The sequence below is a fragment of the Rhodococcus sp. PvR044 genome (assembly GCF_040548995.1).
Classification (GTDB): domain Bacteria; phylum Actinomycetota; class Actinomycetes; order Mycobacteriales; family Mycobacteriaceae; genus Rhodococcus_G; species Rhodococcus_G oryzae.
Window position 1 is genome coordinate 280,704 of record NZ_JBEPSX010000003.1, and the last position, 57,007, is coordinate 337,710.

Annotated in this window: 53 protein-coding genes and 3 riboswitches (2 of these 56 only partly in view); of the genes, 38 read left to right on the forward strand and 15 right to left on the reverse strand. The window is 69.5% G+C overall.

What is annotated here, in order from left to right:
- The 4 genes from ABIC28_RS09895 to ABIC28_RS09910 all read left to right on the forward strand — a co-directional run.
- A protein-coding gene (locus ABIC28_RS09895) for a RidA family protein (protein WP_097212819.1) crosses the window boundary here: on the forward strand, positions 1-432 show its 3' portion. The gene continues 24 nt to the left of window position 1, outside the view; the window shows 432 of its 456 coding nt (coding positions 25-456); the start codon falls outside the window, past its left edge; its stop codon occupies positions 430-432.
- The gene (locus tag ABIC28_RS09900) at positions 429-950 is read left to right on the forward strand and encodes a 3-hydroxyanthranilate 3,4-dioxygenase (RefSeq protein ID WP_097212820.1); all 522 of its coding nucleotides are present in this window, start codon (positions 429-431) and stop codon (positions 948-950) included. The genes ABIC28_RS09895 and ABIC28_RS09900 overlap by 4 nt, the downstream gene beginning before the upstream one ends.
- Positions 951-953: 3 nt before the next feature.
- Entirely contained in the window at positions 954-1,949 is a 996-nt protein-coding gene (locus ABIC28_RS09905; RefSeq protein WP_097212821.1) for an amidohydrolase family protein, read from the forward strand.
- A 215-nt stretch (positions 1,950-2,164) separates the two neighbouring features.
- A complete protein-coding gene (locus ABIC28_RS09910; protein WP_097212822.1) occupies positions 2,165-3,505 on the forward strand; it encodes an MFS transporter in 1,341 nt (446 codons plus the stop codon).
- 82 nt (positions 3,506-3,587) lie between these two features.
- Here the strand turns inward: ABIC28_RS09910 and ABIC28_RS09915 are convergent, their stop codons facing one another.
- From ABIC28_RS09915 to ABIC28_RS09930, 4 genes are all read right to left on the reverse strand, one after another.
- Positions 3,588-4,520: a LysR substrate-binding domain-containing protein gene (locus ABIC28_RS09915; protein WP_097212823.1), complete on the reverse strand. Its 933-nt coding sequence runs from the start codon at positions 4,518-4,520 to the stop codon at positions 3,588-3,590.
- 87 nt (positions 4,521-4,607) lie between these two features.
- A complete protein-coding gene (locus tag ABIC28_RS09920; protein WP_245221063.1) occupies positions 4,608-5,537 on the reverse strand; it encodes an alpha/beta hydrolase in 930 nt (309 codons plus the stop codon).
- A gap of 172 nt (positions 5,538-5,709) precedes the next feature.
- Entirely contained in the window at positions 5,710-6,384 is a 675-nt protein-coding gene (locus ABIC28_RS09925) for a Crp/Fnr family transcriptional regulator (RefSeq protein ID WP_077043064.1), read from the reverse strand.
- A 179-nt stretch (positions 6,385-6,563) separates the two neighbouring features.
- Complete coding sequence (locus ABIC28_RS09930; protein WP_097212824.1) at positions 6,564-6,830, reverse strand: hypothetical protein; 267 nt, start codon at positions 6,828-6,830, stop codon at positions 6,564-6,566.
- 185 nt (positions 6,831-7,015) lie between these two features.
- Here ABIC28_RS09930 and nth point away from each other — a divergent pair, with 185 nt between their 5' ends.
- From nth to ABIC28_RS09950, 4 genes are read left to right on the forward strand one after another with little or no spacing between them, the layout of a single operon-like run.
- Positions 7,016-7,696 carry an endonuclease III gene (gene nth / locus ABIC28_RS09935; RefSeq protein WP_097212970.1) on the forward strand — a complete coding sequence of 227 codons (681 nt, stop codon included), beginning with the start codon at positions 7,016-7,018 and terminating at the stop codon, positions 7,694-7,696.
- A gap of 7 nt (positions 7,697-7,703) precedes the next feature.
- The gene (locus ABIC28_RS09940) at positions 7,704-8,378 is read left to right on the forward strand and encodes a TlpA family protein disulfide reductase (protein WP_097212825.1); all 675 of its coding nucleotides are present in this window, start codon (positions 7,704-7,706) and stop codon (positions 8,376-8,378) included.
- A gap of 14 nt (positions 8,379-8,392) precedes the next feature.
- Positions 8,393-9,100: an NUDIX hydrolase gene (locus ABIC28_RS09945; RefSeq protein ID WP_097212972.1), complete on the forward strand. Its 708-nt coding sequence runs from the start codon at positions 8,393-8,395 to the stop codon at positions 9,098-9,100.
- The gene (locus ABIC28_RS09950; RefSeq protein WP_097212826.1) at positions 9,097-10,287 is read left to right on the forward strand and encodes a MarP family serine protease; all 1,191 of its coding nucleotides are present in this window, start codon (positions 9,097-9,099) and stop codon (positions 10,285-10,287) included. The genes ABIC28_RS09945 and ABIC28_RS09950 overlap by 4 nt, the downstream gene beginning before the upstream one ends.
- Positions 10,288-10,349: 62 nt before the next feature.
- Here ABIC28_RS09950 and ABIC28_RS09955 read toward each other — a convergent pair whose 3' ends face one another.
- From ABIC28_RS09955 to nhaA, 3 genes are read right to left on the reverse strand one after another with little or no spacing between them, the layout of a single operon-like run.
- On the reverse strand, positions 10,350-11,279 hold the full coding sequence (locus ABIC28_RS09955; RefSeq protein ID WP_097212827.1) for an alpha/beta fold hydrolase: 930 nt from the start codon (positions 11,277-11,279) through the stop codon (positions 10,350-10,352).
- Between the two features lie 33 nt (positions 11,280-11,312).
- The gene (locus ABIC28_RS09960; protein ID WP_077043945.1) at positions 11,313-11,846 is read right to left on the reverse strand and encodes a phage holin family protein; all 534 of its coding nucleotides are present in this window, start codon (positions 11,844-11,846) and stop codon (positions 11,313-11,315) included.
- The gene (gene nhaA / locus ABIC28_RS09965; protein WP_354578638.1) at positions 11,839-13,110 is read right to left on the reverse strand and encodes a Na+/H+ antiporter NhaA; all 1,272 of its coding nucleotides are present in this window, start codon (positions 13,108-13,110) and stop codon (positions 11,839-11,841) included. The genes ABIC28_RS09960 and nhaA overlap by 8 nt, the downstream gene beginning before the upstream one ends.
- A 208-nt stretch (positions 13,111-13,318) precedes the next feature.
- Here nhaA and ABIC28_RS09970 point away from each other — a divergent pair, with 208 nt between their 5' ends.
- A complete protein-coding gene (locus tag ABIC28_RS09970) occupies positions 13,319-14,719 on the forward strand; it encodes an MFS transporter (protein WP_097212831.1) in 1,401 nt (466 codons plus the stop codon).
- Here the strand turns inward: ABIC28_RS09970 and ABIC28_RS09975 are convergent.
- Both ABIC28_RS09975 and acs read right to left on the reverse strand, forming a co-directional pair.
- Complete coding sequence (locus ABIC28_RS09975; protein WP_354578641.1) at positions 14,716-15,903, reverse strand: trypsin-like peptidase domain-containing protein; 1,188 nt, start codon at positions 15,901-15,903, stop codon at positions 14,716-14,718. The genes ABIC28_RS09970 and ABIC28_RS09975 overlap by 4 nt on opposite strands.
- Before the next feature lie 232 nt (positions 15,904-16,135).
- On the reverse strand, positions 16,136-18,079 hold the full coding sequence (gene acs / locus ABIC28_RS09980; protein ID WP_097212833.1) for an acetate--CoA ligase: 1,944 nt from the start codon (positions 18,077-18,079) through the stop codon (positions 16,136-16,138).
- A gap of 361 nt (positions 18,080-18,440) precedes the next feature.
- On the opposite strand from acs, the gene ABIC28_RS09985 reads away from it, so the two are divergent.
- From ABIC28_RS09985 to ABIC28_RS10010, 6 genes are all read left to right on the forward strand, one after another.
- Positions 18,441-20,033 (forward strand): peptide ABC transporter substrate-binding protein, encoded by a 1,593-nt coding sequence (locus ABIC28_RS09985; RefSeq protein WP_502945004.1) that lies wholly within the window; start codon positions 18,441-18,443, stop codon positions 20,031-20,033.
- A 33-nt stretch (positions 20,034-20,066) separates the two neighbouring features.
- Entirely contained in the window at positions 20,067-20,993 is a 927-nt protein-coding gene (locus tag ABIC28_RS09990) for an ABC transporter permease (protein ID WP_097212836.1), read from the forward strand.
- A complete protein-coding gene (locus tag ABIC28_RS09995) occupies positions 20,986-21,966 on the forward strand; it encodes an ABC transporter permease (protein WP_097212837.1) in 981 nt (326 codons plus the stop codon). Before ABIC28_RS09990 ends, ABIC28_RS09995 begins: the two co-directional genes overlap by 8 nt.
- A 60-nt stretch (positions 21,967-22,026) precedes the next feature.
- Positions 22,027-23,718 (forward strand): dipeptide ABC transporter ATP-binding protein, encoded by a 1,692-nt coding sequence (locus ABIC28_RS10000; RefSeq protein ID WP_097212838.1) that lies wholly within the window; start codon positions 22,027-22,029, stop codon positions 23,716-23,718.
- 48 nt (positions 23,719-23,766) lie between these two features.
- Positions 23,767-24,234 (forward strand): VOC family protein, encoded by a 468-nt coding sequence (locus tag ABIC28_RS10005; protein ID WP_097212839.1) that lies wholly within the window; start codon positions 23,767-23,769, stop codon positions 24,232-24,234.
- Between the two features lie 61 nt (positions 24,235-24,295).
- Positions 24,296-25,048 carry a Fic family protein gene (locus ABIC28_RS10010; RefSeq protein ID WP_097212840.1) on the forward strand — a complete coding sequence of 251 codons (753 nt, stop codon included), beginning with the start codon at positions 24,296-24,298 and terminating at the stop codon, positions 25,046-25,048.
- 448 nt (positions 25,049-25,496) lie between these two features.
- Here the strand turns inward: ABIC28_RS10010 and ABIC28_RS10015 are convergent, their stop codons facing one another.
- A complete protein-coding gene (locus ABIC28_RS10015) occupies positions 25,497-26,327 on the reverse strand; it encodes an HAD-IB family hydrolase (RefSeq protein WP_373560274.1) in 831 nt (276 codons plus the stop codon).
- Between the two features lie 378 nt (positions 26,328-26,705).
- Here ABIC28_RS10015 and ssd point away from each other — a divergent pair, with 378 nt between their 5' ends.
- The 10 genes from ssd to ABIC28_RS10065 all read left to right on the forward strand — a co-directional run bounded on the left by ssd (position 26,706) and on the right by ABIC28_RS10065 (position 34,029).
- On the forward strand, positions 26,706-27,821 hold the full coding sequence (ssd, locus tag ABIC28_RS10020) for a septum site-determining protein Ssd (protein ID WP_097212842.1): 1,116 nt from the start codon (positions 26,706-26,708) through the stop codon (positions 27,819-27,821).
- Positions 27,818-29,008, forward strand: coding sequence for a TadA family conjugal transfer-associated ATPase (locus ABIC28_RS10025; RefSeq protein ID WP_097212843.1), 1,191 nt, complete (start codon positions 27,818-27,820; stop codon positions 29,006-29,008). The genes ssd and ABIC28_RS10025 overlap by 4 nt, the downstream gene beginning before the upstream one ends.
- Positions 29,005-29,787 carry a type II secretion system F family protein gene (locus tag ABIC28_RS10030; protein WP_257017590.1) on the forward strand — a complete coding sequence of 261 codons (783 nt, stop codon included), beginning with the start codon at positions 29,005-29,007 and terminating at the stop codon, positions 29,785-29,787. Before ABIC28_RS10025 ends, ABIC28_RS10030 begins: the two co-directional genes overlap by 4 nt.
- Positions 29,784-30,368, forward strand: coding sequence for a type II secretion system F family protein (locus ABIC28_RS10035; protein WP_097212845.1), 585 nt, complete (start codon positions 29,784-29,786; stop codon positions 30,366-30,368). The genes ABIC28_RS10030 and ABIC28_RS10035 overlap by 4 nt, the downstream gene beginning before the upstream one ends.
- Before the next feature lie 72 nt (positions 30,369-30,440).
- Positions 30,441-30,644, forward strand: a complete 204-nt coding sequence (locus ABIC28_RS10040; RefSeq protein ID WP_097212846.1) for a DUF4244 domain-containing protein — start codon at positions 30,441-30,443, stop codon at positions 30,642-30,644.
- 14 nt (positions 30,645-30,658) lie between these two features.
- The gene (locus ABIC28_RS10045; protein WP_257017579.1) at positions 30,659-31,012 is read left to right on the forward strand and encodes a TadE family type IV pilus minor pilin; all 354 of its coding nucleotides are present in this window, start codon (positions 30,659-30,661) and stop codon (positions 31,010-31,012) included.
- A complete protein-coding gene (locus ABIC28_RS10050; RefSeq protein WP_097212847.1) occupies positions 31,009-31,353 on the forward strand; it encodes an Rv3654c family TadE-like protein in 345 nt (114 codons plus the stop codon). The genes ABIC28_RS10045 and ABIC28_RS10050 overlap by 4 nt, the downstream gene beginning before the upstream one ends.
- 126 nt (positions 31,354-31,479) lie before the next feature.
- A riboswitch (SAM riboswitch) is annotated at positions 31,480-31,591 on the forward strand.
- A 22-nt stretch (positions 31,592-31,613) separates the two neighbouring features.
- Complete coding sequence (locus ABIC28_RS10055; RefSeq protein ID WP_097212848.1) at positions 31,614-32,429, forward strand: AfsA-related hotdog domain-containing protein; 816 nt, start codon at positions 31,614-31,616, stop codon at positions 32,427-32,429.
- Positions 32,426-33,172 carry an HAD family hydrolase gene (locus tag ABIC28_RS10060; protein WP_097212849.1) on the forward strand — a complete coding sequence of 249 codons (747 nt, stop codon included), beginning with the start codon at positions 32,426-32,428 and terminating at the stop codon, positions 33,170-33,172. The genes ABIC28_RS10055 and ABIC28_RS10060 overlap by 4 nt, the downstream gene beginning before the upstream one ends.
- Positions 33,169-34,029 (forward strand): hypothetical protein, encoded by an 861-nt coding sequence (locus ABIC28_RS10065; protein WP_097212850.1) that lies wholly within the window; start codon positions 33,169-33,171, stop codon positions 34,027-34,029. Before ABIC28_RS10060 ends, ABIC28_RS10065 begins: the two co-directional genes overlap by 4 nt.
- Positions 34,030-34,155: 126 nt before the next feature.
- Here ABIC28_RS10065 and ABIC28_RS10070 read toward each other — a convergent pair whose 3' ends face one another.
- From ABIC28_RS10070 to ABIC28_RS10080, 3 genes are all read right to left on the reverse strand, one after another.
- Positions 34,156-35,307: a phosphoribosylaminoimidazolecarboxamide formyltransferase gene (locus ABIC28_RS10070; RefSeq protein ID WP_097212851.1), complete on the reverse strand. Its 1,152-nt coding sequence runs from the start codon at positions 35,305-35,307 to the stop codon at positions 34,156-34,158.
- Positions 35,308-35,331: 24 nt separating this feature from the next.
- A riboswitch (ZMP/ZTP riboswitch) is annotated at positions 35,332-35,408 on the reverse strand.
- A gap of 26 nt (positions 35,409-35,434) precedes the next feature.
- Complete coding sequence (locus ABIC28_RS10075) at positions 35,435-36,658, reverse strand: MFS transporter (RefSeq protein ID WP_218840985.1); 1,224 nt, start codon at positions 36,656-36,658, stop codon at positions 35,435-35,437.
- Positions 36,636-37,262: an FMN-dependent NADH-azoreductase gene (locus ABIC28_RS10080; RefSeq protein WP_209927779.1), complete on the reverse strand. Its 627-nt coding sequence runs from the start codon at positions 37,260-37,262 to the stop codon at positions 36,636-36,638. Before ABIC28_RS10080 ends, ABIC28_RS10075 begins: the two co-directional genes overlap by 23 nt.
- 101 nt (positions 37,263-37,363) lie before the next feature.
- On the opposite strand from ABIC28_RS10080, the gene ABIC28_RS10085 reads away from it, so the two are divergent.
- The gene (locus ABIC28_RS10085; RefSeq protein ID WP_097212853.1) at positions 37,364-37,945 is read left to right on the forward strand and encodes a TetR/AcrR family transcriptional regulator; all 582 of its coding nucleotides are present in this window, start codon (positions 37,364-37,366) and stop codon (positions 37,943-37,945) included.
- Here the strand turns inward: ABIC28_RS10085 and ABIC28_RS10090 are convergent.
- Positions 37,942-38,718: an SDR family oxidoreductase gene (locus ABIC28_RS10090; protein WP_097212854.1), complete on the reverse strand. Its 777-nt coding sequence runs from the start codon at positions 38,716-38,718 to the stop codon at positions 37,942-37,944. The two genes, ABIC28_RS10085 and ABIC28_RS10090, sit on opposite strands and share 4 nt — an antisense overlap.
- 189 nt (positions 38,719-38,907) lie before the next feature.
- A riboswitch (SAM riboswitch) is annotated at positions 38,908-39,021 on the forward strand.
- Between the two features lie 320 nt (positions 39,022-39,341).
- On the opposite strand from ABIC28_RS10090, the gene ABIC28_RS10095 reads away from it, so the two are divergent.
- The 9 genes from ABIC28_RS10095 (at position 39,342) to ABIC28_RS10135 (ending at position 50,501) form a co-directional block, all read left to right on the forward strand.
- A complete protein-coding gene (locus ABIC28_RS10095; RefSeq protein ID WP_097212855.1) occupies positions 39,342-40,490 on the forward strand; it encodes an ABC transporter substrate-binding protein in 1,149 nt (382 codons plus the stop codon).
- Positions 40,487-42,322: an ABC transporter permease gene (locus ABIC28_RS10100; RefSeq protein ID WP_097212856.1), complete on the forward strand. Its 1,836-nt coding sequence runs from the start codon at positions 40,487-40,489 to the stop codon at positions 42,320-42,322. Before ABIC28_RS10095 ends, ABIC28_RS10100 begins: the two co-directional genes overlap by 4 nt.
- Entirely contained in the window at positions 42,303-43,202 is a 900-nt protein-coding gene (locus ABIC28_RS10105) for an ABC transporter ATP-binding protein (protein ID WP_209927775.1), read from the forward strand. The genes ABIC28_RS10100 and ABIC28_RS10105 overlap by 20 nt, the downstream gene beginning before the upstream one ends.
- Positions 43,189-43,932 (forward strand): ABC transporter ATP-binding protein, encoded by a 744-nt coding sequence (locus ABIC28_RS10110; RefSeq protein ID WP_097212858.1) that lies wholly within the window; start codon positions 43,189-43,191, stop codon positions 43,930-43,932. Before ABIC28_RS10105 ends, ABIC28_RS10110 begins: the two co-directional genes overlap by 14 nt.
- 1 nt (position 43,933) lies before the next feature.
- Positions 43,934-44,956, forward strand: a complete 1,023-nt coding sequence (locus ABIC28_RS10115; RefSeq protein WP_354578654.1) for an LLM class flavin-dependent oxidoreductase — start codon at positions 43,934-43,936, stop codon at positions 44,954-44,956.
- The gene (locus ABIC28_RS10120; protein WP_143548490.1) at positions 44,953-45,450 is read left to right on the forward strand and encodes a CMD domain-containing protein; all 498 of its coding nucleotides are present in this window, start codon (positions 44,953-44,955) and stop codon (positions 45,448-45,450) included. Before ABIC28_RS10115 ends, ABIC28_RS10120 begins: the two co-directional genes overlap by 4 nt.
- The gene (locus ABIC28_RS10125) at positions 45,447-46,049 is read left to right on the forward strand and encodes a peroxidase-related enzyme (RefSeq protein ID WP_097212861.1); all 603 of its coding nucleotides are present in this window, start codon (positions 45,447-45,449) and stop codon (positions 46,047-46,049) included. Before ABIC28_RS10120 ends, ABIC28_RS10125 begins: the two co-directional genes overlap by 4 nt.
- Positions 46,050-46,261: 212 nt before the next feature.
- The gene (locus tag ABIC28_RS10130) at positions 46,262-48,070 is read left to right on the forward strand and encodes an APC family permease (RefSeq protein ID WP_257017591.1); all 1,809 of its coding nucleotides are present in this window, start codon (positions 46,262-46,264) and stop codon (positions 48,068-48,070) included.
- A 13-nt stretch (positions 48,071-48,083) separates the two neighbouring features.
- A complete protein-coding gene (locus ABIC28_RS10135; protein ID WP_097212863.1) occupies positions 48,084-50,501 on the forward strand; it encodes a lysylphosphatidylglycerol synthase domain-containing protein in 2,418 nt (805 codons plus the stop codon).
- Here the strand turns inward: ABIC28_RS10135 and ABIC28_RS10140 are convergent.
- Complete coding sequence (locus ABIC28_RS10140; protein ID WP_097212864.1) at positions 50,498-52,828, reverse strand: DEAD/DEAH box helicase; 2,331 nt, start codon at positions 52,826-52,828, stop codon at positions 50,498-50,500. The two genes, ABIC28_RS10135 and ABIC28_RS10140, sit on opposite strands and share 4 nt — an antisense overlap.
- 388 nt (positions 52,829-53,216) lie before the next feature.
- Between ABIC28_RS10140 and ABIC28_RS10145 the strand changes: the two genes are divergently transcribed.
- The 3 genes from ABIC28_RS10145 to topA all read left to right on the forward strand — a co-directional run.
- On the forward strand, positions 53,217-53,420 hold the full coding sequence (locus ABIC28_RS10145; RefSeq protein WP_005248460.1) for a cold-shock protein: 204 nt from the start codon (positions 53,217-53,219) through the stop codon (positions 53,418-53,420).
- Positions 53,421-53,561: 141 nt separating this feature from the next.
- Positions 53,562-54,146 (forward strand): hypothetical protein, encoded by a 585-nt coding sequence (locus tag ABIC28_RS10150; RefSeq protein WP_097212865.1) that lies wholly within the window; start codon positions 53,562-53,564, stop codon positions 54,144-54,146.
- 101 nt (positions 54,147-54,247) lie between these two features.
- Positions 54,248-57,007, forward strand: partial view of a type I DNA topoisomerase gene (topA, locus tag ABIC28_RS10155; RefSeq protein WP_097212866.1) — the 5' portion only. The gene runs 165 nt beyond the window's last position; only the first 2,760 of its 2,925 coding nucleotides appear in the window; its start codon is at positions 54,248-54,250; its stop codon lies off the right edge, out of view.

Sequence of the window (57,007 nt, forward strand, 5' to 3'; positions counted from 1 at the left end):
CGGCTGGCCACGCCACGGGGCCGGTTCCCGCACGTCAAGGTCGCCGGGGATTTCGTGTACGTCTCGGGAACCAGTTCGCGACGGCCGGACAACACGTTCGTCGGCGTCGCGGTCGACGAGATGGGTACCACCTCGCTCGACATCCGCGCCCAGACGCGCGCGGTCATCGAGAACATGCGCGCCATCCTCGCCGAGGTCGGCGCCGAGCTCTCCGACCTTGTCCAGGTCACCTCGTACCTGGTGTCGATGAACGACTTCGGCGGCTACAACGAGGTGTACGCCGAGATGTTCGACGAAGCAGGTCCCACCCGCACCACCGTCGCGGTACACCAGCTCCCGCACCCCCACCTGTTGATCGAGATGCAGGGCGTCGCGTACCGACCCGTCGCCCGCTCGCAGAACCGAACCGCCACATCGGAGGCCACGTCATGACCCGAGTCCCGCCGACCATCAACTTCCAGAAGTGGATCGCCGACAACGAGCATCTGCTCAAGCCCCCGGTGAACAACCAGACCATGGCCCTCGGCAGCGACTTCATCGTCCAGGTGGTCGGTGGGCCGAACCAGCGCACCGATTACCACCTGGATCCGTACGAGGAGTGGTTCTACCAGCTCGAGGGTGATATCCACGTCAATGTCATGACGGAGAACGGCCCCGAGACCGTGCACATCCGTGAGGGCGAGACCTGGCTGCTGCCCGGCAACCTGCCTCATTCGCCGCAGCGTCCGACCGCGGGCTCGATCGGCCTGGTCATCGAGCGCGTGCGCGAGGAGGGCACGCTCGAGAAGTTCCAGTGGTACTGCATCGACTGCGACGCACTGATCCACGAGGTCGAACTCCAGGTCCGTGACATCGTCGCCGACCTGCCTCCGGTGTTCACCCAGTTCTACGAGAGTGTCGAAGCCCGCACCTGTGGGAACTGCGGAACCCTCCATCCGGGCAAGGGGTGAGAGGTGAGCGGAATGATCGACGTCCACACCCACTACGTGCCGAACGGCTGGCCCGACCTGACGGCGGTGGCGGGTCCGGAGGCGCCATGGCTGCGGATCGAGTCCGAGTCCGAGGCGATGATCATGATGGGCACGAAGGAGTTCCGCCGGATCCAGGCGGACTGCTGGGATGCCGAGATCCGGCTGCGGGACATGGACGCGGACGGTGTCCGTACCCAGGTGGTCTCGCCGACCCCGGCATTCTTCAACTACGGCCGGACCGGCGAGCAGGGCGAGCGGATCGCACGGATCTTCAACGACCTGGCGCTGGAGATCGTCGCGCCTGCCGCGGATCGGCTGATCCCGTTCTGTCAGGTTCCGTTGCAGGACACCGATGCCGCGTGCCGCGAGCTCGAGCGGTGCGTCGCCAACGGACATCGGGGCGTCGAGATCGGCAACCACGTCGGCGACCTGGACCTCGACAGCGAGGGCGTGGTCACCTTCCTGCAGCACTGCGCCTCACTGGGGGTGCCGGTGTTCGTGCACCCGTGGGACATGGCGAACTCCCCTCGGTTGGATCGGTGGATGGCGCAGTGGCTCACCGCGATGCCTGCCGAGACCCACCTCTCGATACTGGCGTTGATACTCGGCGGCGTGTTCGACCGGATCGACGAGAGTCTGAAGATCGGATTCGCGCATGGCGGTGGATCTTTCGCCTTCTGGCTGGGGAGGATGGAGAACGCCTGGCACGGGCGCAACGACGTGATCGGAACGTCCGAATTCCCGCCGTCGCACTACCTCGGGCGCTTCTATGTCGACTCCGTGGTCTTCGACGAACGGGCGCTGCGGCTGCTGGTCGACACGGTCGGTGTCGAGCGGGTGATGGTCGGCAGCGACTACCCCTATCCGCTCGGGGAACGTCCGGTCGGAGAGGTGGTGCGCAAGAGTGAGTTCCTCGATGATGCTGCACGGCAACTCATTTCCCGCGGCAATGCCGAGCGGTTCCTGGGGCTGAGCTGACCGGCCGGTGGGCGGGCCTGCAGGCTGTGCGGTACCGATCCTGTTATATCGAAATAGGTATGGCAGATCAGCAAATCGGCATTTGTGTGTCATGGCTCACAGGGTGAGACTGTGATCGTCACCGCTTCCCGCCCTCGGTCCCTCGATGAGCGGAACTTCGACTCGCGCGGCTATCGCAATCACATTCGCTGTCTCCCAACATGATAGGTCCCACGATGAACGAGAACCCGGAACACCGTCCCGGCCCTGCCGCGGCGGCTCGCAGCCGGGTGGCCATGGCCACCCTCGCGGGCACGACGCTCGAGTGGTACGACTTCTTCCTCTACGGCACCGCAGCAGCGCTCATCTTCAACAAGCAGTTCTTCCCCAGCCTGAGCCCGACGGTGGGCACCCTCGCCGCGTTCAGCACCTTCGCGGTCGGCTTCATCGCGCGGCCCCTTGGCGGCCTGGTGTTCGGGCACTTCGGTGACCGCATCGGTCGCAAGGCGACACTGGTCGTATCGCTGGTGATGATGGGCGTCGGATCCACGCTCATCGGTCTCATCCCCAACTACGACTCGATCGGCTTCTGGGCCCCGGTCCTGCTGGTCGCGATGCGGATCGTGCAGGGCATCGGTCTCGGCGGCGAGGGCGCGGGCGCCACCCTGATGTCGATGGAGCATGCGCCCGAGGGCAAGAAGAACCTCTATGCCGGGTTCCCGCAGATGGGCACCCCAGCCGGACTCGTGCTCGCCAACGCCATCTTCCTGACGACGAACGCGGTGCTGTCGGATGAGGCCTTCGAGTCGTGGGGCTGGCGCATCCCGTTCCTGCTGAGTTTCGTGCTGGTCGCGATCGGCCTCGTGATCAGGCTGCGGGTGACCGAATCTCCCTCGTTCGCAGGCATTCTCGAGAAGGGCGACGTGGTCCGCTTCCCGCTGAAGGAGTCGCTCAAGGTCGGGTTCCCCCGGCTTTCGCTGACCCTGCTCGCGGTGGTGGCCAACTCCGCGGTCGCGTACGCCTTCATGGTGTTCACGCTCTCCTATGGCACCCAGCACCTGGGATATGACAAGCAGTTCCTGGTGCTCAGCGTGACCGCCGCCGCCGTGTTGTGGTTCGCGACGATCCCGGTGTGGACGACGGTCGCGGACCGCTACGGCAGGCGGACGATGTTCATCGCGGGGTCGGCGGCCATCCTGCTGTGGTGCATCGCGTTCTTCCCGTTGCTCAACACCGAGAACTCGGTGCTCGCGGTGATCGCCTTCCTCGGGATGGGCCTGATCATTCCCGTCACGCACTGCGTGCAGGGCAGCATCATCGCGGACACCTTCCCGGCCCGGGTGCGCTACTCCGGATCGTCGCTCATCCTGCAGACCGCGGCCATCCTCGGTGGTGGGCTCGCGCCGATGATCTCGACGGCGCTGCTGAATGCGACCGGTTCCTCGGTCGGTGTCACCTGGTACCTGGTGGTCATCTGCTCGATCAGTCTGGCCGGTGCGATCGCGCTGTTCCGGCTCGTCCCGTCGAGCTCGAGGGGGCCGGAGTTCCCGGCCGCTGCGGAGCGCGCACACGTGTAGGCCGCATCCGTCCAGGCGCATTCGACGAGCCGCTCACCCGACGGGTGGGCGGCTCGTCGCTGTTCGGTGTCGGGGGAGCGGCTCACCGATCTGTCGGTGCGATCTCCGCCGCGATGCGGCGCAGGTTGCCGACGAGCGCCTCGGCCGAAGGGCTGAGGGTGCGTCCGGGAGAGAGTGTGATCCCGACGCGGTGCCCGATCGGATCCAGCGTCACCGGGAGGGTGGTGAGCCGAGCGTCGTCGCGCGGGATCAGGCTCGGCAGCACCGCGATCATGTCGGTCTCGATGAGCAGTTGGCGGACGGTGAGAAACGAGGTTGCCTCGACCCGGTTCTCGGGCAACGGCATACCGTTCCTGGCGAAGAACTCCTCGAGTTCGCGGCGCAGCGAGGTCTCGACACCCGGCAGGATCCAGGGGTAGTCGGCCAGGTCCGCGAGGGTCAGGCCGTCGAGCTCGGCCAGTGGGTGGTGTGCGCGGGTGACCAGTTCCACCGATTCCTCGTAGAGGGTGTCGCGGATGGCGGACTGGTCGGTGGGGGAGGTGAGCCGGCCCACGATCAGGTCGACACGGCCGGCCTCGAGCTCGACGAGCAGCGTCTCCGGGGTTCCCTCGCGCACGATCACCGTGAGCAGCGGTCGTTCCACCTTCAGGCGCGCGATGGCTCCCGGGAGCAGGACGTTCGATCCGGCGAGGTGGGTGCCGACCACCACGGTCCCGCGATCGGCGTCGGCCAGCTCGACCACATGCCTGCCGGCCTGGGTCAGCTGTGCGATGACGGCCCTCGCGTGCGAGGTGAAGGCCTCGCCGAAGATCGTCGGCGTGATGCCGCGCGGCCCGCGCTCGTACAGCTCCACGCCGAGAATCGACTCGAGGTCGTGCAGGCTGCGGGTGGCCACGGGCTGGGTCACGTGGAGTGCGGCGGCCGCGCCGACCACACTGCCCTGCCGGGTCAGCGCGTCGACAAGCACCAGGTGCCGGAGCTTGAGGCGGCCATCGAGGAGTCGGGGCGTGTCCATGTCGCCGAGCCTATCGGGATTCGACCCGCGGAAATAGCTGAAACTGATAGTTCATGGTCCTCGCTATACCTGTTTTGCTATACCCGCCTATCCCGCAGGTGAGCGCTGCTCCGCGAGTCCGTTGATCAAGCCGACGAGGGCGCGATTGAGCGCCGTCGTGGAGTCGGCCAGATCGAGAAAGATGTCGTAGTGGTTGCGATCGGAAACCACGAGCAGGTCGCAGGGTGAGTGCTCCGCCCAGGCGTCGTGGAACCGGTGGGTCTGCATGAGGAACCCGGCGCCGTCGTGTTCCGCAACGGCGATCACGGCCGCAGGTCCGGGTCCGTCCGCATGGAGCAATGGGCTCAACCCGTGCGCCCGCTCGATGTCTAGTTCGAGCCACTCGTTCGCGAACGAGTCGACGAGCGGGCGGAGGTCGAACAGTCCGCTGATCGGCATGGCGCCACGCACGACGGTCTCGGGCAGGCCGAGCTCACGCTGCCAGCCCGAGACCATGACGGCGCCGGTGAGGTGCCCTCCGGCGGAACTGCCGCCGACGACGATGCGATCGGGGTCGAGCCCATGGCCGGCGCCGTGGTGGTAGACCCATGCGACCGCCGCTCGGACCTGGCGAACGATTTCCTCGAGCGTCGTCTCCGGCGCGAGACCGTAGTCGACAGTGACTGTGGCGATCCCCTCCGAGTCTAGGGCGCGCGCCATGAAGGCCGTGTGGTGTCGGGAAAGGGCGCGCCAGTACCCGCCGTGGATGGCGATGAATACCGGCCGGGGGTCGTCGGAGATTCCCCAGACGTCCAGTTTTTGTTGGCTGTGCGGGTCGTAGTAGATGTCGGTGAATCCGCGCAGGCCCTGTACCGCGCTCTCGGATCGGGCGAGGTATTCGCCGATGATCTCGTCGAAAAGCTCTGGCGACACGGTGTTTCGGACGTTGTACTCGACGTCGGTCTGCGGATCGGACATCGGATGCTCGGTCTGGATACCTCCGTTGCGGCGGATCTCCACCCTCGACCTGCTTCCCATCGCTGTGACCCTCCCTGTCGAACCCGGCAAGGTCAATACTGCGGTCCCGGTCTCATGCCTGTCGAATGCAAAGCTTGCTCGCTGCCATGCCAGTTTGGCTATAGGAGTTGGGGTCAACGCAAAATCGGCCACCCCGGGGATCCGGGATGGCCGATTCGTGCGTGTGGGGGAGTTACCGGGCCCGTCGGGCCAGACGCTCCGAGTCGGAGATCAGCACGCTCTTGCCCTCGAGCCGCAGCCAGCCGCGGTGCGCGAAGTCGGCGAGCGCCTTGTTCACGGTCTCGCGGGAGGCGCCGACCAGCTGGGCGATCTCTTCCTGGGTGAGGTCGTGCGTCACGCGCAGCGACCCGGCCTCCTGGGTGCCGAAGCGCTGGGCGAGCTGCAGCAGCGCCTTGGCGACACGGCCGGGGACGTCGGTGAAGATCAGGTCAGCGAGGTTGTTGTTGGTGCGGCGCAGGCGACGGGCCAGCACGCGCAGCAGCTGCTCCGCGATCTCGGGGCGCTGATCGATCCACGACTTGAGGGCATCGCGGTCCATCTGCACCGCGCGGACCTCGGTGACCGTGGTGGCGGTGGAGGTACGCGGACCCGGGTCGAAGATCGAGAGCTCGCCGAACATGTCGGACGGGCCCATGATCGTGAGCAGGTTCTCGCGACCGTCGGGGGAGCGGCGTCCGAGCTTGATCTTGCCGGACACGATGATGTACAGCCGGTCGCCGGGCTCGCCCTCGTTGAAGATCACGTGCCCGCGCGGGAAGTCGACAGGCTGCAGCTGCTTGACCAGCGCGGCCACCGCCGACGGCTCGACTCCCTGGAAGATTCCGGCTCTGGCCAGGATCTCGTCCACGTGTGCTCCTTCTTCGGGTCGTTGGGGGACGCCATCGTGTGGTCTCCCCCGACGTGATCGACGCACGATCGCGTCGACCTATCGTTGAGTACTCGCTGGAAGTCTATCGTCCCGACGTCGAAGACTAGTGACCGACGCCACGCGCCGCACGCCGAACGGGGCCCGACACTCCGAAAAGGTCAGCTCGCGCGCTGCTCCGGCGCCTGCGATTCGTCCTCGTCCTCATCCTCGGCGCCGCGCTTGCGGCGGAGGTGGAACCGGGCGAGCGCCCGCGGCAGCCCCTCGTTGGCGAGGGTGGCGACGTCGGCATGACTCGCCTTGTCCAGGAACTCCTGGACCTCCTGCTCACGCACGGTCAGTCGGCGCAGCCGGAACTCCACCCGCTCCATTGCCAGTGCAAAAAGAATGAGCAGCACTGGGAAGAGCACCACAGCCAGTCCTTGCATACCGGGTAGTAAACACGGCGTTTGTCTCAGAAGCGAAACGATGTCCAGTTCCGTTTGGCACCGTCCGTAGAGTTGGTCCGGTGTCCACCACCGCATCGCAGACCCCGGGCCCGCGTGGGGCGGCGCCGACCTCGCGACCGGCAAAGGAGGAGACCCGCCTCGGCCTCGTGCGCCGGGCGCGGCGGATGTACCGCACGCTGACCGTGGCGTTCCCGCACGTCTACTGCGAGCTCGACTTCACCACCCCGCTCGAGCTGTCGGTGGCGACGATTCTGTCCGCGCAATGCACTGACGTGCGGGTTAACCAGGTGACGCCCGCGCTCTTCGCCCGATACCGGACCGCCCGCGACTACGCCGAGGCGGATCGAACGGAGCTGGAGGAGTACATCCGGAGCACCGGCTTCTACCGGAACAAGACTAACTCGATCATCGGGCTCGGGCAGGCGCTGCTCGAGCGATACGACGGCGAGGTCCCTGGCGACCTGAAGAATCTGGTGACGCTGCCGGGCTTCGGCAGGAAGACGGCCAACGTGGTCCTCGGGAACGCGTTCGGTGTGCCGGGTATCACCGTCGACACCCACTTCGGCAGGCTTGTCCGGCGGTGGGGCTGGACGCAGGAGGAGGACCCGGTGAAGGTCGAGCACGCGATCGGCGAGCTCATCCCGCGCAAGGAGTGGACCGACCTCTCGCACCGGGTGATCTTCCACGGCCGCCGGGTCTGCCACGCGAAGAAGCCGGCATGTGGGGTGTGCCTGCTGGCCAAGGACTGTCCCTCCTACGGCATCGGGACCACCGACCCGGTGGCCGCTGCGGCCCTGGTGAAGGGCCCCGAAACCGAACATCTGCTCGAGCTGGCGGGTCGGTGAGCTGACCGTGCGATTGTCGAACACCGGCCGGTGGAGCCTGGCCGCACTCGTCGTCGTGGTGGCCCTGATCGTCGCGATCTGGCCGCGGGGCGACTCGGACGAGACCGGATCGCGCGGCTATGCGGACTCCATCGGCAACTCCACCGTCGCGCCGCAGGAGCGGGCCCCCGGCGACACGCCCGAGGCGCTGGCAGGCGTGCGCGCCGAGGCCGCGCTGAGTGCCTGCCCCACTCCCACACCCGGCGCTGTCCCGGCCGGACCGCTGGCCGGGATCAGGCTCGAGTGCCTCTCCGACGGTGGCAGGATCGACGTCGGTGCCGCGCTGGCGGGCAAGCCCGCGTTGGTCAACCTCTGGGCCTACTGGTGTGGGCCCTGCGCCAGGGAATTGCCGGCCCTGCAGGAGTACGCGGACCGCGCCGGGGACGCCGTCACCGTGCTGACCGTCCACCAGGACCCCAAGGAAGGGAACGCGTTGTCCGCGCTGACCGAATACGGCGTGCACCTGCCGGGCGTACAGGACGGCACGGGCAAGATCGCCGCGGCCGTCGGGGCGCCGAACGTGCTGCCCGTGACCGTGATGGTCCGGGCCGACGGCACCGTCGCAGGGGTACTGCCGGTGCCGTTCGATAGTGCAGACCAGATCGCCGCGGCGGTGCACGAGAAGCTGGGCGTGAGCGCGTGAGCGAGACCAACCACCTGCCGCCGGAATGGCTGCGCCGGGTCTCGACGCTGCCGCCGTCGGACACCAATTCCGTCAACCCCGTGCTGCTGCGGCGGGCGCCGAGCGGAGTGCAGGCGCGCGAGGCTGCGGTGCTGGTGCTCTTCGGTGGTTCCCCCGAGGCCGATCCCATCGCCGTCGGTGGCCTACCCGAGGACGCCGACCTGCTGCTGCTCCAACGCGCCTCCACCCTCCGGCAGCACGGCGGCCAGATCGCCTTTCCCGGCGGCGCCAGTGATCCGGAGGACGACGGACCCGTCGGGACCGCGCTGCGGGAGGCGGAGGAGGAGACCGGGCTCGACCCGGCCGGGGTGCGCACCCTCGCGGTACTGCCGGGGATCTTCGTCCCGCCCTCGGGCTTCGACGTGACGCCGGTGATCGGGTACTGGGATCGCCCCACCCCGGTCCGTGCGGTGGACCTCGCCGAGACCGAGCGGGTTGCCCGGGTGCCGATGCGCACCCTGCTCGACCCGGACAACCGCTTCCAGGTCCGGCACCGGCTCGGATACCAGGGCCCGGCGTTCCTGGTCGACGACATGCTCGTGTGGGGCTTCACCGCGGGCGTGCTGGCCGGGCTCATCGCGATCTCCGGCTGGGAGATCGAATGGGACCGCTCCGACATCCGCGACCTCGAGGTCGCGCTGGCAGAGGTGGAGGCGGGGATCGTGGAGGTACACGAGCGATGACCGGTTCAGCCTGGATCGACCTCGCGATCCTCGCGATCGCCGTTCTCGCGGCCACGTCGGGATGGCGGCACGGGGCGGTCGCGTCCGCGCTCGCGTTCTTCGGCGTCGTGCTCGGTGCGGTCGCGGGGATCCTGATCGCGCCGCACGTGCTGGTGCACGTCGACGAGGGGCGGATGCGCGTGCTCGCGGGCATCACCCTGATCGTCGTGCTGGTGGTCATCGGCGAGGTCGCGGGCATGGTGCTCGGCCGCGCCGCCCGCGGCGGCATGCACAGCCCGGTCGCGCGGTCGGTGGACAGCGTCATCGGTGCCGGCCTGCAGTTGACCGCCGTCCTGGTCGCCGCGTGGCTGCTGGCCATCCCGCTGACCGCGTCCTCGCAACCGGAGGTCGCGAGCGCGGTGCGCGGGTCGCGGGTTCTGACGCAGGTCGACGAGTACGCCCCGAGTTGGATGCGCAGGCTGCCGGACGAGTTCTCGGCGCTGCTGGACACCTCCGGGCTGCCCGACGTGATCGGGCCGTTCGGCCGCACCCCGATCGCCGTCGTCGAGGCGCCCGACCCCGGCGTGCTGCGTAGTCCGGTCGCGCAGCGGCTGCAGACCAGCGTGCTCCGGGTGCGCGGGGTGGCGCCGAGCTGCCAGCGCGCGCTCGAGGGGTCCGGTTTCGTGGTGGCCCCGGAGCGGGTCATGACCAACGCGCACGTCGTGGCGGGGACGACCGGGGTCTCGGTGGACACCGCGGACGGGCCGCTGGACGCCGAGGTGGTGCTCTTCGATCCGGCCGTCGACGTCGCGGTGCTGGCGGTGCCCGGCCTGCGCGCCCCGGTGCTGCCGTTCGCTCCGGGGGCGGCCGCGAGCGGGGACAGCGCGATCGTCCTCGGCTACCCGGGCGGCGGTCCGTACACGGCCAGCGCGGCCAGGGTGCGGGAGACCCTGGATCTGACCGGCCCCGACATCTACCGCGCCGCCGAGGTCGAGCGCGAGGTGTACACGGTGCGCGGCTCGATCCGTCAGGGCAATTCCGGGGGACCGTTGGTCGACGAGCAGGGTCAGGTGCTCGGCGTCGTGTTCGGCGCGGCAGTGGACAACAGCGACACCGGCTTCGTGCTCACCGCCGAGGAGGTCTCGCGCCAGCTGGCGGGGGCCTCCGCGGCGAGCAGCGCCGTCAACACGGGTGGCTGCATCCTCTAGGCGGCTTCGCCGCCCGTGAGTCCTTCTGGCCCCTGTGCGGGCCAGAAGGACTCACGGGCGCGTCAGCGCTTCAGGAACTCCGTCAGCGCGGCGGTCACCTCGGCCGGTCGTTCCTGGTGGGCGAAGTGGCCGGCGCCCGCGATGGTGTGCAGGCTCCGACCCGGTGCCCACCTGGTGTCGCGGCGCAACGCGGCTGCCAGCACGTACGGGTCCTGGTCCCCGTGGATCTGCAGCACCGGGATGGTCATCACCTGGTTCATCGCCTTCATGAACCGGCGGCCGTCGGGCCGCCACTGGCTGCGGAACGCCCAGCGCTGGTACTCCAGCGAGCAGTGCGCGGCGCCCGGGATCTGGATCGCGGACCTGGCCCGCTCGACGACCTCGGCGAACTCCTCGGTCTGCGGCCATTCCGGACCGGATCGGCCGCGCAGCAGCCTCTCGACCTCGGCGCCGTCCTCGCGGGTCAACGCCCGCTCCGGCCGCCACGGCAGCTGGCAGCGCAGGAACGCAGGCAGGAAGGCGGACCGCTGGGCCCGGTCGGCCAGCACCGATCGCTTGAGCGCGATCGGATGCGGCGAGCTGACGAGGGCGATCGAGCGCACCAGCCGTGGATGCAGCACCGCCGTCGCCCAGCACACCAGGCCTCCGTCGGCGTGGCCGACGAGCGTGGCCTCGGTGTGGCCGAGGGCGCGGATCAGACCGGCAACGTCACCGGCCAGGGTCCAGCCGTCGTAGCCGCGCGGCGGCTTGTCACTGTCCCCGTAGCCGCGCAGATCCAACGCGACCGCGCGGTAGCCGGCGTCCGCGAGGGCCGTCAACTGATGTCGCCAGGACCACCAGAAGTCGGCGAAGCCGTGCAGCAGGACGACCAGCGGTGCACCGGGGTCGGACGGGCCCGCCTCGACCGCGTGGAAGCGGATGCCGTTGGCGTGCACGTCGCGGTGCTGCCACGGGCCGTCGAATCGGACTGTGGAGGGATCCGGGTAGGTCACGGGAGGGGTGATGCTCTCGGTTCGACGCCGGGGCTACGGCGCGGTCCGGCGGGCGTACTCGCCGGGCGTGTAGTCGCCGTGCTTGTAGCTCGACTCCGCGGCGTTCGGCAGCACCGTCGCGGCCTGCCGGAGCGAGTCGATGGTCTTCTCCGGGGCACGCAGCTTGCGCACCCGCAGGTAGCCGAACAGCGCCAGCACCGCTGTGGTCACCACCATCAGCAGGAACACGATGAGGAACGCGAGCCAGCGCGGCGTCCAGACGGCGAGGGTCTCGGCGAGGAAGAAGAAAAAGAAGAAGGAGCTGAACAGCAGGACGGTGAGCGCGAGGAGGAAGAACAGCGAGCCCTGCAGGCCCTTCTTGACCTCGCTGGTCACCTCGGCCTTGGCGAGCGCCACCTCGGCGCGGACCAGGGTGGAGACCTGCGTGGTCGCGTCTTTGACCAGGTTCCCGATGCTGGCGGTACCGGGGGCGTGCGCATCGACGTCGGTGAGCGGGATCGACGTGATGGTGTTGGGCACCCCGTCCCCGGTCAGCCGGTCGTATCTGTCGCCGTTGCGGTCACTGATGCTCACGTCTGCGCCCCTCCAGTGTGTCGTCGTCCGGCTCGCCGGAATGTGGTCGTTTCTGACCGGTCGCGGAACCGGCCGCGGTGGCGCGCGCCTGGTGGACGCGCCCCCGGCGTAACAGTAGCGCCGAGCCGATCAGCGACGCCGTCAGCGAGGTCAACAGGACCGCAGCCTTCGCCGTCTCCACCTCGGCTCCTTCGAGCGCGAGTTCGGCCACCAGAAGGCTAACGGTGAACCCGATCGCACCGAGCACCGACAGCGCGAACATGTCGCGGAAGCCGAGGTTTCCCGGCTTCGTGGCGATGCCGAGCCGGACCGCGGCCCACGAGACGCCGAAGATGCCGACGGTCTTGCCGACCAGCAGGCCCAGGATGATCGCCAGCGCGATGCGGTCGGTGAACATCGACTCGAGCACCTCTGGACCCAGCGGGACCCCGGAGGCGAACAGGGCGAACACCGGCACGCAGAACCCGGCGGAGAACGGCTGGATCCGGTGCTCGAGCCGGGTCGCGGGGGCCTCCGCCTCGCCCGGGTCCTTGCGCACCCTGGTCAGCAGTCCGATGGCGACGCCCGCGAGGGTGGCGTGGATGCCCGCCTCGTGCATCGAGTACCAGGCGAGCAATGCCAGCGGGACGTACAGCAGCGGGGTGGTGATCCGCCGGTGCTGCGCGTACGCGTAGACGGCCAGGCAGGCGACCGCGCCGAGCAGCCACAGCATCGCGATCGAGGTGGTGAACAGCGCGGCGATGATGATGATCGCGAGCAGGTCGTCGACGACCGCGAGGCTGAGCAGGAACACCCTGGCGCTGGCCGGGATCCTCGACCCGGTCAGCGCGAGCACGCCGAGGGCGAAGGCGATGTCGGTGGCGACCGGGATCGCCCAGGCCTTCTCGATGCCGGGGGTGCCCCAGCCGACCGCCAGCGCGATCAGCGCGGGCAGGATCACGCCGCCGACCGCCGCGATGATCGGCAGCAGGGCCTTCTTGCGGTCGGCGAGCTCGCCGACGACCAACTCGCGTTTGAGCTCGAGGCCCGCGACGAAGAAGAACACCGCCAGCAGGCCGTCCTGGGCCCAGGTGTTCAGGCTCAGGTTCAGATGGATCGCGCTCGGCCCGACCTGAAAGTCCCGCAGGGCGGTGTAGGCGTCGGCCCACGGGGAGTTCGCCCAGATGACCGCGACGGCCGCCGCCACCAGCAGGATCGACCCTCCGACGGTCTCGGTGCGCAGATAGCGGGTCAGTTCGGAGCGGAGCGGTTGGATCACGTCAGGTTCTCCCGAAGGTCGCGGGCGTACAGGTGTGCCATGTGCCGACCAGACTTCCCGGCGCTCCGATGGCAGCTTAACGCGATCTTGATACCGCTCGGCGCAAACACCTCGCGCTGGATTGCCCCGGAAACGGCGGGAGTGATCTGCTTCCTGAGGTTTGGGCGGCGGATGTCCATTCCGTGGAACAGGTGTGCAGGAGAATCGGATGAGCAAAGCCCCGGACGTGCTGGTCGACGAGGCGGTTGCCGCGAAGGACGCGGTGCCCCGTAGTCGGATCGTGGTGGCCAGCATGATCGGCACCTCGATCGAGTTCTACGACTTCTACATCTATGCGACAGCGGCGGTCTCGGTCTTCCCGCACCTGTTCTTCCCCAAGGGGAACGGCACCACCGCGCTGCTGGCCTCGCTGGCCACCTTCGGCCTCGCGTTCGTCGCCCGTCCGCTCGGCTCGATCGTGTTCGGCCACTACGGCGACCGGATCGGCCGCAAGGCCACCCTGGTCGGATCGCTGCTCACCATGGGCATCGCGACGTTCGTCATCGGGCTGCTGCCGACATACCACTCGGTCGGGCTCATCGCCCCCGCGCTGCTGGCCCTGATGCGTTTCTGCCAGGGCCTCGGGCTCGGTGGCGAATGGTCGGGGGCGGCGCTGCTCGCGACCGAGACGGCGAAGTCCGGCAAGCGGGCCTGGGCGGCGATGTGGCCGCAGCTCGGCGCGCCGATCGGGTTCTTCCTGGCCAACGGGCTGTTCCTGATCATCACCCTGTTCATGGGCCACGACAACGCGAACCCCGACCTGGACAGCGCATTCCTGACCTGGGGCTGGCGAATCCCGTTCCTGCTCAGCGCGATCATGGTGATCATCGGCCTGTACGTGCGGCTGAAGCTGGAGGAGACCCCGGTCTTCGCGCGCGCCGTCGAGCGCGGCGAGAAGGTCAAGACCCCGCTGGCGACGGTGTTCAAGACGAGCTGGCGTCAGCTGATCATCGGCACCTTCGTGATGCTCGCGACGTACACCCTCTTCTACATCATGACCACCTGGGTGCTGAGCTACGGCACCGGAAAGACCGTCGCCGCAGGCGGCACCGGGCTCGGCTTCAAGTACTCGGATTTCCTTGTGCTGCAACTGATCGCCGTGTTGTTCTTCGCGGCGGGCGTGCCCATCACCGGCTGGCTCGCGGACCGGTACGGTCGGCGCATCACCCTGCTGGTCGCCACCGGCGCGATCATGGTCTTCGGGCTGACGTTCTCGGTGGCCCTCGACCCCGAGAAGATGACCGACGCTCGGATGCTGGTCTTCCTCATCGTCGGAATGCTGTTGATGGGCTTCACCTTCGGCCCCATGAGTGCGGTGCTGCCGGAGCTGTTCCCGACCAATGTGCGCTACACCGGCTCGGGTATCGCCTACAACACGGCGAGCATCCTGGGTGCGGCGGTGGCGCCGTTCATCGCGACCTGGCTCGCGACCAGTTACGGCGTCGGCTGGGTCGGCATCTACCTGCTCGCGGCGGGCGCCCTGACGTTCGTCGCGCTGCTGGTGATGCGTGAGACCAAGGACACCTCGCTGGACGCGCCCGAGCTCGATCCGCGCGGGGCCGAGCTCTAGGCCTGAACCGTCCGCCGGATCACCACCACCACGCCTGCGCTCACCGCCAGCAGGACCGCAAGGGCGGCGAGCAGGCCCCAGTTCGGGCCCGAGTCGGATGGCGCCGCGTCCCCGTACAGATCCCGCTCCTGTTCGGCGCCGGCCCGGAGTTCCGCCGCCCCCGGATAGCCAGGGGCGAGGGTCAGCACCTGGTCGAAGTCGGCGATGGCGGCGGTGTAGTTGCCGTCGTAGTAGTGCTCGATCCCCGCGCGGTAGGCGGTGTCGGCAGGCCCGAGAGCCGGGGTGACGCCCTTCTCGCGCATCAGATCCGTGAGTCCGCGCGCCGGGGCGACGAAGGCGAACGGCTGTGTCTGCCCATGGATTCCGAAGCTGTTGACCCCGACCGCCACGCCGCCGAGGTCGGCGGTGGGGCCTCCGCTCATGGCCTCGGACACCTCCGCGTCGGTCTGGTAGACCGGGACGATTCCGGTGGCCTTCTTGGCGCTGATCTCGCCGCCCGATACCGCGGGCCGTAGCGACGGCTCGGCCGCGGTATCGGTGTTGCCGGGGAATCCGGCCGACACCACCGGCGTGCCCAGGTCGACGCCGTCATCGGTGCTCAGCTCGGCGGCCGCAAGGCCACCCCGCTGGACCTTGAGCAACGCGACATCCCCCGCGGTGAGCGGCACCAGGCCGGTGACCTCGGCGGGGAGTGCCTCGCCCTCGGCGGTCCCACCGGCGATCACGGTCATGGCGGTGGTTGGGCTCGATCCGGGCTCGTCGCCCTCGACCCGCCAGTTCGACTGGGCGGTCTCGTTCACGAGCGCGGGATCGAGGGTGGGGATCACGTGCACCGCCCAGTCGACCGCGGTTCGCAGGAGGGCCTCGCGGGCGCCCTCGGCGCAGTGGCCTGCCGTGGCCACCCAGCCGTCCGGGTTGACGACGAATCCGCTACAGCGCCAGCCGGTTACGAAGGGGTCTACCTTGATCGGCCGGCCGTCGGGAAAGCGGACCCAGCCCCTGACCTCCGCCTTGACCAGGACGACGGACGGGGTGACGAGGGCCGCCGCGCGTTGCTCCGGGCTCGGCACGGGACGTTCGGGGGATTCCTGGTCGCCGAGCGCGACGGCGGGGGAGCCGACGAGCGCCGCGAGCAGCAGCACGAGCAGGGCGGCGAACCTCGTTCGCCGGCGCCGATCAGGCATGACGGTCTCCGTTCGAGCTCGGACCCGCGGCTCACCCGTGAGCGTCACTCGGCTCGGCACTCGTCATGAATGGGACTGTGGGCCATCGCTGACGGACCCATGGTAGGCCAATCCGGCACGGCCGGGAAGGTTCGCGAGGGCGGCCCGCGACTGGGCCACACGCGAGACGAGACGGCGGTGCCCCGTGCGTTCGAGCCGCACGGGGGCACCGCCGTGGTGAGGGGAGCGGGGGTCAGTTGCCCCGGATCGCATCGAACACCTTGGGATCGACCAGCGTCGAGGTGTCGCCCAGATCGCGGCCCTCGGCGACGTCGCGGAGCAGTCGGCGCATGATCTTGCCGCTCCTGGTCTTCGGCAGCTCGGGGACGATGGTGATCTGGCGCGGCCGGGCGATCGGGCTGATCTCCGTCGACACCTGGACCTTGAGCTCGGCGATCAGCGTCTCGCCCGTGTTCTCGGCGCCCTCGCGCAGGATCACGAACGCGACGATGCCCTGGCCGGTGGTCTCGTCGGCGGCGCCGACCACCGCGGCCTCGGCCACGCTGTGGTGCCCGACCAGCGCCGACTCGACCTCGGAGGTGGAGATCCGGTGGCCGGAGACGTTCATGACGTCATCCACGCGGCCGAGCACCCAGAGGTCGCCGTCCTCGTCGTAGCGGGCGCCGTCCCCGGCGAAGTACCAGCCCTCCACGGCGTACCGGGACCAGTAGGTGTCCTTGAAGCGCTCCATGTCGCCCCAGATGCCGCGCAGCATCGACGGCCACGGCTGGTCGAGCACCAGGTAGCCGTTGCCACCGGCGCCGAGCGGCTTGGCATCGTCGTCGACGATCTTCGCGGAGATGCCGGGCAGCGGCGCCATCGCGGAGCCCGGCTTGGTGGCCGTGACGCCGGGCAGCGGGGAGATCATGATCGCGCCGGTCTCGGTCTGCCACCAGGTGTCCACGATCGGGCAACGCTCGCCGCCGATCACGTCGCGGAACCAGCGCCACGCCTCGGGGTTGATCGGCTCGCCGACGCTGCCCAGCAACCGCAGCGAGGACAGGTCGTGCGCGTCGGGGATCTCGCGGCCCCACTTCATGAAGGTTCGGACCAGGGTCGGTGCCGTGTAATAGATACTGACGCCGTACTTCTCGATGATGTTGAAGTGCCGGTGCTCATCCGGCGAGTTCGGGGTGCCCTCGTAGACCACCTGGGTGGTCCGGTTCGACAGCGGCCCGTAGACGATGTAGCTGTGCCCGGTCACCCAGCCGATGTCGGCGGTGCACCAGTAGACGTCCTTGCCCGCCTTGTGGTCGAAGACGTTGTGGTGGGTGTACGACGCCTGGGTGAGGTAGCCGCCGGAGGTGTGGATGATCCCCTTGGGCTTACCCGTGGTGCCCGAGGTGTAGAGGATGAAGAGCGGGTGCTCGGCGTCGAAGGCCTGTGCCTCGTGCTCGGGCGAGGCCGTGGCCACCGTCTCGTGCCACCAGAGGTCGCGGCCCTCGGTCCACTCGACATCGATGTCGGTGCGCTTGACCACCAGCACGTTCTGGACGGATTCCGCGCCGTCGACTGCGGTGTCGACGGCGGTCTTGAGGGGGGCAGCCTGCCCGCGGCGCCACTGTCCGTCGGTGGTGATGACCAGCTTGGCCTCGGCGTCGTCGATCCGCGACCGCAGCGCGGATGCGGAGAAGCCTGCGAAGACAACCGAATGGGTCAGGCCGAGCCGGGCGCAGGCCAGCATCGAGACGATCGCCTCGGGGACCATCGGCATGTAGATGGCGACGCGGTCGCCTGCCACGAGGCCGAGCTCGGTGAAAGTGTTTGCGGCCCTGCTCACCTCGGCGAGCAGGTCGTTGTAGGTGACGTCGCGGCTGTCGCCGGGCTCGCCCTCCCAGTGGATGGCGACCTGGTCGCCGTGGCCGCTCTGGACGTGCCGGTCGACGCAGTTGTACGCGACGTTGAGCTTGCCGCCGACGAACCACTTGGCGACCGGGGCGTCGGACCAGTCAAGGACCTCGCTCCACGGCTCGTGCCAGTGCAGGCGGGAAGCCTGATCGGCCCAGAACCCCAGCCGGTCGGCATCCGCTGCGGCCTGGAGCTCCGGGCCTGCATTCGCGGTCGCGACGAACTCCGCGCTCGGCGGGTAGCTCGTCGCGTGCTCGGCTGCGTTGGTATCGGCGGTGCTACTGGTCATGTCGCCCGTGCCCTCTTTCAGTGATCCTGGGGGCGCTTTTCGCGCCTTTGTGAGGGTAGTCACATGACACGGTGAGCGCATCGTTGCAATAGGTTGCAACCCCCGGATCTGCGGTGATCGGTCCCGTGGGTGCGCCCGATGGTCGACGTGGGCGACGAACGGATCGATCCACCAGGTATCCGGGGCGTTGCGATTGCCCGACGACTTGGTCCCGACCGGGACAAACGCCGGACACCCGGACACTGTGTGGTTAGTCTTCGCGGCATCCACGGTCGGCCGTGTGCGCGCCGCGCTCACCCGGCGTGCCGACGGCGGCGTCTTCGTGTGAACGAACAGGAGGCGACTCTTGAAGTTCCACAGGGTGACCGCACTGACAGCGTTCGCGTTGTCCGGGGCACTGGTGCTGTCCGCGTGTTCGTCGACCTCCGACGGCGGCAGCGGCATGGTCACGGCCAACGGCAGCGAACCCCAGAACCCGCTGATCCCGACGAACACGAACGAGAACGGCGGCGGACGCATCGTCGACCGGCTCTTCGCCGGACTCGAGTCGTACGACGCGAGGGGCAACCTTCAGCACGAGGTCGCCCAGTCGATCGAGACCACGGATTCGAAGTCGTTCGCGATCAAGATCAAACCCGACTGGACCTTCACCGACGGGACACCGGTCACCGCGAAATCCTTCGTGGACGCCTGGAACTACGGCGCCCTCTCGACGAACGCCCAGCTGCAGTCCAGTTTCTTCGAGCCGATCGTCGGCTACGACGAGGTCGCCGCCGGCCCGCCAACCGCGCAGACGATGTCCGGGCTCAAGATCGTCGACGACACCACGTTCACGGTCGACCTCAAGCAGCCGACCGCGGACTTCCGGCTGCGGCTCGGCTTCACCCCGTTCTACCCGTTGCCGGAGGTGGCGTTCCTGGACATGGCCGCGTTCGGCGAGCGGCCGGTCGGAAACGGTCCCTACGAGTTCGCGGACGGCGACGCGTGGCAGCACAACGTCAAGCTGGACCTGGTGCCGAACCCCGACTACCGCGGCAACCGGAGCCCGAACAACGGCGGCCTGAGCTTCGTCTTCTACAGCTCGCTCGACACCGCCTACTCGGACCTACAGGCCGGAAACCTGGACGTCCTCGACACCGTCCCGGAGAGCGCGCTCAGCACCTTCAGGTCGGATCTCGGTGACCGCGCCCTCGAGGCCCCGACCGCGCAGAATGCGCAGATCGGCATCCCGGGAAACCTGCCGCACTTCGCCGGGCCGGAGGGCGGTCTGCGCAGGCAGGCACTGTCGCGGGCGATCGACCGCGGGCAGATCACCCAGCAGATCTTCCAGGGCCTGCGCACGCCCGCGCGCGACTTCACCGCGAGCTCGCTGCCCGGGTTCAACGCGAACCTGCCGGGAGTTCGGGCGCTCGAGTACGACGCGGGGGTCGCGAAGTCGCTGTGGGCGCAGGCCGACGCACTCTCCACGTGGAGCGGCCGGTTCGAGATCGCCTACAACTCCGACGGCGGCCACCAGGCGTGGGTCGACGCGGCCGCCAACAGCATCCGGAACACGCTCGGCATCGACGCGGTCGGCGCGCCGTATCCGACGTTCAAGCAGATCAGGACCGAGATCACGAACCGGACCATCGGGTCCGCGTTCCGGTCCGGCTGGCAGGGCGACTACCCGTCAATCCTCGAATTCCTCGAGCCGCAGTTCGTCACCGGTGCCGGCTCCAACGACGAGGACTACTCGAACCCGGCGTTCGACGACCTGGTCCGCAGGGCAGAGGCCGCAACCGACGAGGACGAGTCGTTCGCGCTCGCCGGGCAGGCGCAGGAGATCCTGCTCCTGGACCTGCCCGTGCTCCCGCTGTGGGACTACATCGCGGCGGCCGGGCACTCCGAGGCGGTGAGCGACGTGCAGATCAGCTGGAACGGCCTGCCGATGTACGAGGCGATCAAGAAGTCCTGACGCCGTGCCACACGGCCGGAAGGAAGTGACCTGGTGGGGTGGTACATCGGGCGGAGACTGCTGCAGATGATCCCCGTGTTCATCGGGGCGACGCTGCTCATCTACGCGATGGTGTTCCTGATCCCGGGCGACCCCATCCAGGCGCTCGCGGGCGACAAGCCGCTCAGCCCCGCCGTGGCGGACCAGCTGCGCGAGCGATACCACCTCGACCGGCCCTTCATCGTGCAGTACCTGCTCTACCTCAAGGGCATCTTCACCCTCGACTTCGGCACCTCGTTCTCCGGCCAGCCGGTGCGGGACGTGCTGGCCAGGGCGTTCCCCGTCACCATCAGGCTCGCGTTCATGGCGATCGTCATCGAGGCCGCGTTCGGCATCTTCTTCGGTGTCATCGCCGGGTTGCGCAAGGGCAAGGCGTTCGACGCGACCCTGCTGGTGCTCAGCCTCTTCATCATCGCGGTGCCGGTATTCGTGATCGGCTTCCTGGCTCAGTTCTTCCTCGGCGTGCGGTGGGGGATCGCCCCGGTCACCGTCGGTGCCGATGCCAGCTTCTCGAGACTTCTGGTGCCCGCCATCGTGCTTGGCCTGGTCTCCTTCGCGTACGTGCTGCGGCTGACCAGGACATCCGTGGCCGAGAACAAGGACGCCGATCACGTCCGCACCGCCACAGCCAAGGGCTTGAGTCGTCGCCGCGTCGTGGTGGTGCACATCCTGCGCAACTCGCTGATCCCGGTGGTCACCTTTCTCGGCGCCGACCTGGGAGCGCTGATGGCGGGCGCGATCGTCACCGAGGGCATCTTCAACATCAACGGCGTCGGCGGCACGATCTACCAGGCCGTGATCCGTGGCGAGGCCCCGACCGTGGTGTCCTTCGTGACGGTGCTGGTGGTCGTGTTCCTGGTGGCCAACCTGCTGGTGGACCTGCTGTACGCCGCGCTCGACCCGAGGATTCGCTATGCCTGATCCGGACCTCCCCGGGACACCCGATCGCGCATCCCCGCAGGCGCGCGCCGGGCAGAACTACTTCGTCGCCGGACCGGACGAGGTGGAGGCGCTCGGCGTCGATCGGCTCGACGAGGCCTCGCCGCCGACCAGCATGTGGCGCGATGCCTGGCGCGGACTGCGGCGCAACCCGATGTTCCTCGTCTCGGCCCTGCTGATCCTCTTCGTCCTCGTTGTGGTCGCGGTGCCCGGACTGTTCACGGGTCAGGACCCGCGAATGTGTCTGGGGCAGAACAGCATGCGGGGACCGGGCGCCGGGCATCCGTTCGGGTTCGACCTGCAGGGTTGCGACATCTTCGCCCGCACCGTGTACGGCGCGCGGGCCTCGGTGCTCACCGGCGTCGGCGCGACCGCCATCTTCCTGCTCATCGGTGGCACCGTCGGTGCCCTCGCAGGGTTCTACGGCGGTCGGCTCGATGCGGTCGTCTCCCGGATCACCGATGTCTTCTTCGGCATCCCGCTCATCCTCGCGGCGATCGTGATGATGCAGCTGTTCCGGAACCGGAGCATCTGGACGGTGATGCTGATCCTGGCCCTGTTCGCCTGGCCGCACGTGGCCAGGATCGCAAGGGGTTCGGTCATCTCGGTGCGCGGCAACGACTTCGTACTCGCGGCGACGGCGCTGGGCGTCTCCCGATTCCGCATCCTGTTACGGCACGTGCTCCCCAACGCGATCGGTCCGGTGATCGTGGTCACCACGATCTGGCTCGGCGTCTTCATCGTCACCGAGGCGACGCTGTCCTATCTGGGCATCGGGCTGCCGCCGAGCGTGGTGTCCTGGGGAGGGGACATCAGCACCGGTCAGAGCCGACTGAGGTCCGGTTCGGGGATCATCTTCTACCCCGCGGCGGCGCTGGCGGTCACGGTCCTTGGCTTCATCATGCTCGGCGACGCCCTGCGCGATGCGCTGGATCCGAAGGCGAGGAAGCGATGATCGAGCTCATGTGCGAGCCGAGGAAGCGATGATCGAGCCCATGTGCGAGCCGAGGAAGCGATGAGAGACCGCGAGCCCGGTCCGCTGCTCGAGATCCGCGACCTCAGCGTCGACTTCCGCTCCGGCGGTCGCGCGGTACCCGCGGTGCGCGGGGTGAGCCTGACCGCCTATCCGGGGCAGACCGTGGCGATCGTGGGGGAGTCGGGCTCGGGCAAGTCGACCGTGGCCCACGCCATCATCGGCCTGCTGCCGGGTACAGGAATTGTCACCTCGGGGGAGATCCGTTTCGACGGGAGGGACCTGGTCGGGGCGTCGAAGGCGGACCTGGTGGCGGTCCGGGGCCGCGGCATCGGGCTGGTTCCGCAGGACCCGATGTCGAACCTGAATCCGGTGTGGAAGATCGGCTTTCAGATCGCGGAAACCCTGGCGGCCAACGGGATCGCGAGGGGGAAGGCGGCCAGGGCGCGAGCGGTCGAGCTGCTCGCCGAGGCGGGCCTACCGGATGCGGGGCACCGGGTCGATCAGTATCCGCACGAGTTCTCGGGCGGTATGTGCCAGCGTGCGCTCATCGCCATCGGGCTGTCCTGCCGGCCGAAGCTCCTGATCGCGGACGAGCCGACCTCCGCCCTTGACGTGACGGTGCAGCGGCAGATCCTCGACCATCTCGCCGGGCTGACCGGCGAACTCGGCACGGCCGTGCTGCTGATCACGCACGACCTGGGCCTCGCGGCGGAACGGGCCGAGCATCTGGTGGTGATGCACCAGGGGCGGGTCGTCGAATCCGGACCGGCCCGCCAGATCCTCGGCGATCCGCGGCACGCATATACCCGGAAACTGGTGTCCGCCGCGCCGTCCCTGGCCTCGCAGCAACTCGAGTCCGTCCGGGCCCGCGCGCGCGCCGTGGAGGTGGCCGAACACGCCGCGGCGGCGGACGGCGGGCCCCTGCCGGCAGGCGGCGACGTCATGGTGGCCTCGGACCTGGTCAAGGAATTCAGGACCCGGGGCGGTGCGCCGTGGCGGCACACCGCATTCACGGCGGTCGACTCCGTGTCGTTCCGCCTCGAGCGCGGGACCACGACGGCGATCGTCGGTGAGTCCGGGTCGGGTAAATCGACTGTGGCGCACATGGTTCTGGGGCTGATGAAGCCGACCTCGGGGACCGTCACCTTCGAGGGGCGCGACCTGGCGGAGTTCGATGCGAAGGCCACATTCGCATTCCGGCGCCAGGTGCAGCCGATCTTCCAGAATCCGTACGGATCGCTGGACCCGATGTACTCGATCTACCGCACCGTCGAGGAGCCGCTGCGCACCCACCGAGTGGGGGACAGGGGCGAGCGGGAGCGGATCGTGCGCGAGCTGCTGGACAGGGTGTCGCTGCCGAGCTGGGTGCTGCGGCGGTACCCCAACGAACTCTCCGGTGGCCAGCGGCAACGGGTGGCGATCGCGCGGGCACTGGCACTGGGGCCCGAGGTGCTCGTCTGCGACGAGGCGGTCTCGGCGCTGGACGTGCTCGTGCAGGCGCAGATCCTGAACCTGCTGGGCGATCTGCAGGCCCAGCTCGGCCTGTCGTACCTGTTCATCTCACACGATCTGGCGGTGGTGCGGCAGATCGCCGACGACGTGGTGGTGATGAGCAGGGGCCGGGTGGTCGAGGCCGCCACGACGGTGGAGGTGTTCGACAACCCGCAGCACGAATACACCAGGAGGCTGCTCGAGGCGATCCCCGGCCGCGATCTCGTGCGGGGGTCCTGAGACCGAACGGTCTGGCTCATATGACGTGCACGGTGGTTCAGTGGAGGGGTGGACCAGCATCTGAGTGTGCTCACCCTCGGCGTCGTCGACCCGGCGCGATCGCACGCGTTCTACGTCGGCGGACTGGGATGGACGCCGACGCTCTACGTCCAGGGCGAGGTGCTGTTCCTGCAGATCGGCTCCGGCATGCTGCTCTCGCTGTGGTCGGTCGACGAGATGGTGCGGGAGGCCGGGCCGACGGCGCCGGTGGCGGGCGAGCAGGGTCGGGCCCCCATCACCCTCGGTCACAACGTCGGCAGCCCGGGGGAGGTGGACGAGGTCCTCGCGACCGCGGCGCGAGTAGGGGGAACGGTGCTGGTGCCGGGTGCCCAGCGGGCCTGGGGCGGGTACAGCGGGTACTTCACCGATCCGGACGGCTACCGCTGGGAGATCGCGCACAACCCGGGCCTGGTGGTGCACGAGGGCGGTCGCGTCACCATCGGGGAGGCCGGCCCCGCGGGCGCGGGGGACCGATAGCCGTGCCGCCCGGCCTCCTCGCTCGCGTGACCGATGGGGCCGCCGGGTAGCGTTGAGCAGCGTGAACGACCCCCTGCAGCCCCTGGTGGACCTGCCCGGCGTGCGCGAAGCCGCCGACCGGGCACGCGATGCGCTCGGCGAGGTGCACCGGCACAAGACCAATCGCCGTGGTTGGCCGACGACCGCGGCCGAGGCGGCCATCCGCGCAGCGCGGGCGTCCGCGTCCATCGACGGGGGCAGCACCGAACTGCCCGCCGAGGGCGAGGAGGGCGACCCGATCCTGGCGGGTGCGCTGCGGGTGGCCCAGGCCATCGACGGCGACGCGCTCACCATCATGGTGCCGACCTGGCAGCGGGCGCCGCTCCAGGCGCTGGCCCGGCTGCACCTGCTCGCGGCGGCCGACCTGGTCACCGACCAGTCCACGCTTGGCCGACCGCGGACGGACCCCGGGGTCGCGGAGCGGCTCGACGGTCTCGCACAGTTGGTCACCGGCGGAACGAAGGCGCCCGCTCCGGTCCTGGCGGCCGTGGTGCACGGGGAGTTGTTGTCGTTGTCCCCGTTCGGTGCCGCCGACGGGGTCGTCGCGCGGGCCGCGTCCCGACTGGTGGCGGCGTCGACCGGGCTGGATCCCCACAATCTGGGTGTGCCCGAGGTGAGTTGGCTGCGGCGGCAGCAGGCGTACCGCGACGGTGTCACGGGCTTCGCGTCGGGAACCGCAGAGGGTGTCGGCAGCTGGGTGATCCTGTGCTGCGGCGCGATGGAGGCCGGGGCGCGGGAGGCCATGTCGATCGCGGACGCCGCGGCCGCGGGCTGATCCGCTCGGGGTCGGACTTCGTCTGGGAGGCAACGGCACTGGGCTCGGTGCGTCAACGGCCCCGGACGCAATGCGAGCGGCGCTGCCGACTCTCGTCGACTTCGCCGCCCGCTAGCACGGATCGCCGGGTTACCAAGCGTGCTTTGGTGGGTTGTGTGTCCGGCCTCGGCGTAGGCTCGAGCATCGTCAGTTCGCCTCTGCAACTCGTGCAAGGTCCTCGCTGCCGAATGTCCGAGTCACGCAGGCCCACAACGCTGCTGCCCTTATAGTGGCTTGCGGCTCCGCGTGGGTGCCTGGTGTCCGTGCTGGGACTTCGCGGCCGGGAGACCGATCCTTCTCTTCCGGGTCGACCTTGGCCTGCCGTTCATCCGTAACTCCTTTGTACCCTGTGACCGCACTCGCTTCAAGGGGTTCGCACACCTGGATTGATCCCAGTCTTCGGTCCAGGTCAGCGCCGACGGCGCAGCATTCCGTACGTCAGCGCGCCTGCCGCCAACGCGCCGAAGCCGACCGCTGCTGTCGTCGCGACGGTGGATCTCGACGGCGGCTGAAGGCGGGCCCGCAGAGACACCGGATTGGAGAAAGTCAGTATGGGCCAACCGTTTCCGGCGGCTTCCTTCCGAAGGGCGCGGTCCGGGTTGACGGCGGTGGGGTGGCCGACCGCGGCGAGCATCGGTAGGTCGGTCACCGAATCCGAGTAGGCGAAGCTCAGGTCGAGATCGTAGTTCTCCCTCAGCGCCAGTTCGCGGATCGCGTCGACCTTGCCCTCGCCGTAGCAGTAGAAGTCGACCTCGCCGGTGAAGCGTCCGTCCTTGACCTCCATCCGGGTCGCGGCGGCGTGGTCGGCCCCGAGGGCTTCCGCGATCGGAGACACCACCTCCTCGCCCGATGCCGACACCACGACGACATCGTGGCCGCGGAGCTTGTGGTCGGCGATCAGATCGGCCGCCTCGGCGAACACGAGCGGGTCGACGATGTCGTGCAGCGTCTCGGCGACCACCGCGCGCACCTGCTCCACGTCCCAGCCTGCGCACATATTGGTCAGGTGGGTGCGCATTCGCTCCATCTGGTCGTGGTCGGCGCCCGCGAGCAGGAAGAGGAACTGGGCGTAACTGCTCTTGAGGACGGAGCGTCGATTGATCAGGCCCTGGTCGAAAAAGGGCTTGCTGAACGCGAGCGTGCTCGACTTTGCGATGATCGTCTTGTCCAGGTCGAAGAACGCCGCGACCCGGCCGTTCCCGGGCTGTCTGTTCGCCTCTGCGGTCACGGAATCCAGGATAGAGCCCCCAGGTGAATCGTGGATCGGAGCGCGATTCTCAGTGTTCACCTTCGGATCTCCGACAGGAAATTCGAATTTGCAAACTCGGATCGCGGCGGGTGTAGTATCAAAATCACCTGGACTTGATCTGGGTGTGTTCAGCCCGACCCCCCGGGGCTGAACTCTGAAGACCCCCGCCTCCTCCCCCCCTGGCGGGGGTCTTCCTCCATTTTCTGGCCGTCCGGGCCTCGTCCTCTCCCGCGTCGACGCGGTCGTTCCGCACGGTCCTCGACGCCGGAGTGGTTCGCGGATACCGGAATCCATCCCCAGGCCCGATTCTGTCCACATCCGGCGAGATCTCCGGCCTGCGGTCCCGTCCGGTCGCGCAGGCTCGTCGGTATGGAACCCCCACATGCATCGGGTGCCCCGCATCCGCCGAATGTCCGGCCGGTCCTCGCGGTGCTCGCGGAGGACGGCTTGTCCCTGAGCGTGCGCCGTGCCGCGGCCGCGGCCGACCGCGCCCTGGACGAGCGGGTGCTCCCCATTCCCCGGCAGGTGTGGGACGGCGCGGCGTCGATCGCGCTGGATCCGGCCGCCGCCCGGGCCTGCGCCGCCGACGCGTTGCCGCGCAGGTCGGCCGTCCATGTGGTGTGCTCGGGCCCGCCCGGCCTCCTCGAGTGGCAGGCCGCCGCCGCGGTGGGGGCGGAGTCCGTCCTCGTCCTGCCCGCCGATGAACCCGCCCTGGTCGAGTCGCTGGCGCAGCGGCGCGACCGCGCGGTGGCGGGTGGCTCGGTGGTCGCCGTGGTCGGTGGATGTGGCGGTGCCGGGGCGTCCACCCTGGCCGCGGCGATCGCGCTGACCGGCCCCACCCGGAGGACCGGGAGTCGCGCGTTGCTGGTGGATGCCGATCCGCAGGGCGGTGGCCTCGACCTGCTGCTCGGTCTCGAGGATCGCCCGGGGCTGCGCTGGCCGGCGGTGGTCGTCGAGGGCGGGCGGGTGTCGGCGGCCGCACTGCACGACGCCTTGCCCGGCGCGGGTGCCGGGGTGGCCGTGCTGTCCTGCGGGCGTGGCGGGGACGCGGGACGGCCGTCGGCGGCGGCGATGCGGGCGATGGTCGAATCGGGCTGCGGTGCCGGTGATCTCGTGGTGTGTGATGTCGGACGAGGCCTAGGCGACCTGGCCGCCGTGGTGTTCGACCTGGCCGATCTGGTGGCGGTCGTCGTGCCCGCCCAGGTGCGGTCGGCGGCGGCGGCCGAATCCGTGGTGGCCGCGGCACGCACCAGGAATCCGAACGTGGGCGTGGTGGTGCGCGGTCCGGCGCCCGGTGGGCTGCGCGGCGCGGACGTCGGTGAGCTCCTCGGGCTCCCGGTGCTCGCGGTGATGCGGCCGCAGCCCCGGCTGTCGGCTGCCCTCGAGCGCGGCGGCCTGCGGCTGCGCAGGCGATCGCCGTTGGCCGTGGGCGCGCGGGCGGTCCTCGAGGTGCTCGGGCCCGGCGCCGGGGGGCGGGCCGCGTGAGCTCCCTGGTCTCGCCCGAACTCCTGGACCGGGTCAGGGAGCGATTGTCGCGGACGTCGGCGCAGCCCAGCCCGGCGATGGTGGCGGCCGCGATCCGGGCGGAGGCCTCCGGGGTGCTCGGGGACACGGACCTGCTCGACGCGCTGCAGGTGCTGCAGACCGAGCTCACCGGTGCCGGAGCGCTGGAACCGCTTCTCGCACAGCCGGATGTCTCCGACGTCCTGGTCACCGCGCCGGACCAGGTCTGGGTGGACCGGGGCTCGGGTCTCGAGCGGGCCCCGGTCCGGTTCGCCGATGAGGCCGCGGTGCGGCGGCTGGCGCAGCGCCTCGCGCTGGCGGCGGGAAGGCGACTCGACGACGCCCAGCCCTGGGTGGACGGCCGCCTGCCGGCGGCGGCGGGGGCCGGGTTCGGGGTGCGGTTGCACGCGGTGCTCGCCCCGCTCGCTTACGGCGGGACCTGCGTGTCGTTGCGGGTGCTTCGGCCCGCGACGCAGGGTCTCGACGCGCTCTGCTCGGGCGGCACGGTGCCCGCCGAGGCCCGTGAACTGCTCGTGCGGATCGTCGCAGCCCGGCTGGCGTTCCTGGTCGTCGGCGGGACGGGCGCGGGCAAGACCACCCTGCTCGCGGCGTTGCTGGCGCAGGTCGACCGCCGTGAGCGGATCGTCTGCGTGGAGGACGCGGCCGAGCTGGCACCGACTCACCCGCACGTGGTGCGGCTGGTCGCCCGTGCCCCGAACGTCGAGGGGGTCGGCGAGGTGACGGTCCGGCAACTGGTGCGGCAGGCGCTCCGGATGCGGCCGGACCGCATCGTGGTCGGGGAGGTGCGCGGCGGCGAGGTGGTAGACCTCCTCACCGCGTTGAACACCGGTCACGACGGCGGGGCCGGCACCGTGCACGCGAACTCGCCGGAGGAGGTGCCCGCCCGGTTGGAGGCATTGGCGGCGCTCGGCGGCCTGGACCGCGCCGCCCTGCACAGCCAGCTCGCGGCCGCGGTACAGGTGGTGCTGCACGTACACCGTGCGGCGGACGGCAGGCGCAGGCTCGCTCAGATCGGCGTGCTGGATCGGGACGAGCGCGGGCAGGTCGGCGTGTTGCCGGCATGGACCCCGACCGCCGAGAGCTGTCCGGGAGCGCACCGCCTCGCGGACCTGCTCGAGCGACGCGGCGTCGGGGCGGGGTCGTGGTGATCGCGGCGCTGACGGTCGCCGAGCTCGCGCTGGTCGTCGCGCCCACCACCAGGACGATGACGAGGCTGAGCCCACCGCGTCGCGGCGCAGGGCTGCGGGGACATGCCCGGTTGTGGGCGGCCGTGGTGCTCGGATCGATTGCCGCCGTGATGATCTACGCGCCGACGGCGGGGTGTGCGGGTGCCGCGCTCACGCTGACGACCGCGTATCGACGCGCACGCCGTCGCCGCGAGGGCACGCGGAACGCGGAACTGTGCGGGCTGCTCGGCTGCCTGGAGGCGGCGACGGGGGAGCTGCGGGTGGGCGCCCATCCGGCGAACGCCTGCACCACGGCGGCGAGGGAATCGAGTGGTGCGGCGGCTGATGCGTTCCGGGCCGCCGCGGCCCGCGCCCGGCTCGGGGGCAGCGCCGCCGACGGATTGCAGGGCGCAGGGAGCGCGATCGACGCCGAGTTGGCGCGGGTATCGGCGGCATGGCGGGTGGCCGACCGGTACGGCGTCGCGCTGGCGGACCTGCTCGATGCGGTCCGCGCGGACCTGGTGGGGCGCATCAGGTTCCGGGACCGGGTGGAGGCGGGGCTGTCGGGGGCCAGGGCCACGGCGGCGGTGCTCGCCTGCCTGCCATTGCTGGGGATCGCGCTGGGCCAGTTGATGGGCGCGAGCCCGCTGCGGGTACTGCTGTCCGGCGGTCTCGGGGGGACGCTGCTGGTGCTCGGCACGTTGTTCGTCTGCGCCGGCCTGCTCTGGACGGACCGCATCACCGGGCGGGTGACCCGATGAGCGCCGCGGTGGCGGTGCTGTTGGCGGGCGCCGCGCTCGCCACTCCCGGTGCCGGCCCGGCGGCGACGCGGCTGCGGGACCCGGTGGCGGCGCCCGCCGGCCGGGCCGAGCGTGCGCGGCACCGCGTGGCCACCGATCCCATGGCGATCGCCGCCGGATTCGACCTCCTGGCCGCGTGCCTGCAGTCGGGGATGCCCGTCGCCGCGGTGGCGGAGGCGGTCGCGGTGTCCGCTCCGGAGCCGCTGGGCAGCGCACTCGACTCGGCCGCGAACCTGCTGGCCCTCGGCGCGGAGCCCGAGATCGCCTGGGAGCGTGCGGCGGCGCACCCGGAGACGGAGGGGCTCGCGCGGATGGCTCGCCGCTCCTCGCGGTCCGGCGCGGCCTTTGCGGGGGCGGTGGCCGAGTTGGCGGCCCACCGCAGGCTCGCGCTCGAGGACAGGGCGGTGGCCGCGGCGGAGCGGGCGGGTGTGCTGATCAGCGGTCCGCTCGGGCTGTGTTTCCTGCCCGCCTTCCTCTGCCTCGGAATCGTCCCGGTGGTGGTCGGTCTGGCCACCCGGGTGCTGAGCGGCGGTGTGCTGTGAGTCGGCGCAGTCGCAGGGCCGAGAGAACCCGTCGCGGAGATACCGCGACGGTGATCGAGAGGGGGGAACATTATGGTGACCAAGGGGATTGGCGCGCTGCGCACCCGATTGCTGCTCGCGGCGGCCGCCGAGGACGGCATGTCGACCGCGGAGTACGCGATCGGCACCATTGCCGCGGCGGCATTCGGGGCGGTGCTGTATTCGGTGGTGACGGGCGACTCCATCGTGACTGCGCTGACCGGGATCATCGACAAGGCACTGAACACCGCGGTCTGAACGATGTCGGTGCGGTGACGGTGGAGGCCGCGATCGCGATCGCCTCGATCACGGTGGTCGTGGTGCTGTGCCTGGGTTCCTTTCTCGCGGTGTCCGCGCATGTTCGCTGCGTGGATGCCGCGCGGGAGGCGGCCCGGCTCGTCGCGCGCGGCGACCGGGCGGAGGCGATCCCCGCTGCGCAGCGGGTGGCTCCGCGGGGTGCGCGCATCACTGTGCGGGAGGTCGACGGGTTCGCCACGGCGGCGGTCGAGGTCGCGGTGCCGCTGCTGCCGGCACTCGACGTCTCTGCGGAAGCGATTGCCGCCGTGGAGGACCCGGGCTCGGCGGGACCGCCGTCGGATTCGTTGCCGAGGGGAGCCGGCGGGTGAAGGACGAGCGTGGAGCGGCGACCGTCCTCGCCTGCTGGGCGATGCTGGCGCTGATCGCGGTGGCAGCCCTGGTGATCCACCTCGGTTCGGCGGTGTCGGCACGGCACCGGGCGCAGTCGGCGGCGGACCTGGCGGCCCTCGCGGCCGCGGCCGCCCTCGAGCGAGGCACGGAGGCGGCCTGCGCCGCGGCGACCACGATCGCCGGGCGGATGCGGGGGACGGTCCGCGACTGCCGGATCGAGGACTGGGACGTGGTGGTGACCGTCGGGGTCCGGCTGCCGCTACCGGCCGTCGGAGGTGGCGATGCCGTCGCCGCGGCCAGGGCGGGCCCGGTCCCGTAGCGGCATATCCCGGTGCGTCCGCCGGCGAACGCCCTTACCCGATCGCAAACTTGAGCCCCACCTCACAGCAACCAATCGGTTGGTTGGGTTGACGCGCGATTCGGGTGGACCTAATTTTCTGTCCACGGTCATGAGTATCAGCGTCAAGCCCCGGCTCGCTGATCGGCAACCCTCCAGTGCGGCGGGGTGCTCCGGGTGACGACCGGATGGCGGTCGTCCGACGCCATAAGCGCTCAATTCAGTCCTCGAAGGGGATACCCATGTCCGCAGTTCAGCTCGCCCCGGCGGCCCTCTCACCGCAGCACCCGGCCGCCGAAGTCGTCGCCGCGATCCCGCTCACGGATCTGGTCGTCGTCGCCGATCGATTCCGTGGCTTCGCCGATGGCACCCGCGTCCACACCGTGTCGGGTCTCGTCACCGCGCTGCGCGGCGGCGCGTTCCGGAACGCGTCCACCGATCTGACCATCCGGCTCGGGCAGGGGATCAAGCGGCACGACAAGGAATACGTCGAGCACGTCGCGTCGATCCATGCCCCCGCCGCAGAGGTCCGCCTGCTCGGCGACATCGCCTCCCCGGCGCCGCGCCACCACGTGCACAAGTACCAGGAGACCAACGTCCTCATCGCCAACCTGGCGCGCGCCGAGGACGGGAGCTTCACCGCCGACCTCCGGATCGACGGGGACAACGAGCTGCTCATCGATCATCAGACCGGCGAGCACGTCCAGGGACTGGTGATCGTCGAGGCGGCACGGCAGCTGTTCCTCGGGGCCTTCGAGCTCGAGTACGGCATCCGCTCGCCCGAACAGCACTACTACGTCGTGTGGAACTCGATCGACCTGTCGTTCAAGACCTTCCTGTTCCCGTTGCCCGCATCGCTGCACGCCCGGTTCGGAGCGGTGTCGATCCAGGATCCGGCCAAGCTGCAGTTCACGATCGACATCGAGGTGACCCAGTTCGGCCGCAGCGTCGCGACAGCGACGATCTCGTTTGCCGCGCTGGAGAACTCGACGATCAGCCAGATCGAACGACGCAAGGCAGCGAAGGCCATCGAGGCCTTCCTCGGGGCCACCGCGTGACGCACACCGGCTCCCGTCCCGTGCAGGTCGCCTTCTTCGACGTCGACGAGACGCTGATCACCGTCAAGAGCATGTTCGCATTCCTCGAGCACTGGCTGCGCGAGCGGGGCGACGACGGCAGCGCGTACTCGAGGCTGCTCGGCGCACTGCGGCGGGCGTCGGATGACGGCACCCCGCGGGAGGAGGTCAACCGCAGCTACTACCGCACGTTCCGTGGGGTGCCACTCGTCGAGCTGGAGGAATCGGGTCGCCGGTGGTATCGGGAATTCGAGTCCACCGCAGCCCCGTACTACGCGGACACCCTCGCCGCGTTGCGTGACCATCGCGACGCCGGTGCCGCGATCGTGCTGCTGTCGGGCTCGTTCGGGCCCGCACTGGGGCCGATCGGGGAGGCCGTCGGTGCCGACCGGATCGTGGCGAGCCGCCCGGTCACGGACGGCCGGGGGCTGCTGACCGGTGAGGTCGAGCGGCCGATGATCGGGCAGGCCAAGGCGGAGGCCGTCACCTCGGTACTGGACGAACTCGGGATCGATGCCGGGAACAGCTACGGGTACGGCGACCACGACAGCGACCTCGCCTTCCTCGAGGCGGTCGGGCACCCGGGGCTCCGCGGCAGCGATCCGGTACTCCGGGCGCACGCGGCCCGGGATCGGTGGCGGGTACTGGGCAGCGCCACCACCGGTCTGGCCGGGGCCGTCCCGCTGCTCGCCGTCACCAGTGCCGGACAGCGAGGTCTTCGATGACAGAACGGGTTTCGGCCGAATCCAAGCTCTACGAGCTCACACCCACCACGCAGGGCCCGCTCTATCCGCCAAGCGAGGCGGTCGACCGCGACGGCAATTTCGTCGTGGTCGGGTGGATCACCCGGGACGCAGGCGACGGCTCCGTCGGGCGGGAGTGGGGGAGCGCGATCGTCGATGCGGGGACCCCGGTTCCCGAGTTCGGGAGCGTGGAGCCGTACACGATCGTGCGCGAACTCGGGACGGAGCTGTCGGCGGAGGACGGGGCGACGGTGCTGCACACCCTGCCGCTCCCGTTGCCCGCCAACAACTATCCGATCGTGTTCGCGCCCGACCAGGTTCCCGAGGCCGCGCAGGTCCGGCGGCCCAGTTACGCGTTCCACGAGACGCCGATCCCGGACCTCCGGTACGAGGACGGTAGGCGCCTGACCCGGCCGGTCACCCTCAGGGACTGGCTGCAGGCGCGGGGCACCGTGCGGGTGGGGGTCAGCGCGGACGGCAGGGACGGCGAGTTCTCCTTCGAGTTCTCGGGTCTGATCCCGGAGTCGCTGTACACCGTGATGTCGCTGCGCCAGCGGGACCTGGACCCGGCCGCGCCGACGCGACCCGGGCCGCTGGGGGTGCCGAACGTGTTCGTCACCGACCAGGACGGCCACGCGACCTACCGGGCCTCGCTGCCGAATGCGTTTCCGCCCCCGGACAGCCCGGGGGCCAATCGCATCGTCAGCGTCGTGGTGCTCTGGCAGAGCTACCAGCAGAACTACGGCGGCGCCATCGGTCAGTTCGGGCTCGGCGGCGACATCCACGCGCAGCTGAAGATCCCGGTTCCCGGCTTTGCGGAGTTCACGACAAGGGACTGAGCCCCGGGGCGCATGCCATCGGCCGAGGATCAGGCCGGCGAGACCCCCGTGGAAGGTGTGGTGTCGCCGGCCTGCGGTCTCTGGACTCGAGGAGGAGGTCCGCTCGCGGGCTGCAGAGTCGGCTCGTCAGTGGTGGAACAAGCGTGTTCCGGTGTGGATCAGGGTCAGTCCCAGCTCTCGGCATGCATCCACGACTTCGCCCGTTCGGGTGGAGCCGCCGGGCTCGACGATGTAGCGCACTCCGAGTCGGCTTGCGTGGTCGATGTTGTCGCGAAACGGGATGTATCCGTCGGAGACGAGGGTGGCATCGGTGAGGCGAGCGAGCCATTCCAGGCGGTCGGCCTCTTCTACCTCCGCGACCTGGGCTGTAGAGGTCACCTGAGCGGTGAGCGCCGTCCGCTGGGAGTCCGTCACAGCGTTCTCGGCAAGGCGAACCTGCCAGTTCAGCCGGTCCTGCCGGGACGTCCCCTCGGCGAATTCGAGTGACTGAATGGCAGGCAGGCGGCGCAGCCACCAGATGCCGGCCTTCGCGCCGGCGAGCCGAGTGCAGTCCACTCGGGACTGCTGACCGGCACCGACGCCTATCGTCATGCCGTCCTTCACGTAGGCCACGGAGTTCGACTGCGTGTAGCGCACTGTGACCATGCCCAACAGTGCGTCGCGGATGGTGTCCGGGCGCGGCGCAGAACCATGCACCACCCGCAGTAGGTCCGCCGTGATTGGCAGCCGATCGCGTTCTTGCTCGAGCACCATTCCGAACACCTCGCGCTGTTCCCATGGCGGCGGCTCGTAGGACGCATCTGCCTCGAGGGCGAGGAATGTGCCGCGCTTTTTCCGCGCCAGAATCTCCACCGTGCCCGGCTCGAACCCCGGCGCGATGATTCCGTCGGAGACGACACCCGCAAGTAGGTCCGCCAACTCACGGTCCACCGGCTCCGAGACTGCGATCAGATCCCCGAACGATGATTTCGGGTCGATGTCCCGCGCACGTACATAGGCAGCGGTAGCGTCGCCGACCGCACCGTCGCCGAGATCCCAAGCGCGGCGCATGGTCTCGTCCAGATCGCCCGCCAGGGCAGCGCCGGCTGGGGAGACATGTTTGAACGAAGCTGCTGCTGCGTCGCCAGTGACCGCCGCAGCCTCTCGAACCAACTGCCAACCGTTCAGCGCATCGAGGTAGTTGATCAACGATGGGGATCCGTGAATGACTCGAACCGGTGGCGCCGGTGAGGTGACGCGGGCGCGCTGATGCGGGTTCATTCCGTACCGCAGTTCCATGTGGGTGCTCCTCAGTAGTCAACTGAGGAGCACCCAGGCGTACGACGCTCCGAATTCGCTTCCTTGTGGTGTCCCACCAAACGCCAGTCGCGATACGCGCGACGTTAGCACTCTTGCCGCTTCCGGCTCAGTCGATCCTCGCCGCCACGTAAGCGAGGGCGGCGCCCGCGAGGGCCACCGCGGCCATCGCGCCCGCGACGGCCCAGTAGCCGACCCCGGCGAGCAGATTGGCCACCTGCGGTCCGGTGCTCGCGCCGACGAACAGCGTGAAGGTGTACAGCGAGGTGGCCGCGCCGCGCGCTGCGCCAGCCCGCTCCGCGATGGCCTGCACCAGTGCCGGCGCCGCAACCGCGATCGCCGCCACGAAGATCAGCAGGCACAGCGCGACCCACGCGTTCCCGAACGGCGCCGCCGTGGCCGCGGCGGTGATCGCCGCCGCGAGCAGCGCCGACACCACCCGGGTCGTCGGAGCCACCCGAGCCAGCCGGCCCGCCAGCAGCGGGACCGCGATCATCGCGGGCAGGGCGCTGGCCCGGAGCGCCAGCATGCCACCGCCGTCGATACCGTCCGGGGGGCTGAGCTGGATCCCGGTGTACAGGCCGACGAACACACCGAGAACGCTGACGCCGCTGACGAACAGCAAGGCCAGCACCGGGTTTCGCAGCAGGGCGACGAAGGGACCGAACGAGGCGCGCAGGCCGCGCGGCTCGTTAGCGGGCGGGCCGGGGACCGGTGCCCGCGGCGCGAGCACGAGCCACGCCGCCACGCCGAACAGCACGAATCCCAGGCTGCTCAACAGGAATATCGCGCTCGGGCCCCAGGCGGCCGCGACCGCCTGCGAGGCCACCTGCGCGAGCACGCCCGCTGCGAGGAAGGAGCTTGTCAGGCAGGTGAGCGCGAGCACCCGACGCCGCGGGTCGATTTGCTCGGCGAGATAGGCGAACGCGGCGGGGGCGAACAGCGACGCGGTCGCGCCCTGCGCGATCCGGGCCGCGAGGCCGAGCTCGAGACTCGGGGCGAGTGCCACGAGCAGGGTCGTCACCGAGGTCGCCAGCAGCCCGCCGACGATCACCGGGCGCCTGCCCCAACGATCGGAGAGCGGACCCGTGACGAGAAACCCCAGCGCGTACGCGAGCCCGAAGCAGGTCGTCGTCCACGTCACGGCCGAGCGCGTCGCCCCCCACTCCCGCGACAGGTCGTCGAGGAGTGGGAGGACGACGTACAGCTGCCCGACGACGAGGGTGCCCGCGAGACAGATCAGGCCGATCGTTCGTCCCGTGGGTGCCCAGCGCGGCTCCGCCGCCGCAACGGCGGGCACCGCCGCGAGATCAGAAGCCGGCTGCGAGCTCACGTGCCCGCTCCTGGGCGACGGCCAGGCCCACCGAGGGGTCGGGCGTCAGGACCGTCGGGGCGTACCGGATCTCGGCGACCGAGTCGATGCCGACGAAACGCAGCCAGTCCTCGACGAACGGGGTCGCGAAATCGGCTCCGAACTCCAGGGGGACGCCGGGGCTGTGGACACCGCTGGTGTAGACGGTGACGGCGCGCTTGCCCGCGAGCAGCCCTGAATACCCCTTCGCGGGGTCGAACTCGAACGCCCACCCCGGCTGGGTGACGAGGTCGATCCACTGCTTGAGGATGTACGGGATCCCGGAGTTCCAGATCGGGATGCTCAGGACATAGAGGTCGGCCGCCGCGAAGCGGTCGAAGACCTCTCGGGCCTGGTCCCAGGCCCGACCCTGTTCGAGCGTCTGCTCCTGGCCTGTGAAGACGGCGAGTTTCGCGCCCGCGGCGGCGGTGCCGAAATCGGGCAGCCGCTCCTCGAACAGGTCGAGCGTGTCGACGGTGAGCGACGGGTCCTGGACGGCCAGGGCGTCCAGGAACGTCGTGGCGATGCTGCGCGAGTCGCTCGATTTGCCGCGCGCGGAGGCGTTGATGTGCAGGGCGTTGGTCATCGAAGGGTCCTTCCATTGTGGGCAGGACATACTTCTACCAACCAGTTGGTTGGAGCACAAGGGTTCCGCGATCCCGGAAATGTTGCGGATAGGATTCGCGCATGAATGAGCATGCCGAGGGATCATCGACGCGACGAAAACTCCTGGACGCGGCGCGTTCTGAGTTCGCGGAGACCGGCATCGCCGGCGGTCGGGTCAACCGGATCGCCGAGCGCGCGGGGGTCAACAAGGAACGCATTTACGGGTACTTCGGCAGCAAGGAGAAGCTGTTCGACGCGGTGATCATGGAGGCGCTCACCGAGCTCGGGCAGGCGCATCCGCTCACTCCGGAGACCGACCTCGACGACTACATCGGGGCGGTCTTCGACTTCCATCGCGCGCGCCCGGACCTGCTGCGGCTGTTGATGTGGGAGTCGCTGCACTACCGGAAGGAGGACCTGCCGAGCGACGAGGCGCGCGGCCAGGTGTACCTGGACAAGGTGCAGAGCCTCGCACAGCTGCTCGGCCGCGAGGCCGACGCGCGCACGGCGATCTCCCTATTCACGCTGATCGGGATCGCCGCCTGGCCGTCCACCGTGCCTCAGCTGCTCACGATGGTGACGGGCGGGACCGAGCCCGCGGTGGACGAGGCCACGCTCCGGGCGTCGATCATCGAGCTCGGTAAGCGTGCCATCGGCACCTAGCGCAGGCTCTGGCCGCCGTCGACGCCGAGTGTGACGCCCGTGATGTACGTGTTCGCCATCAGGAAGAGCGCGGCGTGCGCGGCCTCGTCGGCCGTGCCGACCCGCCCGAGGGGAATGGAACGTCCCGCGGCCGAAACCGATTCGTCGTCGACCGGGCCGCCCGCGTTGCGGGTGAGCGCGCCGCGCAGCATCGGGGTGTCGATCCGTCCCGGCCGGATGGCGTTGACGCGATTTCTCGGCGCTACCTCGAGCGCGAGCCCCCTGACGAACGTCTCGAGCGCGGCCAGTCCGGCGGCGACGACGCTCGTATCGGCCGCGGGCCGGACCGCGAACCCGCCGGAGGTGAAGACGAGCGAGCCCCCGGGCGCCAGTGCAGGCGCCGCGCGTTGCGCGACGGCATAGGCGGTGGCGAGCCGGTCGGTGTACGCCGGTTCCAGCGCCGACCACGGGGTGGTCCGAGTGGGGCCGGTCGCGGCGAATCCCGCCGTCAGCAGCACGTGATCGACCGTGCCTGCGCGAGTGAAGATCGACTCGAGTCCGGCCGGATCGCGGACGTCCGCGGCGATCGGTAGCAACCGGTCGGTATCCGATTCGTCGATCGCGGCGAAGGACCGCTTCAGGCCCGCCTCGTCCCGGGCGACGCCCGCGACGGAGGCCCCCGCCCGGTATGCCATCGCGGCGGCCGCGCGACCTATCCCGGTGCTCGCGCCGATGACGAGTATTCGGCCGTCGGGCACGAAGGGGTTGACCGGTGGCCAGCTGGATTCGTTCACCTCGCGAACACTACTGAATTCGGTTCGGGCCCATTGTTTTCACGGTGATCCGAATTATCGGGAACCGTTTCGGCAAGGTAAATGTGCAGCGCTGGGCGGGTGCGGGAAGGCCGGCGCGGGGCGAGGCGGGCGGCGAACCCAACCGAACGGTTGACACGTCGTAGGGGCCCGGATACCTTCTCTCCCAACGGTCATGAGTATCAGCTGATAGCCCCGGCTTGCTGATCGGCAACCCTCGCGGAGCGGTGGGGTGCCCCGGGTGAGGACCGGGCTGTATCCACGCGGATACGGCAAGCGCCCCTACTGTCGCGAAAGCTGAATACGTTGATTGTCACCACGGAGTGTAGAAGCCGATCAGTGTGAGAACTGATCGGTAATTCGAGTCGAGCGCTCGTGTTGCGTTGGGCAGACCAGTCGAGAATCCCAAGAAGCGGATATCGACGTCTATGCCCGCCTTTTCGAATGACGGGCCGAAATCGGCGATCGGATTGTTTGGCAATGCCGCCGTCCTTTCAGTTCGCCTTCCTATTCCCATTCGCCGCCACGACAACGAGGTCGTGCGCGGTGGCTTCCTGTCTGTCGCGGCGCGCTCGCGTGGACGAATACCCGGAGGAATTCGCAGAATGAGTACCAATCCAGCTGTCCCCGGACGCACCCGCAGGTTAGTGGCGGGAATGGTCGCCTCGGTGTCACTGCTCGGCTTGACCGCCGCGTGCAGTGACTCGGAGGCGGCCACGGCCGGCACCGTCTACTTCGGTGTGTCGGGACCCAAGACGGGGCCGTCGGCAGAGTACGGGCGACTGTGGCAGCAGGGCTTCGACCTGGCGCTGGAGGAGATCAATCAGAACGGCGGCATCGACGGGCGCAAGGTCGAGCTCAAATGGGAGGACTCGCAGTCCGATCCGAAGCAGACCGTGCCGATCGCGACGAAGTTCGTCGACGACCAGTCCGTGATCGCCGAACTCGGGGACTTCTCCTCGCCCGCGTCGATCGCCGCCTCCCCGGTGTACAACCGGGGCAAGCTGGTGCAGTACGGATTCACCAACTCCGCGGTCGAGTTCACCAACGGGGGTGAGTACTCGTGGAGCCCGTCGATCACCCTCGACGTGTTCCAGGAACGCAACGCCGAGTGGGTTTCCCGCAAGGCGAAGAAGGTCTCCGTGGTCTATCTCGAAACCGACTGGGGCAAGCAGGCATTCAAATACTTCTCGCAGTTCGCGGCAGAGAAGGGCATCGAGATCGTCTACTCGTCGCCGATCCTCCCGGACTCGACGGACGTCAAGCCGATCCTGATCAAGGGTCGTGAGGCGGCGCCGGAGGCCTTCGTGCACCTCGGCTACGGCCCCGACGGCGCCCTGGTGGTCAAGCAGCTCCGGGATGTCGGGTTCGACAAGCAGTTCTTCGGTGGCCAGAACACACCGCAGTTCATCACGCTGGCGGGCCCGGCGGCGGAGGGCGACATCGTGAACGGGATCTTCAGCCCGGCGGACACCGATCCCCGTATCCAGGACTTCGTCGGCAAGTTCCGGGCGAAGTTCGGGGTCGACCCGGGCGACTTCAACGTCTACGCCTATGACGCGCTGAAGGTCCTCGTCGACGCCGCGAACCACGGCGGTGCGACGAGGGAGGGTGTCCTCAAGGGCCTGAAGGAATCCGAGTTCAACGGAATCGGGCTGGGCGAGTTCGCCTTCGATCAGCAGTCCCGCCGTCCCGATGGCGTGGCGCCCCGCGAGCTCGTGCTCCAGAACGGGAAGTTCGTACCCACCACATGATCGACACCCTGCTCGCCGGACTCATCCACGGCAACGCCTATGCGCTGATCGCCGTCGGGATCACCCTGATCTTCGGGGTCACCAACGTGATCAACTTCGCCCACGGCGCGGTGTTCGCGTTCGGGTCGATATTCGCGTGGTGGCTGATCGCCGAACTGGGGCTGTCCCTGTGGACCACCATCGTGGTGGTGGTCGCTGTCTCGGGTCTGCTCGGGTTCGTCGTCAACGTCGTTGCGGTGCGACCGCTGAGCCGGGGTCCGGCCGTAGCGGCGCTGCTGGCCACCGTCGCCGCGGGCATGATCATCGAGAACCTCGTCCAGATGATCTTCGGCCCCGAGACACGACCGTTCCCGCAGGTGCTGCCGACCAACAACTTTCAGATAGGTGGAGTGCGGTTCGGGACTTCGGATCTCGTGATGTTCGCCATCACGATCGTGGTCATGGCCGGCCTCGCAGGCTTCCTCAAGTACGGCAGGTACGGGCTGGCGATCCGGGCGACGGCGCAGGACCCCGATGCGGCGCTGCAGATGGGGATCCCGGTACCCCGCGTGCAGAACCTGGCGTTCATCATCGCGTCGGGCCTCGGCGGTCTGGCGGGAATCTTTGTCGGACTGTACAACTCGAACATCTCGCCGACCAGCGGCACGATCGCCGGGATGAGCGGATTCGTCGCGGCGACGATCGGTGGACTGGGATCGATCCCCGGCGCGGTGCTCGGAGGCTTCGTGCTCGGCATCATCGAGGCCGTGGGGATCTACCAGTTCGGGGACGGATACCGGGACCTGATCACCTTCGGCGTGCTGATCGCGGTGCTCGTCTTGAGGCCGGGGGGACTGCTGGCGAAGGCGCCGTCGATCTCGAGCGAACCGTTGACCGGCACCTTCCTCGGCTCGGGTCGACAGATCCGGGTGCAGTGGTGGCAGGCGGCCGCCGCCTTCGCCGTCGTCGGGATCGGGGTGCCCCTGGTCTCGGGCAGCTACGGACTGGTGGTCGGGACCCAGATCATCGCCTACGCCATAATCGCGGTCTCGATGACGCTGGTGGCGGGCTCGGCCGGTCAGCTCACCATCGGCCAGGCCGGTCCGATCGCGATCGGTGCGTACACCTCGGCCATCCTCACGATCAGCTACGACTGGCCCTTCCTGGCGGCGGTGGCCACGGCCGCGCTGACCGCCGCGATCGTCTCGTCCGTCCTGGCGGCTCCGGTCTGGAGGCTCTCCGGTCACTACGTGGCGATCGCAACGCTCGGGATCGGTGTCGTCACGGTCGCCATCATCCGCAACTGGGAGTCGGTGACCCGGGGCAGCTACGGACTGTTCGGGATCCCGCCGCCGCGGATCTTCGGGTACGAGTTCTCCACCGCTACCGACCTTTTCCGCCTCGATCTGGTGTTCCTGGCCCTGACCGTGGTGGTGGTGGCCGCGATCCAGCGGTCACACCTCGGCACGGTGCTCAGGTCGGTCGGGTCCGACGAGGTGGCGGCGAGGTCGTCGGGCGTGCGGGTGCGCGACTACAAGGCGCTGGCCTTCGCGATCAGTGCGATCTTCTCCGGCATCGGGGGAGCGCTCCTCGGACACCAGTACTCGTACATCGATCCGACGGTGTTCAACCTGGGGCTCTCGCTCCTGGTGGTCACCATCATCGTTCTCGGCGGGACCGGGTCCCCCTACGGCGCGATCCTCGGCTCGGTTGTCCTGATCGGCGTCCCGGAGCTGTTCCGGCTGGCGCCCGAGGTCCGCATTCTGCTCTACGGGGTGATCCTGCTGTTGATCATCCGATTCAGGCCACAGGGAATCTGGACGAGGAGGGACCGTGTCAGCGCAGCAGTCTGAGCAGATCCTGTCGGTGGCGGGGCTGCGCCGCGCCTTCGGCGGCGTGCGCGCCGTCGACGGGATCGACTTCGAGGTCAACAGGGGTGAGTTCGTCTCCATCATCGGGCCCAACGGGTCGGGAAAGAGCACTACGATCAACCTGGTGTCCGGCGTTCTCCGTCCCGACGCCGGACGGATCCTGCTGCGCGGCAATGCGGTACGGCCCGGATCCCCGGAGGCGGCTGCCGAGGCGGGCATCGCGAGGACCTTTCAGAACGGCCGGGTCTTCGGGAACCTCACGGTGGCCGAGAACGTGGAGGTGGGGCTGCACAGCACCCTCCGGGCCGCGCGACCGCTGCGCTCCCTGGTCCGGTATCCCGTGATCCGTTGGGTTCCGATCCTCGCGGAGACGGCGCTCGCGCTGGTGCCAACCCGGAAGGTGCGGGCCGAGCGGGAACTCCTCCGCGCCGAGGTGGACTCCGGGCTGGCGAGATTCGGGGAACGGCTGGCTCCCCGCGCGGGCGACCCGGCGTACACGCTGTCCTACGCGAACCGGCGACGCACCGAGATCGCAAGGGCCCTCGCCCTCGACCCCGTCCTGTTGCTGCTCGACGAACCAGCGGCGGGCATGAATCAGAGCGAAACCGCCGAGGTCGCACGTCAACTGGCCGAGCTCAAGGCGCACGGGCAGACCATCGTCCTGGTCGAGCACAAGCTCGAACTCGTCAACCAGCTCTCCGATCGGGTGATCGTGATGGACGAGGGTTCGATCATCGCGGTCGGGACCCCGGCAGAGGTGCAGGCCGACGAGCGGGTGATCGAGGCCTATCTCGGTCGTCGCCGGCTGCGACCTGCCACGGTCGGCGCGGAAGGACAGGTGGACTCCGATGGCGGTCGATGAGCACGCGCCCCCGATCCTCGAACTCGACGGGGTGAGCGTGTATTACGGACGCTCGCGAGCCCTGAACGAGGTGTCCATCCGAGTCCGGCCGGGCGAGATCGTGTCCCTGCTCGGGGGGAACGCCTCCGGCAAGTCGACGACCATGAAGACCGCCCTCGGGCTGCTGACCCCCACGACCGGGCGGGTGCTGATCGACGGGGAGGACGCCACCGCGGTGGCCCCAGCGGGCCGGATCAAGGCCGGGTTGGCCTCGGTTCCCGAAGCGCGGCGGGTGTTTCCGGAGATGACGGTCGAGGAGAACCTGTACGTCGGCGGCTATGTGCACCGCGAGCGGCGCTCGGTGCTGGCCGAGCGGGCAGCCGAGTTGTTCGATCACTTCCCGCGGCTGGCGGAGCGACGCAGGCAGCACGCGGGGACGCTGTCCGGTGGCGAGCAGCAGATGCTGGCGTTCGCCCGGGCACTGATGAGCCGGCCTCGGCTGATCTGCATGGACGAACCGACGATGGGATTGTCCCCGCTGTTCGTGGACCGGGTGCTGGACGAGATCGTCCGGCTCAACGAGCGGTTCGGGCTCGCGATCCTGATCGTCGAGCAACAGGCCGAGCTCGCGCTGTCCATCGCGCATACCGGCAATGTCCTGGTGAGCGGCGAGATCGTGCTGCACGGCGAGGCCACCGATCTGTTGGGCAATCCCGCGGTACGAGAAGCATATTTGGGAAAGGTGGCATGACGTGACCGGGAGCAAGCGGCTCGGATGGTTCACCCGGCTGGTCGGTGACGAGAGCCGGGACGCGGGAGATCTCTACCGCGACGCGCTGGCGCAGTTCGCCCTCGCCGAGGAGTTGGGTTTCGACGTCGGCTGGGTGGCCCAGCATCACGTCGATCCGGCGGAGGGTGGCCTGCCGTCGCCGTTCGTCTTCCTGGCGCACGCGGCGGCCCGGCTGAGCACGATCCGCCTCGGAACGGCCATCGTGACGCTCGGGCTGGAGGACCCGATCCGGGTCGGGGAGGACGCCGCGGTCCTCGATGCCCTGTCCGGCGGCCGGCTCGAACTGGGTCTCGGCACCGGGGGGTCGGCGAGCGCCTTCGCGTTGTTCGGTCATGCCGACGCCGATCGACGGGCCCTCTACGACAACAAGATCAAGCGTCTGACGGCCGCATTGTCGGGGGCCCCGACGGGCGACGGCAAGGCGCTGTACCCGCGGGCGTCGGGGCTACTCGAGCGTCGCTGGCAGGCGACCTTCTCGGGGTCGGGCGCCGTGCGGGCTGGCGAATCCGGGGACGGCCTCCTGCTGTCGCGGACCCAGCCGAGGGAGCCCGGTCTCGCGGATGCCTCCCTCGGACAGGTCCAGGGGCCGCTGATCGCGGCATACCGGGAGGCGCTCCCGGCGGGCGCGCGGCCGCGGATCGGCGCCTCGCGCAGCGTGTTCGTCGCCGACGACCACGAGGCGGCCTGGGAACTCGCGCGCCGAGGCGCGCTGCGTTTCCGGGCCTACCTGCAGGAGATCGGCCTCGCCGACGGCAGCGAGAGCGCCGAGGAGATCCTGCGTGATTCCGTGGTCGGCACCCCGGACGAGGTGACCGACCTGCTCGCCGCCGATCCGGCGGTGCAGCAGTCGACCGACCTGATCTTCCAGGTTCATCCGATCGACCCCGACCAGGCGGCCACGTTGCACTCCATCGAACTCATCGCCACGAAGGTGGCCCCGCGCCTCGGCTGGAATGGCGCTCACCGGAAGGAATCACGACCATGACGAGGTCATCGACCCAAGCCCCACCGAACCCGACGGCGGACGTGCTGGACAGGGTGATCGGCGCCCCGCTTGCAGACGCCGTGTCCCCGCTCAGATCGGCGAGGCCCGCGGTCGCGGAGCACACCCAGCGGCTGCACGACGCATTCTTCGGAGCGCAGTCCCCGCACCGCGAGCAGCTCACCGCGATCGCGTTGCGGGTGACGGTGCTCGCCGCGCAACCCACACTCGTCGAACACTATTCGGCGCTGCTGCCCCCGGACCTCGTCGCGGCGGTGACGGCGGGAACCGTCGACGACCCGGAGCTCGCGGCGTTGCTGCGGCACGCAGAGCTGCTCACCCTCGACCCCGCCGCCGCCACAAGGGAGGCAATCGAGAGCCTGCGCTCGGCGGGCCTGACGGAGGCCGCGATCGTGACCGCGTCCCAGCTGATCGGCTACGTCAACTACCAGATCCGGCTGGTCGCCGGGTACACCCTGATCGGAGAATCGGTATGAGCGAGGTACGCGAGGTCGAGCAGCATCGCCGCCCAAGCGATTTCACCCAGGACCACCTGGACTGGGTGCCCTGGCTGGAGCCGATCCGGCTCGAGGACGCGACCGAGGAGCAGCGGACGCACCTGGTGGGATTCCGCGGCGAGAGCCCGTACTTCCGGCTGCTGGCCCGCGACCCGGAAGTGCTCGGCGAGCGGAGCGCGAACGACAAGGAGATCTTCTACGGGCACGGTGGGCTCTCACGCACCGAGCGGGAGCTCGCGGCGACTGCCACCTCGCGGCTCAACGGGTGCGTGTACTGCACCTCGGTGCACGCACGTTTCACCTCCGAGCTGTCGAAGCGGCCCGCCGACGTGCAGAAGATCCTCGACGAGGGCGTCACCGCCCGCGTCGACGATCGGTGGGACGCCGTCGTCGACTTCGCGGCGGCGCTCGCCGCACAGCCGCCACGCGCCGACTCGGGTCACTTGGCGCGGCTTCGTGCGGTCGGCATCACCGACGAGGAGATCGGCGACCTGGTCCTGTCCACCGCGTCGTTCTCGTGGGCGAACCGGCTGATGCTCAGCCTCGGCGAACCGGAGGTCCCCGCGCAGGCGGAGTGAGGTCCGAGCCGGCGCGGCGACAGCACCACAGGACGCGTTTTCCCGGGTGAGACCCCTGCCGGTGGCAGTATCGGCTTGTGACCACCAGGGATCGAGCACCGTCACGGGTGCGGTCCTGGCTGTTCGAGAACATCACCGAGGAGCCGTCCGGGCACCAGGGGCCGTTCCGGGTGGTGTCGAAGCCGGAGCACAAGCACCCGTGGTGGAAGGTCATGTGCCTGACGGGCGTCGACTACTTCTCCTCGCTCGGGTACCAGCCGGGCATCGCCGCCCTGGCCGCCGGTGTGCTCTCGCCGATGGCGACCGTGGTCCTCGTCGCGCTGACGCTGTTCGGCGCGCTGCCGGTGTATCGCCGTGTCGCGCAGGAGAGCCCGCGCGGTGAGGGCTCGATCGCCATGCTGGCCCGACTGCTTCCGAAGTGGGGCGGCAAGATCTTCGTCCTGGTTCTGCTGGGGTTCGCGGCGACCGACTTCATCATCACCATGACGCTGTCCGCCGCCGACGGTGCGGCGCACGTCGTACAGAACCCGTTCGCGCCCGCGGCCCTGCGCGGGGAGAACCTGCTGGTCACGCTGGTCCTTCTGGGTCTGCTCGCGGCCGTCTTCCTCAAGGGCTTCGCCGAGGCGATCGGGATTGCGGTCGCACTCGTCGCGGCCTACCTGGCGCTGAACCTCGTGGTGGTGGCTGCCGGACTGTGGCACGTGGCGACCGCGCCCTCCGTGGTGACGGACTGGACCGCTGCCCTGACCGCCGAGCACGGCAACCCCTGGATGATGGTCGCGATCTCGCTGCTGGTCTTCCCGAAGCTCGCGCTCGGCCTGTCCGGCTTCGAGACGGGGGTCGCGGTGATGCCCCAGATCGAGGGCGATCCGAGCGACACCGGATCCGCGCCGCGCGGCCGGATCCGCGGGGCGCGGCACCTGCTGACCACCGCCGCGCTGATCATGAGCGCATTCCTCATCGTGACCAGCTTCCTGACCACCGTGCTGATCCCGGCGGACGAATTCAAGGCAGGGGGACAGGCCAACGGGCGCGCGCTGGCCTACTTGGCCCACGAGTACCTCGGCAGCGTCTTCGGAACCGTGTACGACGTGAGCACCATCGCGATCCTCTGGTTTGCAGGCGCCTCGGCCATGGCGGGCCTGCTCAACCTGGTCCCGCGGTACCTGCCCCGGTTCGGGATGGCCCCGGACTGGGCGCGTGCGGTGCGCCCGCTGGTGCTGGTGTTCGCGGCGATCGCGTTCGGCATCACCTGGTATTTCGACGCCAGCGTCGACGCCCAGGGCTCGGCCTACGCCACCGGTGTCCTGGTGCTGATCACCTCCGCCTCCGTCGCCGTCGCGCTGTCCGCATACCGGCGGGGCCAGCGACGCAAGGCGATCGGCTTCGCGGTGGTCGCGGTCATCTTCGTCTACACGACAGTCGTCAACATCGTCGAACGCCCCGAGGGCCTGCATCTGGCGATCCTGTTCATCCTCGCGATCCTGGGCGTCTCGTTCGCCTCCCGCTTCACGCGGGCCTACGAACTGCGTGCCTACTCGGTGAGCTACGACGCTACGGCGCGGGAGCTGATCGACGAGGCCGCGCGGGGGGTCATCCGGGTCATCGCGCACGACGCCGACCGTCCGGACCCGGCGGCGTATCGGGCGAAGGAGTCGGCCCGGCGCCGGGTCAGCCGGATCCCCGCCGCCGATCCCATCCTCTTCCTCGAGGTGAGCGTGACCGATGCGTCGGAGTTCGCCACCGACCTGCGGGTGCACGGGCACCGCCGCGAGGGGTTCCGGGTGCTGACGGTCCGCAGCGCGGCCATCCCCAACTCCATCGCCGCGATCCTGCTCGACATCCGGGACCTGACCGGGACCGTCCCGCACGTGTACTTCGAGTGGACGGAGGGAAACCCGGTCCGCAACCTGCTGCAGTTCCTGTTCTTCGGGCACGGTGAGGTGGCGTCCGTGACCCGGGAGGTGCTGCGGCGCGCCGAGCCCGACGTGGCCCGCAGGCCGCACGTGCACGTCGGATAGGCTCGATCACCCCATGCGAGTCGACGGACGAGAGATCCCGGTCCAGGGCAGCCTCCTGCAGCCTTTGCGTCGGCGTACCAATGATCAGCTCCGTGTCGTGCTTGCGGCGCTGTGCTTGGGCGCGGTGATCGCCACCTCGCTGATCACCCGCGGCCGCTGGGAGGCCGTGGAGAACTCGGTGTCGGACCTGATCGGCGTCGCGTCGCCGGAGGCCTCGACCCGGATCTACCTGCTGTACGGCGCCGCGATCGTCATCCTCCCGTTCGCGATCCTGGTCGGCCTCGTCCTCGGCCGACGCTGGAAGCTGCTCGCGGGGTACGCGACCGCGGGCCTGCTCGCCGTCGCCGCGCTGTCCATCACCGGCACGGGGGTGTCCGCGCCGAAGTGGCACCTCGATCTGGACGGGCACCTCGACACCTTCCTGTCGCAGTTCCTCGACGACCCGCGCTGGATCGCGATGCTGGCCGCGATGCTGACCGTGTCCGGTCCGTGGCTGCCCGCCCGCTGGCGTCGGATCTGGTGGCTGCTGCTGTTCGCCTTCGTGCCGATCCACCTGTTCGTCAGCGCCGTCGTCCCCGCGCGGTCGGTGTTGGGGCTGACCGCCGGCTGGCTGATCGGCGCGCTGGTGGTGCTGTTCGTCGGCACTCCCGCGCTGGAGGTCCCCGTCGATCTCGCGGTCCGGATCCTCGGCAGGCGCGGTCTGCGGGTGGACGCGCTGTCGGTGCTCAGCCCCACCGGGCCGGGCCCGCTCGTGCTCGCCGCCGATTGCAGCCCCGGTTGGCGGAAGGTCGATCTCGGGGTCGATCTCAGGAAGGCGGGCGCGGACGACGAGGTGATCCTCGAGCTCTTCGGGCCGCACCAGCGCAGCGAGGGCGCGCTCCGTCAGGTCTGGCACTGGCTCACCTTCCGGAGCGCGGAGACGCCCGCGCCGTACGCGTCGCTGCGCCGGGCGGTCGAGCACCGGGCGCTGATGTCGACCGCGGTCGGACGGATGGGGCTGTCGTCCAGCCTGGCCGTCGCGGTGTCCCCGCTCGAGCGGGGCTGGATGCTCTACGCGCATTCGGTGCCCGCAGGGACCCCGCTCGAGCAGGCGCAGCCCGAGCACCTCGAGGCGGCCTGGTCCGGCCTGCGGGTCTTGCACGCGAATCAGGTCGCGCACGGCGACCTGCGCCCGGACAACCTCCGGATCAGCGGGGACCGAGTGCATTTCGAGGGCTTTGCGCACGCGGAGGTCGGTGCCTCGGACGCGCAGCTCGAGTCGGACATCGCCCAGTTGCTGCTGACCACCGGGGCGCGGTTCGGGCCGGAATCGGCGGTGCGGGCGGCGCTCGAGACGCTGGGCGAGGACGTGGTCCTCGCGGCGTCGGGCAGGTTGACCAAGTCCGCGATGCCCAAACGGGTTCGCCGGGCACTGCCGGATGCGGACAAACTGATGTCGGCCACCCGGCACCAGGTCCGGACCCAGACCGACTCCGAGGTGATCAAGACCGAGCAGGTCACCCGCTTCAGCCGGAACCAGATCATCCAGCTGGTGCTGTTGATCGGATTGGTCTACGTCGCCTACCCGTTCGTCAGCCAGGTGCCGACATTCCTCACCGAGCTGCGGACCGCGAACTGGTGGTGGGCGCTGCTCGGTCTGGTGGTGTCGGCGTCGACGTACATCGGGGCGGCGGTGGCGCTGTGGGCCTGCGCGTCGGAGTCGGTCCGGCTCAAGAACCTGGTGATCATGCAGTTCGCCAACACCTTCGCGGCCACCACCACGCCCGCTGGGGTCGGGGGCCTGGCGCTCAGCGTGCGGTTCCTGCAACACAACGGGCTCGGCGGGGTGCGGGCGACCGCGGCCGTCGCGCTGCAGCAGACGGTCCAGGTGGTCACCCACATCGGTCTGCTGATCCTCTTCAGCATCGCGGCGGGCAGGAGTGCGGACCTGTCCGGCTTCATCCCGAACGCGACGGTCATCTACCTGGTGGTCGGTGTCCTGCTCGGTGTGGTCGGGGCCTTCATGATCGTGCCGAGGTTGCGGCGCTGGCTGATCGACGAGCTGCGTCCCCAGATCGCCGACGTGAGCACCGAGCTGCTTGACCTCGCGCGCGACCCGGGCCGGTTCCTGCTCATCGTCGGCGGGTGTGCGGGCACCACCCTCGGTGCCGCGCTCGCTCTCTGGGCGAGCGTCGCAGCATTCGGCGGCGAGACCAGCTTCGTCACCGTCACCATCGTGACGATGATCGGCGGCACGCTGGCGTCCGCCGCGCCGACCCCCGGCGGCGTCGGCGCGGTCGAGGCGGCGCTGATCGGTGGACTCGCGGCCTTCGGAGTGCCCGCCGCGGTCGCGGTGCCGTCGGTACTGCTGTACCGGGTGCTCACCTGCTGGCTGCCGGTGTTCGCCGGCTGGCCGATCCTGCGCTGGATGCAGAAGACCGACCTGATCTAGGTTCCCCGGAGCGAGTCGACCACCGCGGTCAGCAGCCGGACCGCGCCGTCCTTGTCGAGGGGGTCGTTCCCGTTGCCGCACTTGGGGGACTGCACGCACGACGGGCACCCCGCCGTGCACTCGCAGGACCCGATCGCGTCCCTGGTGGCGCGCAGCCAGCGCAGCAGCTCGGCGTGCCCGCGGTCCGCGAACCCGGCGCCGCCCTGATGGCCGTCGTAGACGAACACCGTTGGCAGCCCGGTGTCCTGGTGCAGCGCCGTCGACACCCCGCCGATGTCGCCGCGGTCGCAGGTGGCCACCAGCGGCAGCAGTCCGATCGCGGCGTGTTCGGCGGCGTGTAGCGAGCCGGGGAACCGGTCCGGGGTGATGCCGGCCCGTTCCATCAGTTCCGGTGTCACCGTGTACATCACGGCCCGCGTGTTCAGGCGCTGCGGCGGCATGTCGAGCTCGATGGAGTCGAGGACCTCGCCGGACGGCAGCCGCCGGAGGTAGCCCACCACCTGGTGGGTGACCTCGACCTCGGTCAGCGCCACCGTGACCGGGCCGTGCTCGCTGTGCTCGAGGAGGGAGGTGATGACGATCTCGGTGGTCTCGCGCGCCGAGGTGCTCCACTCCGGGGTCTCGGCGTGCACCAGCGCCAGGCCCTCCTCCAGATCCAGCATGTCCACCACGAAGGACTCGCCCTGGTGCAGGTGCACCGCCCCCGGGTGGGCGGTCGCGGGGGCGCGGCCGCCGTCGACGGTGCCGAGCATCCGGCCGGACTCGGCGTCGACGATGGCGACCTGCTTGCCGATGCCGCCTCGGATGTCCACGGACGCATGGGGGTTGGATTCCGCGGTGACGAACCAGCCATGCGCGCGACGCCGGATCAGACCCTGCTCGGCGAGCCGGCCCAGCAGCTCGACGGCGCCGAACTGCTCGACCTCGGCGTCGCTGAGCGGCAGCTCCATCGCCGCGCACAGCAGCTGCGGGCCCAGCACGTACGGGTTCGACGGATCCGTGACGGTGGCCTCGACGGGTTTGTCCAGCAGCGCGGCCGGATGGTGGACCAGATACGTGTCGAGCGGATCGTCGCGGGCGACCAGCACCACAAGGGAGCCTTCGCCGCGGCGGCCGGACCGCCCGGCCTGCTGCCAGAACGAGGCGACGGTGCCGGGGAAGCCGGCCACCACGACCGCGTCCAGGCCGGCGATGTCGACCCCGAGCTCGAGGGCATTGGTGGTCGCGGCGCCGAGTAGGGTCCCGTCCGCGAGCGCAGCCTCCAGCTCGCGTCGGTCCTCGGCAAGGTAGCCGGCCCGGTAGGCGGCGACCCGTTCGGTCAAGTCCGGGGCGGACTCCGCCAGCAGCCTTTTCGTGCCCATCGCGGTCAGCTCGGCGCCGCGGCGCGAGCGGACGAAGGTCAGGGTCCTGGCGCCCTCGATCATCAGGTCGGCCATGATCCGGGCGGCTTCCGACCCGGCGGCGCGGCGGACCGGGGCGCCGTTCTCGCCGGTCACCTCGGCCATCAGCGGGGGCTCCCAGAGCGCGACCGTTCGCGGGCCGTGTGGCGAGCCGTCGACGGTGACCTCCGCGCAAGGGGCGCCGATCAGCCGGGACGCCGCGGCCCCCGGTGCCGCGGTGGTGGCGCTGGCGAGGATGAACACCGGGTCGGCGGCGTAGCGGCGGGCGATCCGCTTCAGCCTGCGCAGGACCAGCGCCACATTCGAGCCGAAAACGCCTCGGTAGGAGTGACATTCGTCGATCACGACGTAACGCAGGTTGCGGAAGAAGTGGGCCCAGCGCTGGTGCGAGCGCAGCATGCCGATGTGCAGCATGTCCGGGTTGGTGAAGATCCAGCGCGAGTTGGTCCGCACCCACTGGCGTACCTCGGTCGGGGTGTCGCCGTCAAAGGCGTTGGGGTAGACGGTGGCGAGCGATTCGGCCTGCTCGGTCAGCGCGATGGTGGACCGGATCTGGTCGGCCCCGAGGGCCTTGGTCGGGGCCAGGTAGAGGGCGGTCGCGCGCGGGTCCTCGGCGAGCGCGGTGAGGATGGGCAGCTGGTAGGCCAGCGACTTCCCGGATGCGGTGCCGGTGGCGACCACGACGTGCTCTCCCGCCGCGGCGAGCGAGGCGGCGGCCTCCTGATGTGTCCACGGCAGCGGGATTCCGTTGCCGCGCATGGCATCGACGACATCGGCGTGAATCCACGGTGGCCATTGCGTGAACTGGGACTCGCGTGCCTGCAGTTCCGCCACGTGGGTGAGCGGGTCCTCGCCGCGAGGGGTGCCCGCCAGCACCCGATCGAGCAATGACTGCCCGTAGCTGGCTGCGGCGGCCGGTTGGCTCACTGATAACTCCGAGTTCGTTGGGTGGCCGCGTACACGTGCCGGTTCACCTGCGGTTTTGATCGTACTTGCCGGGATGTGTTTAACACTGTGCAGCCCTTGTCAATAACTTGACGAGTGTCCAATAGAGCGGTTGCCGACGCGTCGTCGGATACAAGATCAATTCTTTACGACCATTGTTGGATTTCGACTGTTGTCATCGCGCGAACCGTGCTTGACTTATAAGTGGTCGCAGCTTCTGTGTTCGTGTACGCGCTCGCAGGATCGATGTTGCGAGCGCGGTGGCGATGCTTTTCCTGAGGGGGAAATCAGCGGTACAGCGGTCGGAACCGGCCCGGTGGACTGTTGACTGCTGTTCACCGAATCCGGTGTTAGAAAGTGAAGGAAAAGCATGGCACAGGGCACTGTGAAGTGGTTCAACGCGGAGAAGGGCTTTGGATTCATCGCCCCCGAGGACGGCTCCGCTGACGTCTTCGTCCACTACTCCGAGATTCAGGGCAGCGGGTTCCGCACGCTCGAGGAGAACCAGCGCGTCGAGTTCGAGGTCGGTCAGGGCACCAAGGGTCCCCAGGCCACCGGCGTTCGCGCGGTCTGATTCATTCGTTCCTCGAGACGGATCAACTCGTCCCCCACCACCGTGAGGTGGTGGGGGACGAGTCGTTTCCCGCCCGGCGCCGCGCGTGGTCCCGCCGTGTCAGCGCGGCCCGAGCGGCCGGATCTGTCCTACTGTCCTCTTGTGAACCAGCTGTCCTTCTTCTCCGCGGAGGCGGTGCCGCCCGCGGTATCGGACCTGAGCGGTCTGCTGGCCGCGCAGGGGCAGGTCTCCGTCGCCGCCGGCCGGGCCAGGGTCTCGGTGGTCGTCGACGCCTCGTGGCGGGCGGACGCCGTCGCCGAGTTGATCGAGGAGGCCGGCCTGGCCGCCGAGATCACCCGCTCCGACGAGGGCAGCCCGCTGGTCCGCACCGCATCGGTACCCGAGTTGGCCGCGCTCGCCGCTCAGTGGACCAAGGGTGCGGTCAAGGCCGTGCCGGTGGGCTGGATCCCGGACTCGCGTGCCCTGCGGGCCTGGGTGCTGGCCGCGGGCAGGTCCGAGGGTGAGGGCGATCGGTTCGTGCTCGGGCTGGACCCGCACGCCCCGGACACCCACCCGATCCTCGCCCAATCGCTGATGCGGGCCGGGATCGCGCCCACCCTCATCGGCACCCGCGGAGCGGGCCCCGGGCTCCGGATCGTGGGGCACAAGCGGCTGATGCGGCTGGTCGAGAACATCGGTCAGGCCCCTGACCGGCAGGAGGCGCGAGAGGCCTGGCCGCAGGTGTAGAACAGTCGACACGGGATTGATCTGCAAGGATGGTCTCGCGGTGTGTCACTCTGTTACTGAAGTGATCGCCGATTCGAGTCGAGGAAGGTGCAGGCAGCAAGGTGGCAGCTCGGGAGAAGGACACGGCGGGCGACAGCCCCGCCACAGCCGACCAGACGCGCCGTCTCGTGATCGTCGAGTCGCCGACCAAGGCCAGGAAAATTGCCCCCTACCTGGGCAAGAACTACGTCGTCGAGGCCTCGGTCGGTCACATTCGCGACCTCCCGCGGGGCGCGGCGGACGTGCCCGCCAAGTACAAGGGCGAGTCGTGGGCCCGGCTCGGCGTCAACGTCGACCACGACTTCGAGCCGCTCTACGTGGTGAGCCCGGACAAGAAGACCAAGGTCGCCGAGCTCAAGAGCCTGCTCAAGGACGCCGACGAGCTCTACCTCGCCACTGACCCTGACCGCGAGGGCGAGGCCATCGCCTGGCACCTGCTCGAGACCCTCAAGCCGAAGATCCCGGTCCGCCGGATGGTCTTCCACGAGATCACCAAGCCGGCCATCCTGGCGGCCGCGCAGGACACCCGCGACCTCGACCAGGACCTGGTGGACGCGCAGGAGACCAGGCGCATCCTCGACCGCCTCTACGGCTACGAGGTCAGTCCGGTGCTGTGGAAGAAGGTCATGCCGAAGCTTTCGGCAGGCCGCGTGCAGTCGGTGGCGACGCGCGTCATCGTGCAGCGCGAACGCGAGCGGATGGCCTTCCGGTCCGCCGAGTACTGGGACATCTCCGCCACCCTGGACGCGGGCGCCGAGGCGAATCCGCGCAGCTTCGGGGCGCGCCTGGTCAGCGTCGACGGCAGCCGCGTCGCCGCGGGCCGCGACTTCGGGGCAGACGGCCAGCTGAAGTCGACCGGCGTCACGGTGCTGGACGAGGGCTACGCCCGTCGCCTCGCCGAGGCGCTGCACGGCACCGATCTCACCGTCTCGTCTGCCGAGGACAAGCCGTACACCCGCAAGCCGTACGCGCCGTTCATGACCTCGACGCTGCAGCAGGAGGCGGCACGCAAACTGCGCTTCACGTCCGAGCGCACCATGCGGACCGCGCAGCGGCTGTACGAGAACGGCCACATCACCTACATGCGTACCGACTCGACGACGCTGTCGGCGTCGGCGATCGCCGCGGCAAGGGCGCAGGCCACCGAGCTGTACGGCGCCGAGTACGTCAGCCCGTCGCCGCGGCAGTACACCCGCAAGGTGAAGAACGCGCAGGAGGCGCACGAGGCGATCCGTCCCGCGGGTGACGTCTTCGCCACCCCGGGGCAGCTGCACTCGCAGCTGGCCGCCGACGAGTTCAAGCTCTACGAGCTGATCTGGCAGCGCACCGTCGCCTCGCAGATGGCCGACGCGCGCGGCACCACCCTGACGCTGCGGATCACCGGCACCGCGGGCACCGGCGAGGAGTGCACCTTCTCCGCGTCCGGCCGCACCATCACGTTCGCCGGCTTCCTCAAGGCCTACGTCGAGAGCGTCGACGAGGAGGCGGGCGGCCAGTCCGACGACGCCGAGTCGCGGCTGCCCGTGCTCGTCGCCGGGCAGGCGGTCACCGCCACCAAGCTGGATCCGGACGGTCACACCACGAACCCGCCCGCCCGCTACACCGAGGCCAGCCTGATCAAGACCCTCGAGGAGCTGGGAATCGGTCGCCCGTCGACGTATTCGTCGATCATCAAGACGATCCTGGACCGCGGCTACGTCTACAAGCGCGGCAGTGCCCTGGTGCCGTCGTGGGTGGCGTTCGCCGTGATCGGGCTGCTGGAGGCGCATTTCGGCCGGCTGGTCGACTTCGACTTCACCGCGGGCATGGAGGATGATCTCGACGAGATCGCCGGTGGCCGCGAGCAGCGCGGGAACTGGTTGTCCAGCTTCTACTTCGGCGGGGAGCGCGGCGCCGAGGGCTCGGTCGCCCGCTCTGGCGGTCTGAAGAAGATGGTCGGCACCAATCTCGAGGACATCGACGCCCGCGAGGTGAACTCGATCCGGTTGTTCGCCGATTCCGAGGGCCGCGATGTCGTGGTGCGGGTCGGCCGGTTCGGGCCGTATCTCGAGCGGATGGTCGCTGATCCCTCCGGAGAGGGCGGCCCCGATGCGAATCTTGTTTCGCAGCGCGCAAACCTGCCCGACGACCTGCCCCCGGACGAGCTGTCGCCCGAGTACGCGGAGAAGCTGTTCGCCACCCCGCAGGACGGTCGCAAGCTCGGCGTCGACCCGCTCACCGGGCACGAGATCGTCGCGAAGGAGGGGCGTTTCGGTCCGTACGTGACCGAGATCCTGCCCGAGCCGGAACCCGAACCCGAGCCGGACATCGTGCCGGTGACGGCCGAGGGGGAGGGTGCCGTCACCACCAAGGCGCCCGCGAAGAAGGCCGCCGCGAAGAAGACCGCCAAGAAGGCCGCCGGCCCGAAGCCGCGGACCGGCTCGCTGCTCAAGTCCATGGATGTGGCGACCGTGACGCTCGAGGACGCGCTGCGGCTGCTCTCGCTGCCGCGCGTGGTCGGCATCGACCCGGAGTCGAAGGAAGAGATCACCGCGCAGAACGGGCGCTACGGCCCGTACCTGAAGAAGGGCACCGATTCTCGTTCGCTGGAGAACGAGGAGCAGATGTTCACGGTGACCCTCGAGGACGCCCTGAAGATCTACGCGGAGCCCAAGCGCCGGGGCCGCACGGGTGCGGCGACCCCGCCGCTGCGTGAGCTCGGCAACGACTCGGCGACGGACAAGCCGATGGTGATCAAGGACGGCCGCTTCGGCCCCTACGTCACCGACGGCGAGACGAACGCGAGCCTGCGCAAGGACGACGATGTCGCGACCATCACCGAC

What these genes read in the sequence shown, in the direction of transcription:
- ABIC28_RS09930 (WP_097212824.1), bottom strand. Translation starts at nt 6,830, where the DNA reads ATGCAAGGACTGGCTGTGGTGCTCTTCCCAGTGCTGCTCATTCTTTTT.
- ABIC28_RS09920 (WP_245221063.1), bottom strand. Translation starts at nt 5,537, where the DNA reads ATGGGAAGCAGGTCGAGGGTGGAGATCCGCCGCAACGGAGGTATCCAG.
- ABIC28_RS10125 (WP_097212861.1), top strand. Translation starts at nt 45,447, where the DNA reads ATGAGCGAGGTACGCGAGGTCGAGCAGCATCGCCGCCCAAGCGATTTC.
- ABIC28_RS10000 (WP_097212838.1), top strand. Translation starts at nt 22,027, where the DNA reads ATGAGAGACCGCGAGCCCGGTCCGCTGCTCGAGATCCGCGACCTCAGC.
- ABIC28_RS10040 (WP_097212846.1), top strand. Translation starts at nt 30,441, where the DNA reads ATGGTGACCAAGGGGATTGGCGCGCTGCGCACCCGATTGCTGCTCGCG.
- acs (WP_097212833.1), bottom strand. Translation starts at nt 18,079, where the DNA reads ATGACCAGTAGCACCGCCGATACCAACGCAGCCGAGCACGCGACGAGC.
- ABIC28_RS10070 (WP_097212851.1), bottom strand. Translation starts at nt 35,307, where the DNA reads ATGGAACTGCGGTACGGAATGAACCCGCATCAGCGCGCCCGCGTCACC.
- ABIC28_RS09910 (WP_097212822.1), top strand. Translation starts at nt 2,165, where the DNA reads ATGAACGAGAACCCGGAACACCGTCCCGGCCCTGCCGCGGCGGCTCGC.
- ABIC28_RS10055 (WP_097212848.1), top strand. Translation starts at nt 31,614, where the DNA reads ATGTCCGCAGTTCAGCTCGCCCCGGCGGCCCTCTCACCGCAGCACCCG.
- ABIC28_RS10095 (WP_097212855.1), top strand. Translation starts at nt 39,342, where the DNA reads ATGAGTACCAATCCAGCTGTCCCCGGACGCACCCGCAGGTTAGTGGCG.
- nth (WP_097212970.1), top strand. Translation starts at nt 7,016, where the DNA reads ATGTACCGCACGCTGACCGTGGCGTTCCCGCACGTCTACTGCGAGCTC.
- ABIC28_RS09975 (WP_354578641.1), bottom strand. Translation starts at nt 15,903, where the DNA reads ATGCCTGATCGGCGCCGGCGAACGAGGTTCGCCGCCCTGCTCGTGCTG.
- ABIC28_RS10120 (WP_143548490.1), top strand. Translation starts at nt 44,953, where the DNA reads ATGACGAGGTCATCGACCCAAGCCCCACCGAACCCGACGGCGGACGTG.
- ABIC28_RS10100 (WP_097212856.1), top strand. Translation starts at nt 40,487, where the DNA reads ATGATCGACACCCTGCTCGCCGGACTCATCCACGGCAACGCCTATGCG.
- ABIC28_RS10130 (WP_257017591.1), top strand. Translation starts at nt 46,262, where the DNA reads ATGTGCCTGACGGGCGTCGACTACTTCTCCTCGCTCGGGTACCAGCCG.
- ABIC28_RS10035 (WP_097212845.1), top strand. Translation starts at nt 29,784, where the DNA reads ATGAGCGCCGCGGTGGCGGTGCTGTTGGCGGGCGCCGCGCTCGCCACT.
- ABIC28_RS10135 (WP_097212863.1), top strand. Translation starts at nt 48,084, where the DNA reads ATGCGAGTCGACGGACGAGAGATCCCGGTCCAGGGCAGCCTCCTGCAG.
- ABIC28_RS10145 (WP_005248460.1), top strand. Translation starts at nt 53,217, where the DNA reads ATGGCACAGGGCACTGTGAAGTGGTTCAACGCGGAGAAGGGCTTTGGA.
- ABIC28_RS09915 (WP_097212823.1), bottom strand. Translation starts at nt 4,520, where the DNA reads ATGGACACGCCCCGACTCCTCGATGGCCGCCTCAAGCTCCGGCACCTG.
- ABIC28_RS10080 (WP_209927779.1), bottom strand. Translation starts at nt 37,262, where the DNA reads ATGACCAACGCCCTGCACATCAACGCCTCCGCGCGCGGCAAATCGAGC.
- ABIC28_RS10110 (WP_097212858.1), top strand. Translation starts at nt 43,189, where the DNA reads ATGGCGGTCGATGAGCACGCGCCCCCGATCCTCGAACTCGACGGGGTG.
- ABIC28_RS09995 (WP_097212837.1), top strand. Translation starts at nt 20,986, where the DNA reads ATGCCTGATCCGGACCTCCCCGGGACACCCGATCGCGCATCCCCGCAG.
- ssd (WP_097212842.1), top strand. Translation starts at nt 26,706, where the DNA reads ATGGAACCCCCACATGCATCGGGTGCCCCGCATCCGCCGAATGTCCGG.
- ABIC28_RS10065 (WP_097212850.1), top strand. Translation starts at nt 33,169, where the DNA reads ATGACAGAACGGGTTTCGGCCGAATCCAAGCTCTACGAGCTCACACCC.
- ABIC28_RS09970 (WP_097212831.1), top strand. Translation starts at nt 13,319, where the DNA reads ATGAGCAAAGCCCCGGACGTGCTGGTCGACGAGGCGGTTGCCGCGAAG.
- ABIC28_RS09950 (WP_097212826.1), top strand. Translation starts at nt 9,097, where the DNA reads ATGACCGGTTCAGCCTGGATCGACCTCGCGATCCTCGCGATCGCCGTT.
- ABIC28_RS10085 (WP_097212853.1), top strand. Translation starts at nt 37,364, where the DNA reads ATGAATGAGCATGCCGAGGGATCATCGACGCGACGAAAACTCCTGGAC.
- ABIC28_RS09900 (WP_097212820.1), top strand. Translation starts at nt 429, where the DNA reads ATGACCCGAGTCCCGCCGACCATCAACTTCCAGAAGTGGATCGCCGAC.